General features: G+C 35.5%; 46 protein-coding genes, 1 tRNA gene and 1 pseudogene (2 of these 48 only partly in view). 19 read left to right on the forward strand and 29 right to left on the reverse strand.

The features are described from left to right. On the reverse strand, nt 1–600 hold the 5' portion of the coding sequence (locus ACRASX_RS08440) for a metal ABC transporter solute-binding protein, Zn/Mn family (protein WP_432220875.1). 312 nt of this gene lie to the left of the window's left edge; only the first 600 of its 912 coding nucleotides appear in the window; it begins with the start codon at nt 598–600; the stop codon falls past the left edge of the window. Between the two features lie 266 nt (nt 601–866). On the opposite strand from ACRASX_RS08440, the gene ACRASX_RS08445 reads away from it, so the two are divergent. Beyond that, complete coding sequence (locus ACRASX_RS08445) at nt 867–2,432, forward strand: GMC oxidoreductase (protein ID WP_432220876.1); 1,566 nt, start codon at nt 867–869, stop codon at nt 2,430–2,432. Between the two features lie 56 nt (nt 2,433–2,488). On the opposite strand, the gene ACRASX_RS08450 is transcribed toward ACRASX_RS08445, so the two are convergent. Then, entirely contained in the window at nt 2,489–3,034 is a 546-nt protein-coding gene (locus ACRASX_RS08450; protein ID WP_432220877.1) for a hypothetical protein, read from the reverse strand. A gap of 414 nt (nt 3,035–3,448) precedes the next feature. Here ACRASX_RS08450 and ACRASX_RS08455 point away from each other — a divergent pair, with 414 nt between their 5' ends. Beyond that, entirely contained in the window at nt 3,449–4,165 is a 717-nt protein-coding gene (locus tag ACRASX_RS08455; protein ID WP_432220878.1) for an AAA family ATPase, read from the forward strand. Nucleotides 4,166–4,167: 2 nt separating this feature from the next. After that, a complete protein-coding gene (locus ACRASX_RS08460; RefSeq protein ID WP_432220879.1) occupies nt 4,168–4,899 on the forward strand; it encodes a YggS family pyridoxal phosphate-dependent enzyme in 732 nt (243 codons plus the stop codon). Between the two features lie 119 nt (nt 4,900–5,018). Here the strand turns inward: ACRASX_RS08460 and sucC are convergent, their stop codons facing one another. Continuing rightward, on the reverse strand, nt 5,019–6,212 hold the full coding sequence (sucC, locus tag ACRASX_RS08465; RefSeq protein ID WP_066307597.1) for an ADP-forming succinate--CoA ligase subunit beta: 1,194 nt from the start codon (nt 6,210–6,212) through the stop codon (nt 5,019–5,021). A gap of 618 nt (nt 6,213–6,830) precedes the next feature. On the opposite strand from sucC, the gene gltB reads away from it, so the two are divergent. The 3 genes from gltB to lysA all read left to right on the forward strand — a co-directional run bounded on the left by gltB (nt 6,831) and on the right by lysA (nt 14,194). Continuing rightward, nucleotides 6,831–11,339 carry a glutamate synthase large subunit gene (gltB, locus tag ACRASX_RS08470; RefSeq protein ID WP_432223078.1) on the forward strand — a complete coding sequence of 1,503 codons (4,509 nt, stop codon included), beginning with the start codon at nt 6,831–6,833 and terminating at the stop codon, nt 11,337–11,339. 4 nt (nt 11,340–11,343) lie between these two features. Beyond that, a complete protein-coding gene (locus tag ACRASX_RS08475) occupies nt 11,344–12,798 on the forward strand; it encodes a glutamate synthase subunit beta (RefSeq protein ID WP_432220880.1) in 1,455 nt (484 codons plus the stop codon). 175 nt (nt 12,799–12,973) lie between these two features. Beyond that, nucleotides 12,974–14,194: a diaminopimelate decarboxylase gene (gene lysA, locus ACRASX_RS08480; protein ID WP_066307594.1), complete on the forward strand. Its 1,221-nt coding sequence runs from the start codon at nt 12,974–12,976 to the stop codon at nt 14,192–14,194. Nucleotides 14,195–14,340: 146 nt separating this feature from the next. On the opposite strand, the gene pafA is transcribed toward lysA, so the two are convergent. From pafA to ACRASX_RS08530, 10 genes and pseudogenes are all read right to left on the reverse strand, one after another. Next, nucleotides 14,341–15,960 carry an alkaline phosphatase PafA gene (gene pafA, locus ACRASX_RS08485; RefSeq protein WP_432220881.1) on the reverse strand — a complete coding sequence of 540 codons (1,620 nt, stop codon included), beginning with the start codon at nt 15,958–15,960 and terminating at the stop codon, nt 14,341–14,343. Between the two features lie 133 nt (nt 15,961–16,093). Further along, the gene (locus ACRASX_RS08490) at nt 16,094–16,561 is read right to left on the reverse strand and encodes a DUF1456 family protein (RefSeq protein ID WP_066307590.1); all 468 of its coding nucleotides are present in this window, start codon (nt 16,559–16,561) and stop codon (nt 16,094–16,096) included. 171 nt (nt 16,562–16,732) lie between these two features. After that, complete coding sequence (locus tag ACRASX_RS08495; RefSeq protein ID WP_432220882.1) at nt 16,733–17,761, reverse strand: dipeptide epimerase; 1,029 nt, start codon at nt 17,759–17,761, stop codon at nt 16,733–16,735. Between the two features lie 37 nt (nt 17,762–17,798). Then, nucleotides 17,799–18,605 (reverse strand): alpha/beta hydrolase, encoded by an 807-nt coding sequence (locus ACRASX_RS08500; RefSeq protein WP_432220883.1) that lies wholly within the window; start codon nt 18,603–18,605, stop codon nt 17,799–17,801. A gap of 28 nt (nt 18,606–18,633) precedes the next feature. Then, nucleotides 18,634–20,625, reverse strand: a complete 1,992-nt coding sequence (uvrB, locus tag ACRASX_RS08505) for an excinuclease ABC subunit UvrB (RefSeq protein WP_066307584.1) — start codon at nt 20,623–20,625, stop codon at nt 18,634–18,636. A gap of 124 nt (nt 20,626–20,749) precedes the next feature. Then, on the reverse strand, nt 20,750–23,794 hold the full coding sequence (locus tag ACRASX_RS08510; protein WP_432220884.1) for a TonB-dependent receptor: 3,045 nt from the start codon (nt 23,792–23,794) through the stop codon (nt 20,750–20,752). Nucleotides 23,795–24,010: 216 nt separating this feature from the next. Beyond that, on the reverse strand, nt 24,011–24,961 hold the full coding sequence (gene rlmF, locus ACRASX_RS08515) for a 23S rRNA (adenine(1618)-N(6))-methyltransferase RlmF (protein ID WP_066307581.1): 951 nt from the start codon (nt 24,959–24,961) through the stop codon (nt 24,011–24,013). 300 nt (nt 24,962–25,261) lie between these two features. Continuing rightward, nucleotides 25,262–25,561: pseudogene (locus ACRASX_RS08520) on the reverse strand (type II toxin-antitoxin system RelE/ParE family toxin); the annotation flags it as partial. A gap of 90 nt (nt 25,562–25,651) precedes the next feature. Next, the gene (locus ACRASX_RS08525) at nt 25,652–25,786 is read right to left on the reverse strand and encodes a hypothetical protein (RefSeq protein WP_432223079.1); all 135 of its coding nucleotides are present in this window, start codon (nt 25,784–25,786) and stop codon (nt 25,652–25,654) included. A 333-nt stretch (nt 25,787–26,119) separates the two neighbouring features. After that, a complete protein-coding gene (locus tag ACRASX_RS08530; protein ID WP_432220885.1) occupies nt 26,120–27,064 on the reverse strand; it encodes an alpha/beta fold hydrolase in 945 nt (314 codons plus the stop codon). Nucleotides 27,065–27,522: 458 nt separating this feature from the next. Here ACRASX_RS08530 and ACRASX_RS08535 point away from each other — a divergent pair, with 458 nt between their 5' ends. After that, a complete protein-coding gene (locus ACRASX_RS08535; RefSeq protein WP_432220886.1) occupies nt 27,523–28,119 on the forward strand; it encodes a hypothetical protein in 597 nt (198 codons plus the stop codon). Nucleotides 28,120–28,302: 183 nt separating this feature from the next. Here ACRASX_RS08535 and ACRASX_RS08540 read toward each other — a convergent pair whose 3' ends face one another. From ACRASX_RS08540 to trmD, 7 genes are all read right to left on the reverse strand, one after another. Continuing rightward, on the reverse strand, nt 28,303–28,965 hold the full coding sequence (locus tag ACRASX_RS08540) for a thiamine diphosphokinase (protein WP_432220887.1): 663 nt from the start codon (nt 28,963–28,965) through the stop codon (nt 28,303–28,305). A 221-nt stretch (nt 28,966–29,186) separates the two neighbouring features. Continuing rightward, a complete protein-coding gene (locus ACRASX_RS08545) occupies nt 29,187–30,008 on the reverse strand; it encodes a DUF4249 family protein (protein ID WP_066307575.1) in 822 nt (273 codons plus the stop codon). A gap of 30 nt (nt 30,009–30,038) precedes the next feature. Continuing rightward, nucleotides 30,039–32,420, reverse strand: coding sequence for a TonB-dependent receptor (locus ACRASX_RS08550; RefSeq protein WP_432220888.1), 2,382 nt, complete (start codon nt 32,418–32,420; stop codon nt 30,039–30,041). Between the two features lie 141 nt (nt 32,421–32,561). Further along, on the reverse strand, nt 32,562–34,784 hold the full coding sequence (locus ACRASX_RS08555; protein WP_432220889.1) for an NADP-dependent isocitrate dehydrogenase: 2,223 nt from the start codon (nt 34,782–34,784) through the stop codon (nt 32,562–32,564). Between the two features lie 280 nt (nt 34,785–35,064). Further along, nucleotides 35,065–35,415, reverse strand: coding sequence for a 50S ribosomal protein L19 (gene rplS / locus ACRASX_RS08560; RefSeq protein WP_066307570.1), 351 nt, complete (start codon nt 35,413–35,415; stop codon nt 35,065–35,067). Between the two features lie 232 nt (nt 35,416–35,647). Further along, a complete protein-coding gene (locus tag ACRASX_RS08565; RefSeq protein WP_432220890.1) occupies nt 35,648–36,013 on the reverse strand; it encodes a hypothetical protein in 366 nt (121 codons plus the stop codon). Nucleotides 36,014–36,081: 68 nt separating this feature from the next. Next, nucleotides 36,082–36,759 carry a tRNA (guanosine(37)-N1)-methyltransferase TrmD gene (trmD, locus tag ACRASX_RS08570; protein WP_066307566.1) on the reverse strand — a complete coding sequence of 226 codons (678 nt, stop codon included), beginning with the start codon at nt 36,757–36,759 and terminating at the stop codon, nt 36,082–36,084. 275 nt (nt 36,760–37,034) lie between these two features. Between trmD and ACRASX_RS08575 the strand changes: the two genes are divergently transcribed. The 5 genes from ACRASX_RS08575 to ACRASX_RS08595 all read left to right on the forward strand — a co-directional run bounded on the left by ACRASX_RS08575 (nt 37,035) and on the right by ACRASX_RS08595 (nt 43,158). Further along, nucleotides 37,035–39,104, forward strand: coding sequence for a M3 family metallopeptidase (locus ACRASX_RS08575; RefSeq protein ID WP_432223080.1), 2,070 nt, complete (start codon nt 37,035–37,037; stop codon nt 39,102–39,104). 369 nt (nt 39,105–39,473) lie between these two features. After that, nucleotides 39,474–40,667: a di-heme oxidoredictase family protein gene (locus ACRASX_RS08580; RefSeq protein ID WP_432220891.1), complete on the forward strand. Its 1,194-nt coding sequence runs from the start codon at nt 39,474–39,476 to the stop codon at nt 40,665–40,667. After that, nucleotides 40,668–41,108 (forward strand): ubiquinol-cytochrome c reductase iron-sulfur subunit, encoded by a 441-nt coding sequence (locus ACRASX_RS08585; RefSeq protein ID WP_432220892.1) that lies wholly within the window; start codon nt 40,668–40,670, stop codon nt 41,106–41,108. Further along, the gene (locus ACRASX_RS08590) at nt 41,105–42,334 is read left to right on the forward strand and encodes a hypothetical protein (protein ID WP_432220893.1); all 1,230 of its coding nucleotides are present in this window, start codon (nt 41,105–41,107) and stop codon (nt 42,332–42,334) included. Before ACRASX_RS08585 ends, ACRASX_RS08590 begins: the two co-directional genes overlap by 4 nt. Before the next feature lie 119 nt (nt 42,335–42,453). Further along, nucleotides 42,454–43,158 (forward strand): metal-dependent transcriptional regulator, encoded by a 705-nt coding sequence (locus ACRASX_RS08595; RefSeq protein WP_432220894.1) that lies wholly within the window; start codon nt 42,454–42,456, stop codon nt 43,156–43,158. Nucleotides 43,159–43,341: 183 nt separating this feature from the next. Here ACRASX_RS08595 and ACRASX_RS08600 read toward each other — a convergent pair. Then, a tRNA-Pro gene (locus ACRASX_RS08600) sits at nt 43,342–43,416 on the reverse strand. A 157-nt stretch (nt 43,417–43,573) separates the two neighbouring features. Here ACRASX_RS08600 and trxB point away from each other — a divergent pair. Continuing rightward, on the forward strand, nt 43,574–44,521 hold the full coding sequence (gene trxB, locus ACRASX_RS08605) for a thioredoxin-disulfide reductase (protein WP_432220895.1): 948 nt from the start codon (nt 43,574–43,576) through the stop codon (nt 44,519–44,521). Between the two features lie 77 nt (nt 44,522–44,598). On the opposite strand, the gene ACRASX_RS08610 is transcribed toward trxB, so the two are convergent. The 5 genes from ACRASX_RS08610 to ACRASX_RS08630 form a co-directional block, all read right to left on the reverse strand. Beyond that, entirely contained in the window at nt 44,599–45,432 is an 834-nt protein-coding gene (locus tag ACRASX_RS08610) for a GIN domain-containing protein (protein WP_432220896.1), read from the reverse strand. An 86-nt stretch (nt 45,433–45,518) separates the two neighbouring features. After that, nucleotides 45,519–46,259, reverse strand: coding sequence for a head GIN domain-containing protein (locus tag ACRASX_RS08615; protein ID WP_432220897.1), 741 nt, complete (start codon nt 46,257–46,259; stop codon nt 45,519–45,521). Nucleotides 46,260–46,261: 2 nt separating this feature from the next. Continuing rightward, on the reverse strand, nt 46,262–47,989 hold the full coding sequence (locus ACRASX_RS08620) for a PspC domain-containing protein (RefSeq protein ID WP_432220898.1): 1,728 nt from the start codon (nt 47,987–47,989) through the stop codon (nt 46,262–46,264). Nucleotides 47,990–47,994: 5 nt separating this feature from the next. Then, nucleotides 47,995–48,324: a PadR family transcriptional regulator gene (locus ACRASX_RS08625; protein WP_066307551.1), complete on the reverse strand. Its 330-nt coding sequence runs from the start codon at nt 48,322–48,324 to the stop codon at nt 47,995–47,997. Between the two features lie 212 nt (nt 48,325–48,536). Further along, nucleotides 48,537–49,001 (reverse strand): DUF4870 domain-containing protein, encoded by a 465-nt coding sequence (locus ACRASX_RS08630; RefSeq protein WP_066307550.1) that lies wholly within the window; start codon nt 48,999–49,001, stop codon nt 48,537–48,539. A 230-nt stretch (nt 49,002–49,231) separates the two neighbouring features. On the opposite strand from ACRASX_RS08630, the gene ACRASX_RS08635 reads away from it, so the two are divergent. Further along, the gene (locus ACRASX_RS08635; protein WP_432220899.1) at nt 49,232–49,684 is read left to right on the forward strand and encodes a DUF4442 domain-containing protein; all 453 of its coding nucleotides are present in this window, start codon (nt 49,232–49,234) and stop codon (nt 49,682–49,684) included. A gap of 81 nt (nt 49,685–49,765) precedes the next feature. Here ACRASX_RS08635 and ACRASX_RS08640 read toward each other — a convergent pair whose 3' ends face one another. Then, nucleotides 49,766–51,235: a potassium/proton antiporter gene (locus ACRASX_RS08640; protein ID WP_432220900.1), complete on the reverse strand. Its 1,470-nt coding sequence runs from the start codon at nt 51,233–51,235 to the stop codon at nt 49,766–49,768. 163 nt (nt 51,236–51,398) lie between these two features. After that, complete coding sequence (gene nhaA, locus ACRASX_RS08645; RefSeq protein ID WP_066307544.1) at nt 51,399–52,736, reverse strand: Na+/H+ antiporter NhaA; 1,338 nt, start codon at nt 52,734–52,736, stop codon at nt 51,399–51,401. 605 nt (nt 52,737–53,341) lie between these two features. Between nhaA and egtD the strand changes: the two genes are divergently transcribed. After that, complete coding sequence (gene egtD / locus ACRASX_RS08650; protein ID WP_432220901.1) at nt 53,342–54,337, forward strand: L-histidine N(alpha)-methyltransferase; 996 nt, start codon at nt 53,342–53,344, stop codon at nt 54,335–54,337. Between the two features lie 12 nt (nt 54,338–54,349). Then, on the forward strand, nt 54,350–55,534 hold the full coding sequence (gene egtB, locus ACRASX_RS08655) for an ergothioneine biosynthesis protein EgtB (protein ID WP_432220902.1): 1,185 nt from the start codon (nt 54,350–54,352) through the stop codon (nt 55,532–55,534). 144 nt (nt 55,535–55,678) lie between these two features. Here egtB and ACRASX_RS08660 read toward each other — a convergent pair whose 3' ends face one another. Beyond that, on the reverse strand, nt 55,679–56,056 hold the full coding sequence (locus tag ACRASX_RS08660) for a hypothetical protein (RefSeq protein WP_066307539.1): 378 nt from the start codon (nt 56,054–56,056) through the stop codon (nt 55,679–55,681). A gap of 542 nt (nt 56,057–56,598) precedes the next feature. Here ACRASX_RS08660 and ACRASX_RS08665 point away from each other — a divergent pair. The 3 genes from ACRASX_RS08665 to ACRASX_RS08675 form a co-directional block, all read left to right on the forward strand. Next, the gene (locus tag ACRASX_RS08665; RefSeq protein ID WP_432220903.1) at nt 56,599–56,790 is read left to right on the forward strand and encodes a hypothetical protein; all 192 of its coding nucleotides are present in this window, start codon (nt 56,599–56,601) and stop codon (nt 56,788–56,790) included. A gap of 145 nt (nt 56,791–56,935) precedes the next feature. Next, nucleotides 56,936–57,541, forward strand: a complete 606-nt coding sequence (locus tag ACRASX_RS08670; RefSeq protein ID WP_432220904.1) for a PAS domain-containing protein — start codon at nt 56,936–56,938, stop codon at nt 57,539–57,541. Between the two features lie 50 nt (nt 57,542–57,591). Then, nucleotides 57,592–57,671 carry the 5' end (the start) of an MFS transporter gene (locus tag ACRASX_RS08675; protein ID WP_432220905.1) on the forward strand. 1,162 nt of this gene lie beyond the right edge of the window, so the window shows 80 of its 1,242 coding nt (coding positions 1–80); its start codon is at nt 57,592–57,594; the stop codon falls past the right edge of the window.

A 57,671-nucleotide genomic window follows, 5' to 3' on the forward strand; every position in this document is an offset into this window, starting at 1 on the left:
GTAACTAAAAGCATCGTGAGCAGTAACGAGGCGACGTTTGTCTTCGGGAAGAGTTGCTATCTCAGCTTCTATTTCTTCCTTTAGCGCTTTTAGTTTATTCAAATACGTATCAGCATTCGCTTTAAAGTACTCCTTGTTTTCTGGCATTGCGGTCGCAAGTTGTTGGGCAACAAAAACAGTGATTTGTTCCCAATTCTTTACGTCAAACCAAATATGTGGATCATAATTAGAGGCGAAAAGTGTTGATCCAATCAAATCTTTTTTATCCAAAGCATCAGAGATCGCGACAGTATTGATGTTCTGTTTTTTCATTTTTTCGAATACTTCTACTAATTTCCCTTCCAAATGAAGTCCACTATACAGAATCATATTCGCATTAGATAATTTAGACACATCGCCTTCGCTGGCTTTGTACAGATGCGGGTCTACTCCAGCACCCATCAAACCTTGCACCACTACTTTATCGCCGCCAATATTCTCTACAAGATCGGTAATCATTGAAGTTGTTGTTACTATGTGGAATTTTCCGTCGGTCGGTTTGTTGTCTTTGCAACCAAATAAAGAAGCGCTAATAAGAGCGATAAGTATTAATTGTTTCATAAGTCTACCATTTATTGCGAAGTTATAAAAAAAACATGATTTATAAATAATTTTTTAGTCGCAACTAAAAAATAAAGTTAGATTGCGTATTCTTGAGATACCGCCAGTAGTAAATAATAAAGAATTATGAAATTCATAGGGTTCCAAAAGAGTCTATATTTTGTTTTACATCAAATTTATTTTTTTTAAAGTTATACTTTTAATCGGTGGAAATTTAGTGTTAGTTTTACTTTAATGAAAAACCCAACTAAATTTTCAATCATAGGATGGAATACGATTATATTATAATAGGAAGTGGTTTTGGTGGTTCGGTCAGTGCCTTGCGATTGTCAAAAAAAGGATACTCGGTTTTAGTAATTGAAAAAGGGAAATGGTTTAAAGCAGAAGATTTTCCGAAGACCAACTGGAACTTTAGAAAGTGGCTTTGGATGCCAAGCTTTCGATTTTTCGGTATCATGAAACTAAGTGTTTTTAAGCATGTCGCTGTACTTTCGGGAACTGGTGTTGGCGGTGGATCATTGGTTTATGCCAATACTTTACCCATTCCGGAATCGACCTTCTTTAAAACGGGAAGTTGGCAAAAACTGCGCGACTGGGAAAAGGAACTGGCACCACATTATCAAGAAGCATTAAAAATGCTGGGTGCCGCTCGCGTGCCTAAATTATTTGACGGCGATATTGGACTGCAAAAAGTAGCTCAAAATCTCGGTATGGAAGATAAATTTGATGTGACCAATGTAGCGGTTTATTTTGGCGAAGAGAATATAACCAGAGCAGACCCTTATTTTGACGGCATGGGACCAGACAGAACAGGTTGTAATTTTTGTGGCGCCTGCATGACGGGCTGTCGAAATAATTCTAAAAATACGCTAGATAAAAATTACTTGTATCTGGCACAAAAATACGGTGCAGAAATATTGGCAGAACAGGAAGTTTGTGACGTGAAACCTCTTGATGAGAAAGATGGTGCGAACGGCTACGAAGTGACCATTCAAACAAGCACAAAGCTATTTTCTAAGAAACGCAAAATTAGGAGTAAAAATGTAATTTTTTCGGGCGGCGTTTTGGGAACCATAAAGCTCTTACTCAAATTAAAAAGCAACTCCTTGCCTAATATGTCGGATAGATTAGGAGAAGACATAAGAACTAACAATGAAACATTGGTCAGTGTTTCGAGTCTCGAAAAAGATAAAAATTATTCTAAAGGCGTCGCAATAAGTAGTATTTTGAATACTGATGCCAACAGTCATTTAGAAATATGTCGCTATGCTGAAGGCTCAAATGCTTGGAAACTCATACACATGCCCTATGTTACAGGCAGTAATGTTTGCTCTCGCTTACTTAAAGTAATAGTTGCTATAATTAAAGCACCGATTCAATATTTCAAAATTTACTTTCTTAACAGCTGGGCAAAGCAAACTGTAGTACTGCTATTTATGCAAACCTTAGATAGTACACTTCGATTTAAAAGAAACATATTTGGATTGATGACTTCAACAGTAAGTTCGGGTCAAAAGCCAACACCTTTTATTCCGGAGTCTTTTCAGTTGATTAAAGAATATAGTAAAGCGGTAAATGGCATCAGTACTTCTTTTGCTTTAGAAACGATTGCAGGAATACCGTCAACAGCACATATTTTGGGAGGTGCCGTGATGGGAGCAAATGCTTCGGAAGGGGTTATTGATAAAAACAATAAAGTTTTTGGTTATAAAAATTTATATATCATTGATGGTTCGATGATTTCGGCAAATCCTGGTGTAAATCCGTCGCTATCAATCACTGCGATTGCGGAGCTTGCGATGGCTCAAATACCTACTAAAGAAAAAATATAGAGTAAAAAAAATACCCGCCATAGTAAATGACGGGTATTTTTTTTTAACTGTTTGTATTATCTGTAAATGTTGGTACCGCGGTTGGTATTCCAATTTTGCTCTAAATAGTCAGCATCGTCTGTGTTTCTAGGATGAACACCTAGTACTACGTGCCCTTCATTAATTCCTGATTCATAGATTTTAGCACGTTCTTCAGGGATTCCTGATCCTACAAGGGCACCAATCAGTCCACCAGTAATTCCACCAGCTCCAGCTCCAGCAAGTCCTGCGGCTAAAGGTCCAGCGACGATTAATCCTAATCCAGGAATAACTACACTAGTTCCAATTGCAGCGATAACACCTACAATAGCGCCAATTGTCCCCCCAATTGCAGATCCCGCTCCAGCTGTTTCAGCAGCTTTTGTTCCTAATTCTGAATCATCATTTTTATCTGAATAATATTTTTTACGCGTTTCGTCAGACATTACTAAGTTGATGTCTTCTTTTGAATATCCACGTTCGTGAAGTGCGTTATACGCATTTTCGGTACTTTCGCGGTCAGCAAACATTCCTGTTAACATTTGATTTCTTCCTGTATGGTCATTATTTAAATTATTTTCCATGATATTTTTAATTTTTGTTTATATTGTTTTAACAGATGTAAAATTGCAATTAAAGTCGATAAATTGTCTTATACGATAATCTGTAATTGTTCTAAAATTCACAGAAATAATTTTAATGTGCTGTTATATAGAGTTTAATGATTTTATATTGTAGCTTTTAAGAAGACTGTATCAATAAATAGTCATATAGTAATTAATAGTGTCGTCTATATAATAGGTTAATAAAACATTCGAACTTACAAGTCGAAAACAGATTATGTAGTTCAAATTTAATTGTGAACTATTCTTTTATAATCTTGCAATCCTTTTTACTAGACTCTTAAAATATTTTGAATATAAAATTAAAAACCAGCCATAACCATTAGAGTTCGTCTTTATTAATTAAATTAGTACTCAAAAATTTGACTTGCTATAATGAACGTATTTAATCTTATTATCGACGACAAAGAAGTGGTTGCTCTTGATGCTGTTTTTCTAGACGATGACAATCGAAGGCACATTCAGCAACTAATCAAGGAGCATAAATATATTGACGAACTCACCAAGTACGGCTTGCCGGTAAACAACAAGATATTACTGCAAGGCGATTCTGGTTGTGGAAAAACAACTACTGCCAAAGCCATTGCAAATGCACTTGGTAAACCAATTTTGACATTAAATCTAAGTAATGTGGTTTGCGCCCGAATTGGTGAAACTTCACAAAACATCAAACAAATTTTTGACAAAGCAGCTCGTGATAAAGCAGTGCTTTTTTTGGATGAATTTGACCAAATCGGAAAAGCTAGAGGCGACGATGACAAGGACGTTGGAGAGATGCGCAGGTTAGTCAATACTATTATTCAACTAATCGATTATTACCCGAATAATGCTTTGTTAATATGCGCGACCAATCATCCAGAAATTATTGATACAGCTTTATTGCGCCGATTTCAACTCCGAATCAACTTCGAAAAACCCAATACAGTGGTATTAGATTCTTACTACGATAATTTGTTAAGCTCTTTTACTCCGGAAATGAAAAACATCAAAAGGAAATATGAAATTTCGTTTGCCGAAGCCAAAGATTACGCTTACACCAGCGTAAAGTCAATAGTGATCGAAAAATTAGAAAATAAAGAAAAAGCAGATTAATTATGAGGGAGCATCTGATACCCAACCTAAAAACTATTTTGCAACGAATCGATGCAGCTTGTGTTAAAAGTAATCGCGATCGGGCTACAGTTCGTTTGCTGCTGGCCACCAAAACAGTTTCTGCTGCTCGCATAAAAGTCGCAATTGAAGCAGGACAGTCTTTGATTGGAGAAAACAAAGTACAAGAAATTAAAGAGAAGTTTGAAGAATTGCAATCCGTGATGCACGAAAATCATTTTATTGGACATTTGCAAACCAATAAAATCAAGGACATTCTCAAGTATAAAGTCAGCTGCATTCAGTCGGTGGATCGAATCGATTTAGCGCAAAAATTACATCAGCGATTGTTGCATGAAAATAAAACTATTGACATCTTAATACAAGTAAATACGTCGAACGAAGAAAGTAAATTTGGCGTCCATCCAGACAGCGCAATCGAACTAATTCAACAAGTAGCACAATTAGAAACCTTGAAAATTAAAGGTTTGATGACTATTGGATTGTTCAGCGCCGAGAATGATAAAGTGCGGACTTGTTTCCAACTATTAAAATCGATTCAAAAAGAAACAACCGAATTGCATATTCCGAATGTCGAAATGAAAGAATTGTCGATGGGCATGAGTGGCGATCTAGAAATAGCAATCGAGGAAGGTGCCACCATTGTGAGAGTTGGAACGGCAATCTTCGGGCAACGAATACATCCCGACAGTTACTACTGGAATGAAAACAAATAAGTAACGGTATCTTTCTAGAATATTTTTACATCTATTTGTAAAAATAATGTCGTTTTACTAAACAAAAAAACCTGCTCTTTCAAACAGGTTTTATATATAAAAAGATCTTATTTATAAGATTAAGAAAGCGCTGCTTGAACTTGGTCAGCTGCTTCTTGAAAAGCAACAGCAGATAAAATTGGCATTCCAGAATTGTCAATTAACTCTTTTGCAATTTCAGCATTTGTTCCTTGCAAACGCACAATGATAGGTACTTTAATAGCATCTCCCATGTTTTTGTAAGCATCAACAACACCTTGAGCAACACGGTCACAACGAACGATTCCACCAAAGATATTAATCAAAATTGCTTTTACGTTTGGATCTTTTAAGATGATACGGAAAGCAGTTTCAACACGTTTTGCATCTGCAGTTCCACCAACGTCTAAGAAGTTTGCAGGCTCAAAACCAGCATACTTAATTAAGTCCATTGTTGCCATAGCAAGACCTGCACCATTTACCATACATCCAACAGTACCGTCAAGATCTACGTAGTTCAATCCAACTTCTTTTGCTTCTACCTCAATTGCATTTTCCTCACGGATGTCACGCATATCGGCAATTTTTTGTTGTCTGTACAATGCATTATCGTCAATATTAACTTTTGCATCAACAGCCATAATTTTATTGTCAGATGTTTTTAAAACCGGATTGATTTCGAACATAGAAGCGTCCGTACCAATGTAAGCTTTATATAAAGCATCGATAAATTTTACCATTTCTTTAAAAGCATTTCCAGAAAGACCTAAATTAAAGGCAATTCTTCTTGCTTGAAAACCTTGTAGTCCAACTGAAGGATCAACTTCTTCAGTAAAGATTAACTCAGGCGTTTTTTCAGCAACTTCTTCAATATCCATTCCACCTTCAGTAGAATACATAATCATGTTGCGACCTGTACCTCTATTTAATAAAACAGAAACATAGAATTCAGAAGTTTCAGTTTCACCAGGATAGTAAACATCTTCTGCTACTAAAATAGTACTCACTTTTTTACCTTCTGCAGAAGTTTGAGGCGTAACCAATTGCATTCCGATAATTTGTCCTGCAATTTCTTTAACCTGCTCTAAATTCTTAGCAAGCTTAACTCCACCACCTTTTCCACGACCACCTGCGTGAACTTGTGCTTTAATTACGTGCCATCCTGTACCAGTTTCGGCAGTCAATTGTTTTGCAGCTGCAACAGCTTCTTCAGGTGTATTAGCTACGATACCGCGCTGAATGCGTACTCCGTAACTAGCTAAAATCTCTTTTCCTTGATATTCGTGTATGTTCATAATATAGAATTTGTCTGGTTCTGAATCTTTTTCAGATTAAAAGTGGCACAAAAGTAGCAAAAATGTACGTAAGAGTGAAATATTTTTGAAATTAAAACTTTAAAAGTCACGGGTTTCATTATTTAATTTGAAATGTTTTTAAAATGTATTTATGCTTGTAAGAAACTCCTTGACTATGCGTGATTTTTTTTAGAATTTTTTCAACATTTTAAATTCTTGTAATTAAAAAAATGACATCTAGAAAGAAAAATTATTTCATAATTTAAGCGTCGATACAAGGAGCAATTTTGCTTTTAATGGATGGAATTAAGTTGCGATTTTAAATTTAAAAAGCGGGGAGTTGTGGTGATTTTCAAAAAAATAACAATTACTAAAATCACTATAACGTTTGCGTTTTGATGAATTTAATCTTGTTTTATGTCTAATTTAATGAAGTTTTGTCTCGGTCGAATCTTTCCAATTGTGAATCTGATAATTTGGAAAGCCATTCTTTTCAGATTTGATATTTTCGAATTAAAATCCTGTTTATGTTGTAAAAATTGCATCAAAAGAATGTTTTATCTAAATTTTATTCAATGAATTCTTTATTTTTGAATAAAAAATATAGCACGGATGAAAATTAAAAAACAAGGTCTTTATTTACCCGAATTCGAACATGAAAACTGTGGAGCTGGTTTTATCTGTAATTTAAAAGGAGAAAAAACCAATCAAATTATTCATGATGCGCTAGAAATTCTAGTAAAGCTAGAACACAGAGGCGGCGTTAGTGCAGATGGAAAAACAGGAGATGGCGCAGGACTTTTAATTGACATCCCGCACGAATATTTTGTTCGAGTTTGTGAATTCTTATTACCAGCGGCACGGGAATACGCTGTAGGTATGGTTTTCTTGCCAAAAATTAAAAATCAATATAATTACTGCAAAGCGTTATTTGAAAAAGAATTGGAAGCACAAGGGCTTTCTGTTTTAGGATGGAGAGCAGTACCCGTTGATTCTTCGCATTTAGGCGAAATTGCTTTGGCTTCTGAGCCAGCAATTGAGCAAGTTTTTATCGCACAGAAAGAAGTAATTAGCGATGCTGTTTTTAAAGCAAAATTATATGCAGCTCGCAAAATTACAGAACATACTATTGCGAACTCAAAAATTTCTCAAGGTGGGTATTTCTATGTGGCCAGTTTATCAACTACTACCATAATATACAAAGGTGTAATTATGCCCGAGGATATTGGGCCGTATTATACCGACTTGCAACAAACTGATTTAGTCACTCGTTTGGCTTTGGTGCACCAGCGTTTTTCGACCAATACCATGCCAACTTGGGAACTGGCACAACCGTTCCGATTCATGTGTCAAAATGGAGAAATTAACACTTTAAGAGGAAACGTTAGTCGCATGCGTGTCCGCGAAGAAATCATGAAAAGCGACGTATTTGGTCCGCAAATCGAAAAATTATTTCCAATCATTTTACCAGGAAAATCAGATTCTGCTTCTATGGATATGGTTGTGGAGTTATTGACACACACCGGAAGATCGTTGCCCGAAGTAATGATGATGATGATTCCAGAAGCTTGGGAAAAACACAAAACAATGTCTCCTGAAAGAAAAGCATTTTATGAATATAACGCTTGTATCATGGAACCGTGGGACGGACCTGCGTCAGTACCATTTACCGATGGTGATTATATTGGCGCTTTATTGGATAGAAATGGCTTGAGACCTTCTCGTTATACAGTGACCAAAAGCGGAAAATTAATTATGGCGTCAGAAATTGGAGTCGTAGAAGTTGCCCCTGAAGATGTAGAGAGTCATGGACGATTAGAACCAGGAAAAATGTTCTTAGTAGACATGAACAACGGCCGAATTATTAATGATGAAGAAATAAAGAGTAAAATTGTTTCGGAGAGACCGTACCAAGAATGGTTGGATAAATACCGTTTGCACCTGAAAGATGTGCCATCAACGTCGGAAGTTTGCCCAATAGAAACTATCGATCTTAAAACCAGAGAACGGTTGTTTAATTACACGATTGAAGACATTCAGGATGTAATTACGCCAATGGCTCAGGCGGGTAAAGAAGCGCTGGGATCTATGGGAACTGATACGCCTTTAGCGGTTTTATCAGACAGACCACAACTGATTTCAAATTATTTCAAACAGTTATTTGCCCAAGTGACGAATCCGCCTTTAGATGGAATCCGAGAAGAAATTGTAACTGATATTAGTTTGAATTTAGGACAAGACCGCAATGTTTTTGACATTACAAGCAAACAATGCCGCAAATTAAAAATTCAGAATCCAGTTATTTCTAACGACGATTTAGAAAAAATAAGAAATATTTCGATTGATAATTTCAAAGCAGAAACTTTTGAAATTTTATATGAAAAAGACAAAGGTTTAAATGGTTTAGAAAATGCTTTGGATGCAATTATCGTTCAAATTACAAAAGCGGTAGAACAAGGAATAAATATTATTATACTTTCAGATCGAGGTGTGAACAAAGAATTTGCACCAATTCCGTCACTATTGGCTTGTTCCTATGTCAATCATCAAATGAACCGTTTGCGCAAGCGCTCCTATTTTGATATCATCATTGAATCGGCTGAACCACGCGAACCACATCATTTTGCCACTTTATTCGGATATGGCGCCAGCGCTATTAATCCATATATGGTTAATGAAATTATTAGGGTGCAAGTACAAGAGGGTTTCATTACCGGAATTACTGAACAAAAAGCAGTTGACAATTTTAATAAAGCGATTGGTTCTGGAATTTTGAAGATTATGAATAAAATCGGAATCTCGACTTTGCATTCGTATCGAGGTTCTCAGATTTTTGAGATTGTGGGTTTTAATTCAAAATTTGTTCAAAAATACTTTCCGTACACGACTTCAAGAATCGAAGGAATTGGCTTGTATGAGATTGAAAAAGAAATTACGGCTCGTTATAAATATGCTTATCCAGATACCGAGGTGGCCAATCGATTGGGCTTGAATATTGGTGGCGAATACCGCTGGAGACGCAATGGCGAACGACACATGTTTAACCCAACAACTATTGCCAAATTGCAGCAAGCCGTTCGGTTGAGCGATCAAGACAGTTATGATGTATATGCGAATGCCGTGAACGATCAGGCCAAAAATTTAATGACTATTCGTGGTTTGTTCGAATTTGACAATTTAGATCCCATTCCACTCGACGAAGTGGAGCCTTGGACAGAAATTGTCAAACGTTTCAAAACGGGAGCTATGTCTTATGGTTCTATTTCTAGAGAAGCGCATGAAAATTTAGCAATCGCTATGAACCGTATTGGTGGAAAATCAAATTCTGGCGAAGGTGGAGAAGATAGAACTCGTTTTCAACCTGATGTGAACGGCGACAGTCGTAATTCCGCTATCAAGCAAGTTGCCTCAGGGCGTTTTGGCGTAACGTCGCACTATTTGTCTAGCGCCAAAGAAATTCAGATTAAAATGGCGCAAGGTGCAAAACCTGGAGAAGGCGGACAATTACCTGGAGAAAAAGTATTGCCTTGGATTGCAGCAGCTCGTAATTCGACGCCATTTGTGGGATTAATTTCGCCACCGCCACACCATGATATTTATTCTATTGAAGATTTAGCACAGTTAATTTTTGACTTAAAAAATGCCAACAGAGCAGCGAGAATTAATGTGAAATTAGTTTCAGAAATTGGCGTGGGAACCATTGCTGCTGGAGTTGCCAAAGCCAAAGCCGATGTGGTTTTAATTGCAGGTTACGATGGCGGAACCGGAGCTTCACCTTTAACGTCATTAAAACACGCCGGGCTTCCTTGGGAATTGGGATTGGCTGAAGCGCAGCAGACCTTAGTTTTAAATAATTTAAGAAGTAGAATTGTAGTCGAATGTGACGGTCAATTAAAAACGGGTCGTGATGTGGCAATTGCGACCTTGCTGGGAGCCGAAGAATTTGGTTTTGCAACGGCACCTTTGGTAGCTTCGGGTTGTATCATGATGCGTAAATGCCATTTGAATACCTGTCCAGTCGGAATTGCAACACAAGATAAAGACTTGCGCAAAAACTTCAAAGGAACGCCAGAACACGTTATTAATTTCTTTTTTTATGTGGCAGAAGAACTAAGAGCAATTATGGCTCAATTGGGCTTCAGAACTTTAGAAGAAATGATTGGCCAAACTCATAAATTAAACACCAATAAAGCAATCGACCATTACAAAGCTAAAGGATTGGATTTATCGTCAATCTTATACAGGCCAGTAGCTTATAGTGGAATGGTAGTTAGAAATACAGAAAAACAAGATCATAATTTAGAAAATGTTTTAGATTTTCAAATACTAAAAGAGTCACATCGTGCTTTGTATCGAAAGGAGAAGATGACTTTAAATTTTCCAATCAACAATACCAATCGTTCGGTTGGCGCTATTGTCAGCAACGAAATTTCTAAAATTTATGGCCACTTGGGTTTACCAGAAGATACGTTGAACATTAATTTTACCGGTTCTGCTGGGCAAAGTTTAGGTGCTTTTAGCGCACACGGATTAACTTTTACAGTAGAAGGAAATACCAACGATTATTTAGGGAAAGGACTTTCGGGCGCTAAATTGATTATAAAAAAACCTGCTACAGCTACTTTTGCTGCTGATAAAAATATCATTGTTGGAAACGTTTGTCTCTTTGGCGCAGTCGAAGGAGAAGCGTACATTAATGGTATTGCAGGCGAGCGTTTTGCCGTACGTAATTCTGGTGCAACAGCGGTTGTAGAAGGAGTTGGTGATCACGGTTGCGAATACATGACCGGCGGAAAAGTAGTGGTGCTTGGTGAAACCGGACGTAATTTTGCCGCCGGCATGAGTGGTGGTGTCGCTTATATTTATGATCCCGAAAATAAATTTACCAATGGATTGTGCAATACGGAAACCATCGAATTTGAAAAAGTAGCAGGCGAAGATGCTGATGATTTGAGACAATTGATTGAAAAACATGTTTTATACACTAACAGTACCAAAGGAACTGCTTTATTAGAATATTGGGAAAATAGCGTGAATAATTTTGTAAAAATTATGCCTACAGAATACAAAAAAGCACTGATACGTTTAGAGACAGAAGAACAAATGGTAGAAGAATTAACAGCATAATACAATGGGAAAAGTAACAGGTTTTAAAGAATTTGAAAGACAGGACGAATCATACATTGCCGTGCAAGAGCGTGTATCAAATTACAATGAATTTACAGTTCCTTTGAGTGTGGCTGAAGTATCAAAACAAGGTTCTCGCTGCATGGATTGCGGTATTCCGTTTTGTCACAGTGGTTGCCCGTTGGGAAATTTAATTCCAGATTTCAATCACATGATATATCAAGGGGAATGGCAAAAAGCATCTTGGATCTTACATTCCACAAATAATTTTCCAGAATTTACAGGACGTTTGTGTCCAGCACCTTGTGAAAAAGCGTGTGTGCTTGGACTTATAGAAGATCCAGTTGCTATAGAAAATATCGAAAAAAATATAGTCGAACGCGCGTTTCAAGAAGGTTGGATCAAACCACAACCTCCAAAAACAAGAACAGGAAAAACTGTTGCGGTAATTGGTTCTGGTCCTGCAGGTTTAGCAGCAGCGCAACAATTAAACAGAGCAGGTCATTTGATAACGGTTTTTGAAAGGGACAATGCGATTGGCGGTTTGTTGCGTTACGGTATTCCGAATTTCAAACTAGAAAAAGGAATTATCGACAGACGTGTCGCTATTTTAAAGGCAGAAGGAATTATTTTTAAAGTCAATACTAATGTTGGTGTTAATTATCTAATAAGCGATTTAAAAGCGTTTGATGCAATTATGCTTTGTGGCGGAGCGACGGAAAAAAGAGGTTTACCAACGTCAGGTGCAGACGCCGACGGAGTGGTGCAAGCCATGGATTTCTTAACCCAGCAAACGAAGGTCGTTTATGGCGAAAAAGTCGAAAATCAATATCTCGCAACAGGCAAAGATGTAATTGTAATTGGAGGCGGTGATACAGGTTCAGATTGCGTGGGAACGTCCAATCGTCAAGGAGCCAAATCGGTAACCAATTTTGAAATCATGCCTAAACCCGCTGTGGGAAGAAGTGCCGCAACGCCTTGGCCATATTGGCCTTTACAACTAAAAACCTCTAGTTCACACAAAGAAGGTTGCGAAAGAAATTGGTTAATCAATACGAAAGAATTTATAAAAGATGTTTCAGGTAAATTAATTGCTTTGAAAACTGTTTCTGTAGAATGGAAAATTATTCCAGGTCAACGTCCCGAATTAATTGAAGTTGCAGGTTCAGAAAAAACATGGCCTTGCGATTTGGTTTTGCTCGCATTGGGTTTTACTGGTCCCGAAAAAACATTGAGTCAGCAATTGGGACTTGAAATTGATTTTAGAGGTAATTACCAGGCGAAAAATTATCAAACCAACGTACCTAATATTTTTACGGCTGGTGATATGCGCCGCGGACAATCGCTAATTGTTTGGGCGATTTCTGAAGGAAGAGAAGCAGCACGCCAATTGGATATTTATTTAATGGGAAAATCCGATTTGGCGACCAAAGAAGGAGGGGACTTACCGGCAGTATAATTGTAAGAATAGAAATAACAAAGCCCTTGATTTCAATTCAAGGGCTTTTTTGGTCGAAAGAATTACGAATCGTATAAATTGTTTGTTTTTAAACAATTTGTTATAATTTGTTATTTTTATCTTTTTTGTTTGTAGAAACTTAAAAGAGTAATAAATTTGTCTAAAATAACTAAACATGCAATCAAAAGATTTACTACAAATAGCAGAACAATTTGGATCGCCACTATACGTATACGATGGTGAAAAAATTCAATCGCAATATAAAAGATTAACCAAAGCTTTCGCGAAAGTAGAAAACTTAAAGATTAATTACGCAATGAAGGCATTGTCTAACATTGCCATTCTTCAGTTGTTAAAAGATATGGGAGCTGGTTTAGATACTGTTTCTATTCAAGAAGTACAACTCGGACTGCATGCAGGTTACGAGCCAGAGCGCATCTTTTTTACACCCAACGGTGTTTCTTTAGAGGAAATAGAAGAAGTAGCTGCAATGGGTGTTCAAATCAATATTGACAACTTGTCTATTTTAGAGCAATTTGGAGCAAAATATCCAGATGCACCAGTTTGTATTCGTATCAATCCGCATGTTATGGCAGGTGGAAACGAAAACATTTCAGTAGGACATATTGATAGTAAATTTGGAATTTCGGTACATCAATTGCCACATTTGGTGCGTATTGTCGAAAATACCAACATGAACATTGTCGGTATTCACATGCACACAGGTTCTGATATTTTAGATATCGAAGTATTCTTGTACGCTGCTGAAATCTTATTTGATGCGGCTCGTAATTTCAAAAACTTAGAATTCTTAGATTTTGGAAGTGGTTTTAAAGTGCCCTACAAAAAAGACGATATTGAAACAGATATTGAAGAATTAGGTAAAAAATTATCAAAAAGATTCAATTCTTTCTGTACCGAATATGGTAAAGATTTGACGTTAATCTTTGAACCAGGAAAATTTTTGGTGAGCGAAGCAGGTTCGTTTTTAGCGAAAGTAAATGTAGTGAAACAAACAACGTCAACTGTTTTTGCAGGAATTGACAGCGGATTCAATCACTTGATTCGCCCTATGTTTTACGGATCACAGCACGTTATCGAAAACATTTCTAATCCAAAAGGAAAAGAACGTTTCTATTCTGTAGTGGGCTACATTTGTGAAACAGATACATTTGCGAGCAACCGTAGAATTCAAGAAATTGCTGAAGGAGATATTTTATGCTTCAGAAATGCAGGAGCTTATTGCTTTTCAATGGCTTCAAATTACAACTCAAGATACAAACCAGCTGAGGTTTTATGGCTGAACGGTGAAGCATTTTTAATTCGTGCGCACGAAACATTTGAGGACTTGTTGAAGAATCAAATACCATTACCAACAGCAGTTGGTGCGGTGTAGGTTATATATTTAATTGTTAATGAAAAACGGAACTAAAATAATTTTAGTTCCGTTTTATTTTTAGGAGAAATAGAATCTCAAGTTTTAAAGATTCGCTAAAAAAAAGCTGCACCAATTGATGCAGCTTTTTTGATGGTATTAAATTGTTACTTATTCAATACTTCTTCTAACACTTTAGATTCAGTTCCATTCGGGAAAGTAACTTTTATTTTTTGCGCAATAGTTGGCGCTATTTCGGTAATGTCTTTTTTATTGTACGATTCTCCAGCTTTGATTTGCCATCCGTAAAAAATTGCAGGAACGTGCGTGTCATAAGAATAAGCTGTTCCGTGCGAAGTTCCCAAAAGAGCATGCTCTGAATAACCTGGTTTTTCTAGTATAACAATGTCACCATTTTGAGTTGCATCAAATCCTTTCGCAATAAAATCTAAGAAATAATCAGCTCCAGTCGAAGCTAAAATTTCTTCTTCAGTATATGCGCGTTTGATGTAGTCTTGCGTCATAAAATAGTCTTTAAAAGCTTGCTTTACTTTGCTTAATTCTAATCCTTTTGTTTTGATTATTTCTTTATTAAAAAATAAATTGAAATTAGAATAGTTCAAAACTAAATCTGCTCCAAAAGTTTGATTAGAGAATTCCGTTAAGCTGCTGCGAATTGTTTTTGGACTGATATAATCAACCGCAAATTTGTTGTCTTTTAAATAGCCCACATTTTCCGCACCAGCGTGATCAGCCGTTAAAAACAATAAATAATTTCCTTTACCTACAGTTTTGTCTAAGTACGTTAAAAAATCAGCAATAGTTTGATCCAAACGTAAATAGGTGTCTTGCAATTCCATAGAACGTGGTCCTAACAAATGTCCAACATAGTCCGTAGATGAGAAACTCACAGCCAAGAAATCTATAATATTATCTTTACCTAATTCTTCACTTTTTATAGCTTCCATGGCAAATTCTGCCAATAAATCATTTCCAAAAGGAGTTGCTTTTATAATACCAGCATCTTTTTTCTCATACATTTTTTTCAAATCATACGGAAAAGTTGGTGTTTCGCTGCCATGTAATTTTCCTTCATACGGATTATTATCTGGTAAGCTTTCATTATAAGTAGCCGCTGGTTTGTACAAATCCCATCCTTTTTTGAAATACGACATATAGCGTTTTTCCGAATTAAATTTAGTTACCCATTTCGGTAAAGCATCTCCGTAAAAAGAACTAGAAACAAAAGAACCTGTATTGCTATACCAAAAAGCCCAATTAGCAAAATGTCCCGCAGGTAAAATAGCACCGCGATCTTTCATGCTCAATCCAATAACTTTACCTTTAAAGTTTGTTGCCATCCTCAATTCGTCGGTGATGGTGGTTGCTTGAAGATTTTTAGGTGACATTTCACCTTCTTCTTTGCTACCATCACCAATCGTTTTTACACTAGCGTCATCGGTGCAGTACATAGTTTTACCTAATTTACGGCTAAACCAACCATTACCAACAATTCCGTGTACCGAAGGAGTTGCTCCCGTGTAAATCGAAGCGTGTCCTGGTGCCGTATAGGTTGGCATATAATTGTAATGCATGTTTTGAAAAACAAAACCATCATTCATTAATCTCTTGAAACCATTCGGTGAAAAGTCATCTGAAAAACGGTATAGATACTCCATTTTCATTTGATCCACTACAATTCCAACTACTAATTTGGGACGTTCTTGTGCTTTTAAACCAAAAGCAGTAACAAGTGCAATTGTTACAAATACAATAAGTTTTTTCATGTTTTAAATAAATTTGTAGCAAAAATAGTGATTCGCTTTTAGAATATGAGCTTGTTTTAGAATTCAAGCAAAAAACAGCCCATTTTAAGAAGTAATAAATTGTCTTTATTAAAAAAAAATCCCAAGTCTAAACTTAGGATTTTTTGCTTTTACCAAAATTGTATTTTACTTTTTCGACAACTTGCGGTTTGTTGTTGCCTTTAGGAAACTCTTTTTTAGAAGTCTTTTTAGTAGCATATTTTGCTTTAGTAGGATCTTGATCACCTCTATGTTTTTCCTCGTCTCTTGGTTTTGACTTAAATTCAGGTCTGTCATTTTGACCTTCTTTTTTCGGAATTTCTGCTTTGTGTTTTGCTAAAACTTCTGTCGGATTTTTAGGGTTTTCCTTCGTCCCTCTCAAATGTATTACTAATGCATTCAAAAAGTTACGCAAAACTTGATCGCCACATTCCATATAATTCGGGTGGTCTTCAGCTCTAAAAAAAGCACCTAATTCCGATTTAGTGATTCTAAAATCTACTAATTCTAAAATGTCTACTATTTGATCGTCACGGAGCATCAAAGCCACGCGTAATTTTTTTAAGATATCGTTATTTGTCATCATTTTATTTTTTACAAAGGTACGTTTTCTAGGCTTTCCAATTTCATATTTGATTTTTTCAGATTCAAAATAAAATCGAATATCTTAATTTGGGGGTGACCCGCAGAAAAAGCGGGTCGGGCTATGCACTTCAATCTTTTTTGATAAAAAATCAAAAAAGGATTTTCGCTGCTATCCCTCACCCAATCCCTCACATAATGAAACGCCTGTTCCATTGCCAGAAGCATATTCAATTTTACCATTCATAATAGTCACTCCGCTGGCAATATCTTCAGATAAAAGCAAAGCACCATCCATATCTACATAATCCAATTCGGGCAATAGTTGTGCGATTACCGAAATACCTACGGTCGATTCTGTCATGCAACCAACCATAGTTTTTAATCCCAATTGTTTCGCTTGCGTCAACATACGTCGGGCGGGCGTTACGCCACCACATTTCATTAGTTTAATATTAATTCCATGAAAATGACCGTGACATTTTGCGACGTCATCTTCGGTTATACAACTTTCATCGGCAATAATTGGTAGTATCGATTTCTTGAAAACGTCTCGTTGTCCTTCCCAATCTGCAGCTGCCAAAGGCTGTTCTATAAATTCTACACCTAATTTTTTTAATGTAGTAGCATTAGTTATAGTTTGCTCCGCTGTCCAAGCGCAATTAGCATCTACTCTAAAAATAGCGTTAGTGTGTTTTCTCAGCTCGGTTACAATAGCAATATCATCTGCAGTTCCTAGTTTAATTTTATAAATTGGCCACGGTTTTGCTTTTAATTTCGCAACCATATTTTCGATAGTATCAATTCCTATCGTGTAATTCGTTAACGGAATTGTACTGATGTTATACTGCCACAATTCGTAGAGTTTTAAATTTTTACTTCGGGCATACCAATCATTATACGCATTGTCCAAAGCACATAATGCAAATTTATTGTGTGCTAAATGGGGTGCAAGCGTATCCCAAAAAGCTTCTGGAGGAATACCATAAGTTTGTTCAACTAGTAGTCTAACCTTTTCAATTTCAGTCATTAAATCGGGAATACTAGCATTATAGTAGGGGTTAGAAGTTGCTTCTCCGTAGCCCGAAAAACCATCAGCCGTTAATGCGACAACCAAAGAAGGTTGACTGTCAATTGATTTTCGAGATATAGTAAACGTATTTTTTAACTTTAAGTCGTAAGATTTTAATTGAAGTTTCATTAGACGTCTGATATTTATTGAATAAAAAAGTGATGAATTATTGAAATTTTGCCAACCATAAAAAGCTCTGTACAAAACCATCTCTCCAGAGTTTTTCATTATGCTCGCCCTTTTTAATTATTTTTGTTTCCATGTTTTTAGAAGCAATCACTTTGTTTTCTAAAAGTAAGGTTTTCATCATTTGAAGATCACTAACCATATCATCACTTTCATGATCGCCGCATAAAAAATATATTTTGCTATCCAATTTCGGACTTATTGCAGCCAAATTATAGATTTTATCAGAAAACCAAAATGAAGGTGAGAAAATAACAGCCTTGCCAAACGTTTTAGGATATTTTAAAACGGCATACATCGAGATCAGTCCACCCAAAGAACTGCCCATAATTGATGTACTCTTTGCTGTGGTCTTTGTTTGGTAATGAGAGTCAATGTAGGGTTTTAATGTTTGTACAATAAATTCGGTGTACTTTTCACCGCTTCCGCCACCATATTTTTCGTTAGGATAAGGCGTAAGCTCGTCAATCCGCTTTTCATTTCCATGTTCAATTCCCACCACAATTATTCGAGCTCGCAAACTATCTAGTTTTTCATCAATATTCCATTCTCCTACAAAAGAAGTCTTGGCATCAAATAAATTCTGAGCATCATGCATGTACAACACCGGATATTTGGTGTTCGAATTTCTATAGTTTTCGGGCAAATAGATCCAAATCTTTTTAGTTGTCTGCAACTCTGGCGAATCAATCGAAAAAGTCAAAATATTTATGCTAGCACTACTTTCTTGCGCTGTTGCCTTAAGAAAACCAAAGATTAAAACGAGAAATAAAATTTTTATTTTCATGAAGCAACATGTATTTAGAAATAAAAAATTAAGCCAATTGTGTCTGTAGTTTCTTAATATCGTCACGCAATTTAGCGGCTTGCATAAAGTCTAATTCCTTCGCTGCTTTTTCCATTGATTTTCGTTTTTCTCGAATCATTTTTTCTAAATCTGCTTTCGAAGAATAGGTAGTGTCTGGTTCTGCTGCCGCGTTTAAAGTGAGGCCCAATTCATAATCAGCCAACGGATTTTTAGTAAAAGCGCTTTCTATTTTTTTATTTAAGGCTTGCGGCACCAAATTGTTTTCGGTATTGAACGTCATTTGTTTGTTGCGGCGGTATTCGGTTTCGTCGATTGTTTTTTGCATACTGGCCGTAATTTTATCGGCGTATAAAATCGCTCTTCCGTTTAAGTTTCTCGCGGCACGACCAATGGTTTGAGTCAGCGAACGATGGCTTCTTAAAAAACCTTCTTTATCGGCATCTAGAATAGCGACCAACGAAACTTCGGGTAAATCCAGTCCTTCACGAAGTAAATTCACACCAATTAAAACATCGAAAATTCCTTTTCGCAAATCTTGCATGATTTCAATTCGTTCTAAGGTGTCCACTTCTGAGTGAATATAACGACAACGAATGCTGACTTTGGTTAAGTATTTAGCCAGTTCTTCAGCCATTCTCTTAGTTAAAGTAGTCACTAAAACGCGCTCATCTTTTTCAGCTCGAACCTGAATTTCTTCGATTAAATCATCAATTTGATTCAAACTTGGTCGAATCTCAATAATTGGATCTAATAATCCTGTCGGACGAATTACTTGTTCAACTACGACACCTTCTGTTTTGGCTAATTCATAATCAGCTGGAGTCGCCGATACATAAATCACCTGATTTTGCATGGCTTCAAATTCCTCAAACTTCAACGGACGGTTGTCCATTGCTGCCGGAAGACGGAAACCGTATTCTACTAAATTTTCTTTTCTGCTTCTGTCGCCTCCATACATGGCACTCACTTGCGAAAGTGTTACGTGACTTTCATCGACAACCATTAAATAATCTTTTGGAAAATAATCGAGCAAACAAAAGGGTCTGGTGCCAGGTAGACGGCCGTCGAGATATCGAGAATAATTTTCAATTCCAGAGCAATATCCTAATTCTCGAATCATTTCTAAATCAAAATTGGTACGCTCTTCCAGACGTTTTGCTTCTAAGTGCTTACCAATTTCCTTAAAATAATCTACTTGTTTGACTAAATCTTGTTGGATATCCCAAATTGCACCTTGCAATACGTCGGGGGAAGTCACAAACATGTTAGCCGGATAGATGGTCAATCGCTCGAACTTTTCAATGACTTTAGAGTCTTTGGTATCAAAACTTTCTATTTCTTCAATTTCATCTCCAAAGAAATGAATTCGATACGCCTCATCGGCATAACTTGGATACACATCTACTGTGTCGCCTTTTATTCGAAAACTTCCCGGATTAAAATCAGCTTCGGTTCTAGAATATAAACTTTGCACCAGCTGATGCAATAATTTAGTTCGAGAAATAACTTGACCTTTCTCAATCGGAATTAAATTTTTCTGAAATTCTACAGGGTTTCCAATACCGTACAAACAGGAAACCGATGCGACAACCAAAATATCTCTCCGACCAGAAAGTAACGAAGCCGTTGTTGACATCCGCATTTTTTCTAATTCTTCGTTGATGGATAAATCTTTTTCAATGAAAACACCAGTTACTGGCATAAAAGCTTCGGGTTGGTAATAGTCGTAATACGACACAAAATATTCCACCGCATTATTGGGAAAAAACTGCTTGAATTCGGAATACAGCTGAGCAGCCAATGTTTTATTGTGCGCCAAAACCAATGTAGGACGTTGCACTTCTTGAATTACGTTGGCTACCGTAAAGGTTTTTCCTGAGCCCGTAACTCCCAAGAGTGTCTGGAACTTTTCACCATCCTCAATTCCTTGGGATAATTTTTCGATAGCTTGCGGTTGATCGCCTTTAGGACTGTAATCGGAAACAACTTGGAAATTCATCTGTTATGTTGAAAATTAAGAATTACAAAGTTACAAAGTTTGAATTCTTTTTGCACTTAAGTTTAAGCCAAAAAAAAACCATCTTGCTGAGCATGATGGTTTTTCATTTTTAAAAAGGTAATTATTAGAAACTGAAACTTAATCGAGCAAAAAGGAATCTTCCGTTTTGACCAAATTGAGATGTATTTCTTGAATAGACAAATTGGTTTGCATTTGATAAATCAATAGTAGAGGGAGTAGCCGTATAGTCAATAGCACCACCAACTAATCTTGGTCTGATCACGCTTTGTGGGCCTAAATTTTCATCAGGATAAATGTCAAAAATATTATTGGCTCCGATGACAATTTTGGCCGCTTCTGTGATTTTGAAACCTACCGATAAATCAGTGATTATTTTTGCTCCCCAAATTGGGTGCTCTACTTCAATTACTTGGCCATTTACCAGCGCTCCTTCAACTCTTCCGTCTCCATTTGCATCAGCAGTGTTAGGATCGGTCACTTTTCCAAAATAAACATTTCTTAAAAAGAAATCGAATTTTTTATACGTTAATGAGTTAGTCAAATTAGCCTTAACTCTTGGAATTGCTTCTTGCAAATACACACGACTTGCCTCAGAGTAATATCTGTTTACTTGACCAGCAGCCTCTAATATTGGTGAAGCATGAATAGTACCCACTCGGTACGTTTGGGAGAACGTTCCTGATAAATCTGATTTTAAAGAAACATTGTTTCCAAAACTTGTTTTATGACTAATTACCACATCAATACCTTTTGATTCTGTGTCAATTGCATTAGCAAAAAATGTGGCTGCTGTTGCGCCTGCAGTATCAAATAAAGCATTTAAAGTAGCGTTTGGCGTTCCCGCTGCTGGAGTTCCACCTGGTCTAGAAAATTGATCAGTAAGAACGACTCTATCATCAATTTGTACGATGTAAGCATCTGCAGTTAAAGTGATGTTAGCGGCAGGAATTTTTGCAGTAAAACCAATACTAGCACTTTTAGATTCTTCTTGCTTCAATTTAGGAATTCCTAATAATTGCGCTGGTTGCGAATCGTTGCTAAAAGTTCCTACTTCAAATGGTACGCCACCTACAAATTGTGTAGCCGTCGAATTAAAATAGATTTGGTGTAAAGATGGTGCTCTAAATCCAGTTGAAATCGCTCCGCGTAAATTGATGTTTTCTGTTACTTTGTAACGTGTGGCTACTTTGAAATTAGTTGTGTTTCCAAAATCTGAATAATTTTCAAAACGCAAGGCTCCGTTAACCAACCATTTTTCAGTAACGTCTAATTCTAAGTCAGTGTATAAAGCATAACTATTACGTCCTTTATCAACTGCATTTGCAGGTCTGAAACCTGGAAAAACTTGTGCTCCACCTGGTCTTGTAGCATTGTAAAAGTCAGTTACTTTGATGTTTGCAGGAGTTGTTCCCGTTACAACCGCTCCATTAATATCATACAGGTTGTAAGAGTCCGGCACACCTTGACTAATGTTAAAGTTTTCATGACGGTACTCTGCTCCAAAAGCTACATTTAAACCTTGAAGAACGTCGTACTTTTTATTCATGTCAAAATTAGTGGTGTTTTGTGCAAAAGCTAAACCACCAGCATCAAATTCAGTTGGAGAACCTTCTCTCATCGAAGAGTTCACTGTATTTTCAATAGAATAATCAAAAGCATTTCTACCAAATGTATTACTCAAATCAAAATTCCAATCTTTAAATAACAGTCCTCTAAGTCCCGCGGCAACAGACGCATCATTTATTGTAGAGTGAATTTCTGGTAAAAATCCATTCGGGTATAAACCTGAATATCCTCGCGACTGATTCGGTCGTCTGTAAAAACCAGCAGCTTCACCATCTCTATAGCTTGTTCCTCCAAAAGCATAAATTTCTAGATTATCATTTATCGGATAAGCAGCGTTTAAAAAGAATTGAGCACTTTTTAAAGAAGATTGTCCGACTCTCATATTAAAATCTTTTCTCTGTAAATTTCTAAAGGCTAATTCACCGTCTGTAGCATCAAAGTTTAGAGCGGTTTGCATTTGAGAAATAGTGGTAGCGTCGAGAATTGCGGTTTGCTGTGCACCTGTAAAGTAACTTACCGATGGAGCGTATAATTTAATTGCACTAAGTATTTGTGCGGTGTTTGGTGTATTGGTAATGTTTGCGAACAAAGAATTAATATTTGTTCCTGCAGTCGCAGCTCTATCCTCTATAGCATTGTAGGCGTTGAATAAAGCTCCAGTTACATCTTTTGCTCTGCTTGTAGCATCTCTAAGTTGAAAACTTGCGGTCGCATTAATAAAACTTTTTTCTTTACCCAAACTGGTTCCGTAGTTTAAGTCTAATTGATAATTTCCACCATCAACACCACCGGAATGGTCATTAGCACCTTTAGAAAAGTTTCCGCCAGAAAAAAGATTGACATCTAATTTATTGGTATTTTTCTTAACATTAATGTTGATTACACCGGCAATAGCATCAGAACCATATTGTGCCGAAGCACCATCTCTTAACACTTCAATTCTTTCGATAGCAAAAGCAGGAATGGCATTTAAATCTGTACCTACAGATCCTCTACCCGGAGAACCATTTATGTTTACTAAGGAAGAAGTATGGCGTCTTTTTCCGTTCACTAAAACTAAAACCTGGTCTGGACCTAGACCTCTTAATTGTGCTGGGTCAATGTGGTCTGTTCCGTCAGCTACAGTTGTAGAGTTTGACGTAAAAGATGGCGCAACCATGTTTAAAATTTGACTTAAATTGACTTGTGGTCCTTGCGAAGAAATGTCTTTCATATTGATGACATCAATAGGAGCTGTAGACTCTGTTACTGTTCTAGCAGGATTACGAGATCCTAGTACAACAACATCTTCTAGTGATTCGCCAGAACCTTTTAGAGTCACATTTAATGAGTTTCCCGTTACAGTCCATGATTTTGTTTCTAGTCCAACATAAGAAAATTGCAAAACATCTCCCATTTTTGCAGTAATGCTGTAGCTACCATCAAAATCAGATGTGGTTCCTTTTGCAGTTCCTTTTACAATAATAGTTGTTCCAGGTAAGGTTGCGTTTGATTCATCGGTTACCACACCGGTAATTTTAATTTCCTGAGCGCTTAGTGCAACCGAGAAAATTAAGGTTAGAATAAACAGAAGTTTTTTCATTTGTGGTTGTTTAAGGTTATATTGGCTAAAATACTACTTAAATAACGTTAAAATTTATTTATTCGACTGAATTTCAATTTAATATTGAATTATGATTGATATCAAATATTTTTTTGAAAGAATGTAATAATAGGATGTTTTTTTCTGCAGAACTATAATTATTGATTTCATAATCGTCTTAGAGCTCTCTATTAAAAAACAAATCAACAACTTACTTTAAAATTTCCATGCTTTTTGCTGTGTTTCACTTATAAAAGTCCACGCTACAAAACGACTTGTTTTTTGTCCCTGTGCCATATCAACTGTTTTTATGGTTACGGCCTGAACTTTTGCTAAGGTTTTATAAATCGTTTTTAGGTTATCACTTTTTGACACTAAAGTTGTAAACCATAAGCATTGCATTGGGTATTTGGCACTTTCATAAATCATTTGCTTAATAAATGCTAGTTCGCCACCATCGCACCACAATTCGGCATGTTGTCCACCAAAATTTAAAACAGGCTTGTCAGTTTTTTGCGCAGTCGGATTCAAATTAGTTACTTTCCGAATCGTGCTTTTCTGTGCTTCTTCAGCAGAATTATGAAAAGGAGGATTGCAAAGTGTAAATGCAAAACGATCTTCTGGAGTAATAATATTTTTAAAAATAAAACGCGACTCTGTTTGTTGCTGCAAACTAATTACCTCATTTAATTTCGGATTGTTTTCTATGATTGCGCTACAATTATCAATTGCTTTTGGATCGATGTCTGTACCAACAAAGCTCCAACCGTAAGTAGCATTGCCAATAATTGGGTAAATACAATTGCTACCTACGCCAATATCTAATCCCATTACATTTTCTCCTTCGGGAATTTTTCCGTCGTTAGATAAAGCTAATAAGTCGGCGATGTAATGAATGTAGTCTGCGCGACCAGGAATAGGCGGACAAAGATAATCTTTAGGAATATCCCAATTTTGAATGTCGTAATACGTTTGCAATAATGCTTTATTGAGTTGTTTTACAGCTTCGGGTTCACTGAAATCGATACTTTCAATTTGGTGTTTGTTTACAAAAACAAACGGTTTCAATGCAGGGTTTTGCCCTATAAGTTTTTCGAAATCATAACGGCTTCGATGTAAATTTCTAGGATGCAAATTGGTCTTAACCGAAGTGGAGGTCTCTTTCATTAGATTTTATTTCGGCGCAAAGATACATATTCCAAATTGGATATATTTTAAGATTGAATAGTAATAGAACGGCAATACTACTTATTTTAAACGGCACTTAAATTAGCAGACTAAAATGATTATAAAAAGTAAATATTGAAGGTATCTTGTATAATTGGCTCTTATTTTTTAATCAGCGTTTCTAGTGCTATTATAAGGTCAGGGCTTTCTTGGCGCTAGAAGATGGCTGCGACTTTAGAGCAAAGTGTTTTCTGGTACACGAATGCATGATAATGACCGTTTATTCTACTAAAATCAGATTTATTTTGTAATGGACATTAGCAGTAGCTCTTCTATGTATTCGGACAATCTGTTTTTAATATCCATTCTTTCATGTAAAAATTTAGCTACTTCAATTTTATTAATTTTATCTATTTTAAAGAAAACTAAATTTGATTTTACTCTTGAATATTTATATGATTTTCTAATTTTTATGATATCGCGAGCCACATCTAAATTACGGACGGTATATTCAATTAGGTCAATAATTAAGTTGTCGTATCTATCAGCTTTTTCAATAGGCCAATTTTCTGCCGTATAAATCCAAATGCTATTACTATCGTCTAATGCCTTTTACCAATTATATACTAGAAGATTGTTTTTGAAAATTAGATTTTAGTATTCATAGATTTTTATTTCGGTCAAAATTGTTTATTTTAAGACTCTTTCATTTAGTTCATTTATTAACATTTGAGCTTTTGTTTCTTTTTGTTCGAAAAACGCTAAAGTGGTTCTCGCAACTTCACTTAAATAACTATGTTTTCCTCTAGAAATTTGTTCATTGATAAATTTTTAAAAATGGTCTCCCAATAATATTGATGTATTTCGTACCATAATTTTTTTTACCATCTATATTAATAATTAGGACTAAATTCAATTTTTATGTTTTTTAGCGCAAAAGTTATGGCTACCAATTGCGCCTGCGATATCTGGTTTTCTAATTTTGAAAATACTGACTTTGAACGGTATTGAAAGATAATAAAACGCAATTAAGAACAAAGGTTTCCGTGATTACTACTTTTAAAAGTAAGTTAAAAAGCACGTTACTTTTAATCAAAATTTATTTTTATTTCGTAATGGATATTTACGGACAATTATTTATATGATAGACTGTTCCTGTTAATTGCTGTTTGCGTTACTCGAAGTTCCCAGAAGAAAGAGCTGTGCATCTGCGGCCGTTTGCTTCGGTAGTTCCTCCATCGGAATATGTCCAACACCTGGATACATAATCAATTTTGAATTTGGTAAATCTTGATGGAATCGCTTGCCTAATTGGGGTTCTATCCACGTGTCTTTTGCGCCCCATAATAGTAATGTAGGCGTTTTAATATTTTTTATCTTTTGATACTGCGTAAATTGGAGACTTTTTACAACATCTAAAAATGCAGCTCTGTTTCCTTCACCTCTAGCATAATCGTAGTATCTGTCGATAACGGTATCCGTGATTTTAGAATCATCGCCGTAAACTTGCTTAAGAATATGAGCAATTAGAAAGCGAGGAGTAGTATTTTTAAATAAAGGAGCGATCGGAGTTTGAGCTACTTTAAATACAAATGGAGTGGTGTCGTTGGTAAAAGGATAACCCGCAGCATCGATCAAAATCATCTTTTTTACCAAGTTGGGATGCGCTGAAGCAACGTTCCAAGTAATGTATCCTCCTAATGAACTTCCTGTCATATAACAAGCATCAATAGTAAGCGCATCCAAAAAAGATTTCATAAAAGAAACATAGAACTCAATTGAATACTCATGCGTTGGGTTCGGACCTGTTAAAGCAAAACCAGGTAAATCCAACCGAATAATTCGGAAATTAGCTTTAAGTTCCTCTTCCCAACCGTCCCAAGTGTTTAAAGAAGATCCAATTCCGTGCAGAAGTATCAGTGGTGTTCCTTGACCTTCATCGGTATAATGGACTTGCATTCCGTTAATTTTTATAAATTTAGAATGTTCATTGGTGTACTTTGTTTTTAATTCTTGTACCGGAATATCCGAGCGCATCATAGAAACAATTAATAGACAAATAACTATCAATATCAATAGAAAGTAAGAGGCAATTTTTTTCATTAGTGTCTAGGTCTGCGTTTTTATTGTGGTTTAAGATCATGCCAACTGTTTTCACTTGGAGCTTTTTCTAATTTTGCATTGAGCGGAGCAGTTCTTACTGAACAATACTATGTAAAAAAAGTTTTAGAAGAAATGTAAGGGCTTTTTATAAGTATTTCAAAAGTAAATAAAAGCGAGATTATACTACCGTTTTTCTCGACTATTATTAACCTATTAGCCCCGATAGAGCCGGTATCCTTTTTGTGCCAATGATAATTGGGCCAAAAAGATATAGGTGAAAGCGGGATTAGCTCCTTAAGATCTTAAGTGATATTTGTAATTCTTTGGATTTTACATTCGAAGGATGTCAGCTTTTAAGACTTTACATACAATAATTCAGGAAAATTATAGTTTTATGATGAGGTATTATTGCGTTTTTTTTGCGCAGTTGCGAGATGTTTATAAATAATTTAAAGCGTATGAAAAAGATATTTTTTTTGATGGTTATGAGTAGTATTTCTTTGCAAGGTTTTGCACAAGAAATAAATAAGTCGAAGTTTAAAGCAGTTCCACCAAAGGAATCTAAAATTAAAAAGGAAATTCCACCTGCCGAAAGCGCACCAAAAGTAAATCCGCCAGCAGTGGTTGCAAAGCCAAATCCGATCGAAATTAATCCGGAAGAACTATTTAGTGATAGTGCGCTTTACAAAAAAGAGTCGAATAGCGAAGGTGTTTTTTACAGACGCAACCAATATTTAGGAAGTTTTGCTACCAAATCATTTACTTCCACAATTCGCTACCGTGACGCAGCTTTTGTAGATGGTGACAAGATAAAAGTGTACTTGAACGACAAGGTTATTGAGCCAGAAGTTGATCTGGATAGTGAATTTGGTGGATTTAAAATAAACTTAGTTCCGGGCACAAATAAAATAGATTTTGAAGCTTTGAACGAAGGATTTGCTGCACCTAATACAGCCGAATTTCAAGTGTACGACGATCAAGGCGCTGTTATTTTTGGTAGTCAATGGAATGTAGGTACAGGTTATAAAGCAACCATTATATTAGTAAAAGAATAACTGGTTATTACTTATTTTAGTAAATAAACAAAGCCCTTTACTGTAAAGGGCTTTGTTTTATCATAGAGTCTGCAAAGAGGATTTATGGTTATTATTTTTTCCTGTAAACTTCAAATTGTGATTTTTTTACTTGCTATTTGCTTTCCTAAACCTTTTATTAAAAATTAATGTAATTCTAAATGCTTAATCAAAACATTCCATCAATAATAAATCACCTTTGGTATGAGTGATGGTGACTAAACCATCATTGGCAACACTATTGCTGCTTCCGGTGCGGTATCCCATAGTGAGTGTATCGTTTTGTAAGGGGTAAATTAAATTGATAGATTGTAATCCGCTTACTTCTCCAATTGGAATTAATGAAATTGGAGTATTGGCGGTATACCATTTTTCGAACTTCTGCGGCAACAAAAATATTTTAGAATGATCGTCTAGAATTACAATTTTTAATAAATCACGGTAGCGTACAATATTGGTTACGTTCGTTATGGTGTGATCGGCGCGTTTGCCTGTTGCCCAAATTACGTTGGCTGCAGGTATTTTTCGATCAATGAGGTAATCAAATGCTTTTTCTAAATCGGTTTTGTCTTGGTTGGGCGTGTGTACAATTTCAATTGGATATTGTTTAGTCTTATAGATTTCTGGGTCAAAACCACGATCGAAGTCACCCAACAAAACATCGACTTTTATTCCCAATTCCATCACGCGTTCCATGGCCGAATCGAGTACAATGACCAAAGGAGACCATTCTAATAATTGTCCTAATAATTCAGAATTACATGCGGCGCCATTGGCTATAATTAAAGCAGGTTCTTGATCGTCGCGAACAATATGATGTGATGACATAATGATTAAGTTTGAGTGCAAATTTAGATAAAAAGCAGCCTTTAAGTTCCTTCAGTAGAAATCCTTCAATCGAATAAAATTCTGCTTCAACTAAATTTAATGTATTTTTTGAAAGACATAAAAATACTTCACAAGTCAGAAATTATAAAAGCAATGAAATTCATCTGGATGAACTTGCTAAGCAGTTTTTTTTTAAATTCAATTCGTGGTTGTAGTGATTTTTATTCTATCGTATATTTTCGAGAATCAGTTTCGCTTAAAGAAAAGTAGCCCAAAGCAAAATTGTCAAAATTGGTTTTGTTGATCAAATTTCCTCTTACGGTAGCGGGTGGCGATTGAAATGGTCCACCAGAGCTTCCGCCAGCAACATTGATCAAAATAGACATGTATTCATAGTATTCTTTAGAAATTCCGATGTGTTTTAGCTCCACTTCGTCACCAATTTCTAAATCTCCATTGTTAGAAGAACTAAAAACTTCGTTGCCTTGATAAAATTTATCACTAGAAACAAAATAGTTCGAGATTACTTTATTGGAGTAAGTATACAAAAACAAGTAATAATTATCCGCTGCCGCAGGATCAGTATAAAATGCTTTTACTTCGACCTCGGTTCCTAAAATACCACCTTCATTGTCTTGTTCCAAACGCGTAATGGGTGCGACCGATTTTAGTTTTTCTGTGGCATTGTAGGTTTCTCCGTTCGTTATTATGGTGAGTGTGTACGTTTCGTCTAGTACTGGTATAAAATCAGTACAACTGTACTTTCCTGTAGTTTGCAATTCAATAAAATCAAAACGGACCTTACTACTATTGCTAATATAAACTGTTGCGCCAGAAACTACAGGAATGTCTTGATCATAAAATCCCGAAGTGGTAGTTAACTTGATAATTTGTTGATTTCCAAGAGTACCTTTGCTCCAATTAATCGCTGCTTCAACGACAAGTTTTGGTGGCGCTTTGTCCAATTCTAAATCAATTATATTTTCGCAACTAGAAACGAAGAAAGTAAGGAGGAGTGTTGCTAAAAGAGCTATGTTTTTCATGTTGTATTTTTTTCTAGGAGAACCTTATTTTTAGAATTTGAAATTGTAAGTCACAGCAGGAACGATTCCGAAAATTGAAAGTTTTACTGCCTCATTCGAACCTGTGTCTTCATTTTGTCCAAAACTAATGGAAGCGGCATTCATTCGGTTGTACACGTTATAAATACTAAAGACCCATTCGCCTTTCCAATTTCTATCTTTATTCTTGCTTGGTGTTAAAGTCGCCGACAAATCCAAGTGATGGAAAGTCGGTAAACGATTGTCATTTCGCAAGCCATAACTAGGAACGCTGATGCCTAAATACTCATATTTTCCATTAGGATAGGTAACAGGTTGTCCTGATTGTACGATGAAACTCGCTCCAAAATCCCACTTCTTGTTTAAATTATATGAGGTAGTTACTGCTAAATTATGTGTTTTATCATACGCAGACGTATACCATTTTCCATTATTAATCCCGGTCTCTTCTAACGTTCTTCCAGGCGTTTGCTGTTCTGATCTGGACAAGGTGTAGGAGATCCATCCATTCAGTTTTCCTTCGTTTTTCTTCAACATCAATTCTAGTCCATAGGAACGCATTCGGCCATTCAGAATTACTTGCTCAATGGCGTCATTGGCAATTAAGTTGGCCCCATCAATATAATCCAATCGGTTTTGAATCTTTTTATAAAAACTCTCGACTTCAATTGAGTAATCACCGTTTTTAATATTCTTAAAATAACCAACAGCCACTTGATCGGCAATTTGTGGTTTAATATAAGTATCACTTGGTGTCCAGATGTCTAATGGAGTAGGAGAGGACGTGTTAGAAACCAATTGTAAATACTGTATCATTCGGTTGTAGCTGGCTTTTACCGCTTGATCCTCATTGATTTGGTAGCCAATTGAAAATCGAGGTTCAAAATTATCAAAACTCTTAATGACTTTATTTGTATCAAAATATTTTGTACTTGTCGGTATTGCTTTTTGGTAAATCTGTAAATTCGGATTAAAAGTTACAGGATTATTGTCTTGGTAATAATTTACGGTTGACGAACCCAATCGGTAAAACAAGCTGTAGCGCAAACCATAAGCAAGCGATAGTTTTTTCGTCAATTTGCTTTCTGCTTCCAGGTATAAAGAAGGCTCAAAAGCATATTTTTTATCCAATTGATTCGAATTGATTCCAGAGCTTTCGTCTGTTGGTTTTATCGTCCCCGGATTAAAATCATAATAAATACCATTAACGCCATAATTCAGTTTAAATTTCTCTGAAATATAATGCTTGAAATCGTATTTGATGTTGTAATTCTTAATGCCTGAATCCCATTTGAAACCTACGAATTTCAGATCTAATCCATAGTAATAATCACTGTAAATGACGGATAGATTCGAAAATAATTTATCAGAAAACAAATGATTCCAACGTAAATTTAATGTTGAATTGCCATACGTATTAGTGAAACTTTTATTCAAACTAAACACGTCGCGACCAAAATAACCAGAAACATACAGGTTATTATTGTCGTTTAGTTTGTAGCTTATTTTCATATTTAAATCATAAAAATAAGCCGAATTATCTTTGTTTTCTTCGCTTAGCTTTAAAAACAAATGGGCATAAGAAGTTCTTCCGCCAATCAAGAAAGAACCTTTGTCTTTTACAATTGGGCCTTCAAGCAATAGGCGACTAGAAATTAAGCCAATTCCGCCAGTCATATGAAAATCCTTGCTGTTTCCATCCTTCTGATAAATATCTAAAACAGAAGAAGCTCTTCCGCCATAGCGTGCTGGAATTCCTCCTTTATATAATTTTAAATCTTTAATCGCATCGGGATTAAAAACCGAGAAAAATCCGAAAACATGAGACGAATTAAAAATGGTCGCTTCATCTAATAAAATTAAGTTTTGATCAGCTCCACCGCCGCGAACATTAAATCCAGAAGCACCTTCGCCCGCATTGGTCACGCCAGGCAATAGTAAAATAGATTTAATAACGTCTACTTCTCCCAACACCACAGGCATTTTTTTGATGGTCGAAATTGACATTTTATTCACGCTCATCTCTGGAGTTCGAGTATTGGCACGACCGCGATTGTCTGTAATTACTACTTCATTTAACTGTTCTCCTCCTTCTTTTAAGGAAAGATTAAGTTTGGTGCTTTTGGAGATCACAATATTTTGAACAATGGTTTGGTAGCCAATGTAACTAATTTCTAGATTTTGTTGGCCCGCAGGAACGGTGACAGAGTAGAACCCGTACTCATTCGTTGTGGTTCCGATTTTGAGGTCTGGAAAATAAATATTTACCCCAATTAAAGTTTCGTTGTTTTTGGAGTCACTAATAGTTCCGTTTAAAGTATATTTTTCTTGAGCGTAAGAAAATAAGCTACTTAGGAATAAAAGTAGGAGAAAAAATTTTTGTTTGAGGGCCATTGGTTATTTATTGCTTAGGAGCAAATATCTATAGAAATGGTCAGAAAATTTAACCAACAAGCGTTAATGTTTTCTAAAATGCATAAAAAAAGGCAACCCGTACGAGTTGCCTTTTTTTTAAGTAAGTAGTACAAATCGAAATTAAGCGATTTCGGAAATAATAGTATTAAAAGTCGCACTCGGACGCATTGCTTTAGTAAGCAATTCGGAATTAGGTTGGTAATAACCACCAATATTTTGAGGTTTACCTTGCGCTCCAATTAACTCTGCATTAATTTTATCTTCGTTTGCTAATAATTCTTTAGCTACAGGTGCAAATGTTGCTGCTAATTCTGCATCGTTAGTTTGTGCTGCCAAAGCTTCTGCCCAGTACAGTGCTAAATAAAAATGAGAACCTCTGTTGTCTATTTGTCCCACTTTACGAGCTGGTGACTTATCGTTAGCTAAAAATTTGTCATTCGCTTCATCTAATGTTTCTGCCAAAACAATTGCTTTGCTGTTGTCTTGTGTTTGACCTAAATGCTCCAAAGAAGCACCTAAAGCAAGAAACTCTCCAAGAGAATCCCAACGCAAATATCCTTCTTGTGTAAATTGCTCTACATGTTTTGGTGCAGATCCACCAGCGCCTGTTTCAAACAATCCTCCACCGTTCATCAAAGGAACGATCGATAGCATTTTTGCTGATGTACCTACTTCTAAAATAGGAAATAAATCAGTTAAGTAATCACGCAATACGTTTCCACTTACCGAAATGGTGTCTTCACCTTTAATGATTCGTTCCAAAGTAAATTCAGTTGCAGCAACCGGATTTAAAATTCGAATATCTAAACCAGTAGTATCGTAATCTTTTAGGTATGTATTTACCTTTTTGATTAATTCTTTATCGTGTGCTCTGTTTTCATCCAGCCAAAATACAGCAGGAGTGTCAGACAAACGCGCTCTATTTACCGCTAGTTTAACCCAGTCTTGAATAGGAGCGTCTTTTGCTTGACACATTCTAAAAATATCATTGGCTTCAACTGTTTGTTCCATTAAAACTTTTCCGTCTTTATCTACTACACGAACCACTCCGTCAGCATGTAATTGAAAAGTTTTATCATGAGAACCGTATTCTTCTGCTTTTTGTGCCATCAAACCTACGTTAGGAACACTTCCCATTGTAGTTGGATCAAAAGCACCGTGTTTTTTGCAGAAGTCGATAGTTGCCGTATAAATTCCAGCGTAAGCGCGGTCTGGAATCATAGCAATTGTATCTTGTTGGTTGCCTTCTTTATTGTACATCTGTCCAGAAGTACGGATCATAGCGGGCATAGAGGCATCCACAATTACATCAGAAGGAACGTGTAAGTTCGTAATTCCTTTGTCAGAATTTACCATTGCCAAAGCAGGTCCGTTTTCGATCGCTTGCGTTAGAGCAGCTTCTACTTCAGCTTGTTCAGGTTGGTCTTTTATTTTAGCATAAACGTCTCCTAAACCGTTGCGGGTATCGATGTTTAATTTTTTGAATAAATCAGTGTACTTAGCAAAAACGTCTTTGAAGAAAACTTCAACGATTGCTCCAAAAATGATTGGGTCAGAAACTTTCATCATTGTTGCTTTTAAGTGAACTGAAAGTAAAACGTTCTCTTTTTTTGCTTCAGCAATTGTTTTGGCAACAAACGTTTTTAGAGCAGCGATATTCATCACAGAACTGTCAATGATCTCACCTGCTTTTAGCGGAGTACTTTCTTTTAAGACAGTTGTTGATCCGTCTTTAGCCACGAATTCGATTTTCACATCATTTGATTCAGCAACTGTAAGTGATTTTTCACTTCCGTAAAAGTCACCTTCCGACATTGATGCAACGTGTGTTTTTGAATCTGCAGACCAAGCACCCATTTTATGTGGGTTCTTTTTTGCAAAGTTTTTAACGGCTCTTGGTGCTCTACGATCAGAGTTGCCTTCGCGTAAAACAGGATTAACAGCAGAGCCTAATACTTTTGAATATTTAGCTTTTATAGCTGTCTCAGCATCATTTTGCGGATCTTCTGGAAAATTCGGAATTGTATATCCATGAGATTGCAATTCTGAAATTGCAGCTTTCAACTGTGGTACCGAAGCCGAAACGTTGGGTAATTTTATAATATTTGCTTCTGCTTTCGTTGCTAATTGACCTAATTCTGCTAAAGCATCTACCACTTTTTGCTCGGTGGTTAAAACTTCAGGAAAAGTAGCCAAAATACGTGCTGCCAAAGAGATGTCTCGTGTTTCAATAGCGATTCCAGCTGTTGCAGTAAATTCTTGAACGATTGGTAAAAAAGAATAGGTCGCTAACAATGGCGCCTCATCTGTTAAGGTGTAAACAATTTTCGAATTCTTTGTCATTTTTTTTATTTTTATAATCGTACCGCTAAAGAGTAGCGATGTAAAACATATATTCGGCTCGAAAGGAGCTTCGCAAATATAAGAAAAACAGTCCGAAATCGGTGTAGTTTTTTGATTGAATTCTTAATTTATCAAATTGCTATTTTGAAGATCGTTAATTGTCAAATCGATTATTTTGGTATTAAAAAATTACGGTTTTGCCAGTTTTAAAATGTGGCACAAAAAAAAACTCGTTTCAAATGACATGAAACGAGTTTTTTTATAACAATTAGATAATAGATTATCTTCTTTTATCTCTAATCTTAGCTTTTTTACCAGTAAGTTCTCTAAAGTAGAAAATTCTAGCTCTACGAACTGCACCTTTTTTGTTGATTTCAACTTTTTGTAAAGCTGGTAAGTTCACTGGGAAGATACGCTCAACTCCAATTGCACCTGACATTTTACGAATAGTAAAAGTTTCTGTGTTACCAGAACCTCTTCTTTGAATAACAACTCCTTTAAAAAACTGAGTTCTTGTTTTTTCACCCTCTTTAATTTCGTAGTAAACTGTGATAGTATCACCAGCTCCGAAAACAGGGAAATCTTTTTTAGCAACTAATTCGGTTTGAACGAATTTCATTAAATCTGCCATAATATCTTATAATAATGGTTTTGCCTTAGAGCAACATACACGTACTTCGCCAGAGGTTAGTCTAAATTTGGGTGCAAATGTAATGAAAAATCTTAAAATAGCATTCATTTTATTTAAAAATTACTGCTTCTTTAGTTTGCTGTTTTTTAGGAAGTTAAATATGATACGGAAATAAAAAAAGAGCTTTTACTGCTAAAAGCTCTTTTGATTTATTGATCATCCTAAATTAAGGCTATAGTTTAGTCAATTTAAGCTTTTCTTTATCTTGTTGAATGCTCAGATCCGTTTTTGATTTGATATCGCTATACTTGTTCAGCCCCAAAGACGCTGATAAGTTTTTATCTCTTTGGTCAAAAAGATGCTCAATTTCTTTGTCTCTTTCGCTTTTAGACCGTTCTTTTTTGTCCATAGCTATTAAATTAGAAACTAACTCGTTGTTCGCTTTTTCGAAACTGCTTTTTTCTGTTTTACTTAATTCGATACCTTCTGTGTTATTAAGGCCTGATAATAATGATGTTTTATTTAGGTCTTGTGCAAATGAGGCAGAGGTTATTAAAAACGTAACTAATAGGCATACTTTAAAAATTAATTCTCTCATGATTTTATACTTTTTAAGGTTAGAATTGCGTGAGCAATTTTAATTATCTAGTATAAATATAAGAAATATTAATCCTCTAATAAGTCAGGTCTGCGGTTTTTTGTATGTTCGTATGCTTTATCTTCACGCCATTTTTCAATTTTTGCAAAGTGACCGCTCGTTAAAACCTCTGGAACTTTCCATCCTTTATAATCGGCTGGACGAGTGTATATCGGTCCTGAAAGCAAATTGTCTTGAAAACTATCGGTTAATGCCGAAGTTTCATCGCTCAAAACTCCTGGGATCAATCGAATTAAAGCGTCTGATAAAACCAAAGCGCCTAATTCTCCGCCTGAAAGTACATAATCGCCAATCGAAATTTCTTTAGTAATAAAGTGATCTCGAACTCTTTGATCTACTCCTTTGTAATGGCCACACAAAATAATAATGTTTTCGAGCATCGACATTTTGTTTGCCATTTTCTGATTCAAGGTTTCCCCATCTGGTGACATATAAATAATTTCGTCGTACTCTCGTTCACTTTTTAAATGCGTAATACAAGCATCAATAGGTTGAACCATCATGACCATTCCAGCACCACCACCAAATTGGTAGTCGTCGACACTTTTTTGTTTATTGGTTGTGTACTCCCGTAAGTTATGAAAATGAACTTCAACCAATCCTTTGTCGATGGCTCTTTTCATAATAGAAGCCTCAAATGGGCTACGCAATAATTCGGGTAAAAGGGTAATTATATCAATTCGCATTTTAAAAAATCTAGTCTGCAAAGTTACTATTATTAATTGGAGTAGTTATAACTGCAACTCAAACAAAAGTAGCTGTGGTTATTCGAGAATTCTACTGTAATTATGATTTACAAAAAATTGAGTGTTAATTGTTGCGAATTTCTTAAAGAATTATTTTAACAGTATCAATTTGTTGCATTATCCTTTTTTAAGGTATATTTATAATCAAATTTAAATTAGACTAAACTATGCAATTATCTTTTCGAGGAGTTCGAGAATGTACCGCCGTAATTTTGATGGTAACACTTTCTAATCAGAGCAGTTCTGCACAAAATAAGACAACGATGACTAATCCTTTGTTGCAAAGAAGTACGCTGCACTATCAAGCACCCGTTTTTAACTTAATAAAAAACGAGCATTTTAAACCAGCATTTGAGTTCGGTTTTAAAAAACATGATGAAGAAGTTGCTAAAATTGCTAACAATTCAGCAAAGCCAACATTTCAAAACACCGTATTGGCTTTAGAGTTAAGCGGAGTAGACTTAACGCGTGCCGCCACTGTTTTTTACAACATGACCGGTTCCAATACCAACGATGTTTTACAACAGTTAGATGAAGAGTATGCGCCAATTTTTGCAGCGCATAACGATAAAATTTATTTAAACAGCAAGTTGTACAAACGCTTTAAAGCGATCGATTTAAAAACGTTAAAGGGAGAAGATAAAAAATTAACCGAAGTTTATTTGGAGAAATTCGAGTTGGCTGGTGCTAGTTTATCAGAAGCGGATAAAGAGAAAATGAAAGTTATCAATGGTGAACTGGCGACTTTAAGTACTGTTTACGGAAATAAATTGTTAGTAGCTCGTAAAAATGGAGCAGTTGTATTTGACTCGCCAAAAGATTTAGACGGCTTAAGCCCTCAAGAAATTGAAGCTGCCAAAGCGCAAGCGACCGAAACAGGTCATCAAGGAAAATACATGATAGGTTTGCAAAATACCACACAACAACCGGTATTGCAAAATTTGACGAACAGAGCTTCTCGCGAAAAAATATTCAAAGCCTCTTGGTCACGTGCTGAGAAAAATGACGATGGAGATACGAGAGAGACATTAGAAAAAATGGTCCGTTTGCGTTTGCAAAAAGCGCAATTAATGGGTAAAAAGAGTTTTGCCGAATGGAAGATTCAAGATCAAATGGCAAAAACTCCCGAAGCTGCAATGAAACTTCTAGCAGAAATTGCCACTCCAGCTGTCGCCAAAGCAAAGGAAGAAGCAATCGAGATTCAAGCCATTATAGACGAACAAAAAGGAGGTTTTAAGTTGGAGCCTTGGGATTGGAATTTTTATGCCGAACAAGTGCGTAAAGCAAAATACGATCTAGACGAAAATGAAATTAAACCGTATTTTGAAATCAAAACAGTTTTAGAAAAAGGCGTGTTTTTTGCTGCAAAGCAAATGTACGGGATCACGTTTAAAGAGCGTAAAGATCTTCCAGTATATCATCCAGATGTAGTGGTTTATGAGGTTTTTGACAACGACGGAAAGTCGATAGCAATTTACTATCTGGACTTTTACACTCGCGACAATAAAAATGGTGGTGCTTGGATGAGTAATTTCGTGGATCAATCGCATTATTTAAAACAAAAACCAGTAATTGTAAACGTTTATAACTTTGCAAAACCCGTGGGAGAAAACCCTTCTTTAATTAGTTTTGACGATGTTACAACTATGTTTCATGAGTTCGGACATACCTTGCACGGCCTTTTTGCCAACCAAAACTATGTTACTCTTTCAGGAACTAACGTAGCAAGAGATTTTGTCGAATTTCCATCGCAAATCAACGAGCATGCTGCTTTAGATCCAACTGTTCTTAAAAACTACGCAGTACATTACCAAACTAAAAAGGTAATTCCACAGGAGCTTATCGATAAAATTAAAAAGTCAGAAACGTTTAATTCGGGGTACAACGTAACCGAGTTGTTGGCAGCGTCAACCTTAGATATGGCGTGGCATAGCGTAACTAACGAAGCTGATTTTAAGCCCACTTTAGTATTTGAAGATGAAGCGCTAAAAAAATACGGTTTATTAGTGAAGGAAGTGCCAACACGCTACCATAGCCCTTATTTTGCTCACATTTTCAGTGGAGGATATTCAGCAGGATATTACGCGTACACTTGGTCAAAAACGTTAGATTACAACGCCTATGACTGGATTAGAGCCAATGGCGGAATGACTCGTGAAAACGGAGAACGTTTTAGAAAGTACATTTTATCGGTAGGAAACAGTGTCGATTTAAACCAAGCGTTTCAAGACTTCGTAGGTCACGAAATGCAAGTAAAACCATATTTAGACAACGAAGGTTTTTAGAAACAACAATAAATTATAATTTTAAAAAATGACATTCGAGCAATCGAGTGTCATTTTTTTTTAGAAGCTATTTCCGGCACTCCATTTCAAGTCCTCGCGCCCCAAAGTATTTTGCTAAAGTTGTAATAAGAGCTTCCGTTGGTCGCTTTTTTACAACAAGCAAAATTATTTCTTGGCGCTGTGGGCTTTTTATTTCGATCCGGGCTACAATAAGAGTGGAACTTAAATTTCGGGTAATGAAAAGGTGAATTTTCAATCAAACATTCTTTCCTTAAAATAATTATTAGACAAGACTAATAATTATTTTTTGCTTATAAGTAAAATAGTTTTAATTTAGCCAAAATTTAAATTTAATAAATTACTTATTTGATGAAAACTTACTTTTATCGCCTATTCGGACTTTGCTCTTTACTCGTTCTTAATTCTTGTGTTGAGCTTGAACCGTCTGCGCCCGAAGAATATCAGTTACTTGATGGCCCAATAGAAGGCTTGACATTTGCCGAAGCACGAAGACACTTGGCAGGAGATGTTGCTTTTAATGACAGAATTTTTACCGAAGCTACTGGTTTAGGACCACTATTTGTGGCCACGAGCTGTGGTTCCTGTCACGCCGGCGACGGAAAAGGACATCCATTTACTACTTTAACCAGATTCGGCATCAATGATAGTTTAGGATCAAACGAATTTGACCACGGACCACAACTTCAAAATAGAGCTTTGCCCGGTTATAAGCCAGAAGTAATTCCGGCAGGTGCACCGTTTTCCAGATTTACACCGCCCATTACTACTGGACTCGGTTACTTAGAACTCGTAAGTGAAGCTGATATTTTAGCGATGGAAGCAGCGAATCTTAACAATCCAAATGGTGTGCGCGGACATCCCAACTGGGCTGCTATTCCGTCATATGTAACGCCAAGAAAAGGAAGTGCTAAAAAAGGGGACAGGTACATCAGTCGTTTTGGAAAAAAAGGCGCTGCTTACGATTTATTTCACCAAACGGTTTTTGCCTACAATCAAGATATGGGAATTACCTCAAGTTTTGATCCAAGCGATGTGTACACTTTACAAGATTTAGATCCCGAAATTTCAAATAATGAGATTCATGATGTTGTCTTTTATTTACAAACGCTCAAAGCACCAATTCAAAGAGATCAAAATGCGCCCGATGTAGTCGCAGGTAAAAAAACATTTGCTTCGATAGGTTGTGTAGATTGTCATAAACCTGCTTTAAAAACTGGCTATTCGCCAATAGGTGCACTTTCATTCAAAGAATTTTATCCGTACACTGATTTATTGGTGCATGATATGGGTGAAGCACTCAACGATGGTTACACCGAAGGATCTGCATTGCCAGGCGAGTGGAGAACACCGCCATTATGGGGATTGGGCTTGGCTCCTGATTCGCAAGGTGGACAATTTTATCTGATGCACGACGGAAGAGCAAAAAGTATTGAAGAAGCAATTTTATTGCACGGAGGAGAAGGTACAAGTTCAAAAAACAAATACGAAAATCTAACGGCAGAAGAAAAAAGAAAATTAATCACTTTTCTTAAAAGTTTATAAATGGACAGACGAAATTTTATAACAAAAAGCTGCATGAGCTGCTTTGGAGCAGGTTTAGCTTTTACTTTTTTACAAAGTTGCAGCACAAGTTCACAATTATTGCAAGGATCAATTTCAGGATCAGACCTAGTAATTGATGCTGCCGAATTTGTCAATAAAGGGACCGAGAACAAATTTAAGAAATATGTAATTGTTGCTCATGAACAACTCAAATTTCCAATATGCGTGTATCGCATAAACGAAAATACGTATAGTGCACTTTTGATGGAATGCACGCACCAAGGTGCAGAACTACAGGTTTTTGGCGATAAAATGCAATGCCCTGCGCACGGTAGCGAATTCGACAACCATGGTGATGCGACAAGCGGGCCAGCAACCGACCCTTTGCGATCGTTTCCTGTAACGATCAATAATAACCAACTAAAAATTTCACTTAAATGAGAACCAAATTACTCTCACTATTAATTGTCCTGATCAGTTTTCAATATTCAAATGCACAAATAGACAGCAGTTTATTAAGACAAGTGCCTGCAGACACCTCAAGAACGTCCATGAATATGGATGCCATTTATACGCGACCTTCCTTTCAGTCCAATAGATTGCCTATCGCACTTGGCGGATATGTAGAAGCAAATTACCAACACTTAGGGACAGATGGCGTTACCGAAGGAAGTCAATTTCAGTTTAGACGACTGTCTTTGTTTATTTCTTCCACAATATCCAATCGAATCAAATTTTTGTCTGAAATCGAATTTGAACCTGGCGAAAGTTCAATCGAGGTCGAATTTGCCGCCATCGATATAGAATTACATCCTTTAATTAACCTTCGAGGCGGGATGATTGTGAACCCAATTGGTGCCTTCAATCAAAATCACGATGGTCCTAAATGGGAATTTACAGACCGACCAATTTTTGCCGAGCAAATGTTACCCGATACTTGGAGTAATGCTGGTTTTGGAGTCTATGGAAAATACTATCAAAAAGATTGGTCTTTTGGTTACGAGTTTTATTTGACCAGTGGTTTTGATGATTCAATCATAGCAAATGAATTGAACCGAACGTCACTTCCTTCTGCCAAAGAAAACAAAGAGCGTTTTGAGGAAAGTGCGAGTGGAAAACCATTAGTAACAGCAAAGCTAGCCTTGAAGAATTCAAAAATAGGTGAAATTGGAATATCTTATATGGGTCATACTTATAATAATTTTGAAGACGACGGACTTATTTTAGATGATAAAAGAAAGGTAAAAGTAGCTGCTGTCGATTTCAATACGACGCTAAAGTGGACGGATACATTTATAACTGGAGAATTTGCTTGGGTATTTGTTGATGTTCCAGAAACGTACAGCCAGCAGTTTGGAAACAAGCAAAGAGGTGGATTTGTAGACGTGGTGCAACCTGTTCTGAAACAAAATATTTTAGGCTGGAAAGATGCAGTATTAAACGTAGGTTGCCGATTGGAATATGTTGATTTCAATTGGGGGAAATTTAGAGAAACTGGCGGCAATATTGGCGACGATCTTTGGAATATTATGCCCGCAGTAAGTTTTAGACCCAATTCTCAAACTGTTTTGAGACTGAATTATAAAATATTAAAACAGCGCGATATCTTAGGCAATCCACCAGAAAATACGGGCGGATTTATATTAGGACTTTCATCTTATTTTTAATAGCAGAACGCTAATTTTTTTTATACTATTCCGAAAGAGACATTGTGAAATTATTTTCACGATGTCTCTTTTATCAATTTAATATTCTCAACATTCGACTCATTTAGTGCAAAGAAGCCATGAAAAAAATCGAAGAAATAAGTACTTCTACGACCCACATTTTATCTCCAGCGGAACAGGAATATCTAAGGCAGATCTATCTTTTTGATGATGGAAAGCATCATAATATAACAACAAAAATTTTGGCAGCAGTGCTCAACAACAGAGCTTCGTCTGTGACTGCTATGATTAAAAAATTATCAATTAAACAAATGGTAGTCTACGACAAGCATTTCGGCTGCCGCTTGTCTGAGAACGGATTGAAAGAAGCGCTTCAAATTATTAGAAGAAATCGATTGTGGGAATTGTTCCTGTATGAAAAATTAGCCCTGGATTGGGAGCAAGTGAATGAAATGGCCAGCAAGTTACAAAGTTTAACGTCAACGCAATTGATCGAAAAATTAGCTGTTTTTTTAGGAAACCCAACGTATGATCTGCAAGGTGAAGTAATACCAGATCTTTTAGGAGAATTACCAGCCACCAGTTGTTTAGAGATTTATGATTTAAAAGTCGGACAAAAGGCAACTGTGTTTGGTTATCGAGAAACATCTAACTCCTTTCTTGAATATATAGGAAAACTAAATTTACAAATAGGTGCGCAAATTACGATTCTCTGCATTGTCACTTACAACAGTTCAATCGAGATCAAAATCGAGAATAATCAGACTTATATATTATCCAAAGAAATTGCTCAAAAAATATTTGTACATGTAGATCCCAATTAAATATTTTATACTCTATTTACTTAAGTATTATTTAAAATAGTAGCAACGATAGGTCTAAACGTACGGCTTTACGTTGTATGACTAAAGATTTTTTTTAAGATAAAATTTAAAAGGAAGATTCTCAAAACCAAATAGATTTTTAAGCGCATAAAAAAACCTTCTTGATTGCTCAAGAAGGTTTCGTCGGGGTGGCAGGATTCGAACCTGCGGCCTCCTGCTCCCAAAGCAGGCGCGATAACCGGGCTACGCTACACCCCGTAATCGGGTGCAAATATAAAACTAATTTTTAGTTTACCAAAGCTTATTTTGAAATAGAGACTAATTATTTTAAAATAGGTAAAAGTGATGTTTATATATGACGAATTTTTATTAAAAAAACTACATTTGTAAATCAAAAATTGAAATACCATTTACTATGTCAGATACAATCGAAAAAATTAAATGTTTAATTATTGGTTCTGGTCCAGCGGGATATACTGCGGCAATATATGCGGCTAGAGCAAATATGAATCCAGTTTTATACCAAGGAATGCAACCAGGTGGTCAATTGACAACTACAAACGAAGTTGAAAACTGGCCAGGTAATCCAATAGGAATCACCGGTCCAGAAATGATGGTGCAGTTGCAAGAGCAAGCACAACGTTTTGGTACTGATGTGCGTGATGGTTGGGCTACTAAAGTTGATTTCTCTGGAGACATACATAAAGTATGGATTAACGATGCGATCGAATTGCACTGCGAAACAGTAATTATCTCTACAGGAGCTACCGCTAAATATTTAGGATTGGCTTCAGAACAACATTATTTACAAATGGGTGGTGGCGTTTCTGCTTGTGCCGTTTGTGATGGTTTTTTCTATAGAAATCAAGAAGTTGTTATTGTAGGAGCAGGAGATTCTGCTTGTGAAGAAGCACATTACTTATCAAAATTGTGCAAGAAAGTAACTATGTTAGTGCGTAGCGAAAAATTTAGAGCTTCTAAAATCATGGAAGAGCGCGTACGCAAAACAGACAACATCGAAATTTTATTGAATCACGATACGCTAGAAGTATTAGGAGACGAACAAGTAGTAGAAGGTGTTAGAGTATTGAATAAAAACAACGGCGAAACGTACGATATTCCTGCAACTGGTTTCTTCGTAGCAATTGGTCATAAACCAAATACCGATATTTTTAAAGATTATTTAAATCTTGACGAAACAGGATATATAATTAATACGCCAGGAACTTCTAAAACAAATATTGAAGGTGTTTTTGTAGGAGGTGATGCCGCAGATCATGTATACCGTCAAGCCATTACTGCCGCGGGAACGGGTTGCATGGCCGCTCTGGATGCAGAGCGTTATTTGGCTGCAAAAGAATAAGTTTATCAAAATTAAGCATAAAAAAACCAACTTTTTCAGTTGGTTTTTTTTATGGATAGAAGTGAATGATGTTCAGCCTATTTTGATTTCTTAAAAAGTTTAGCCTCATTTTCAAAACGAGTTATTTCTACTTTTGCCTTTCCGAAAAGAAAAATTTCAGCTTCGTCAGCTGCAGAAATTTTAATAGTTTCTTCGGCAAAAATTAAGCAGCTGGTATAATTTTCAGCAGATAAGTTAACATTTTTAATAGTTAATTTATTTCCCGTAAAAACCGAGTTGTTATCTAGCCGAATAGTTCCGTTTGTTACCTCACCTTCAATTGCAGCAGTCGCTTTTTGGTATAAATCACACTTAAAGTCTGTGGAGGAAACCAAAGCTTTGACGTCTGCATTTTTGCTTAACTGAATACTACCTTGTTCACTTTTTAAATTCAGTTCTGTTTTTGTCTTATCATCTGCAATTAGTGCGAATTTTTTCGAATTTACATTCAAATATAATTTAGCATAATCGGTCGCTTGTATCGTAATATCCTCTAAGGATAGTTCTTGGATGGCAAAGACCGAAGCGTCATGTTTTGCTGTCACCGAAATTAAATCTTTAGTGTAGGTTATGCGAACGACTAATTTTTTAAAAATTCGAGCATCTTTTGCGGTATAAATACGAAGGTGTTTGTCACGCAGTTCTAAACTAATAATCTCATGCAAATTATCATCTGCTTCAATTTTTATTTCATTCTTAGTTCCTTTTTCTAAATAAATCTCGATGTTGTCTTCTACAGCAACACTCGTAAATTCACCTATTTCTCTTTGTTCTACCGTAACGGTTTTAGAACCTTTTAAACGTTCTTTTCGTTGACCAAAAGTAAGCGTTGTAACTAAAAGTAAAAGCAGTAATGCGGTATATTTTTTCATTAAATTTAGGCTTATGGTTTGGGCAAATATAGAAAAATCATCCACTTTTGATGAATGATTTTGATCTATTTTAACAATTGATTGTTTTATTTTTGAGTAATAGAACCACCAGAGTTAGATTTTTTTTCCATGGTTTTCGGAATTTTATTGTAACTAATTCCTGCTCCACTGCTGGCTTCAGCCTTTAACGAAGCTATAGGATGCACACTTATCGAGGCACCGCTACTGGCGTCGGCATTTACATCATTTGCTTCTAGGTTTTGCGCATTAATTACTGAGCCACTGGAGGCATCTGCTTCTACTTCCAATGCCATTCCTTCGACATTAATAGTACTTCCGCTACTAGTGCTTACGGAAACTTTGTCCGATTCAACGCTGATATTCATTTCAGATGCGCTCGAAGCGTCTAGTTTCAGATGTGTACTTTTTAAGATCGTGGTGCTTCGAACAGTAGCAGCGCTCGAAGATTCAATTTCGTGAATCACCGGCATTTTTACTGTCACTTTTTTAGTAATGCTATTTCTAAATGAATTAAAATCGCATTCTATAACTAAGGTTCCATTTTCAATTTTAGTTGTTATTTTATCAATTAGATTATCATCTGCTTCAACAACTATAGACGAAGAATCACTTTGTTCGATTACCAAATCAATAGCGTTTTGCACTTCTATCTTTGTGAATTTTTCGGTAACAGTGCGGTTTTGAGTAGTTACGTTTCCGCTTCCTTCAATCGAGTTTGAATTCCCTCCAAAATTACACGAAGCAAAAAGCAATGCAGTAATTGTAACAAGAATTAATTTGGTTATGTAAATGATTAGCTTGATCATGATTAGTTAATTTTAATTATCATTCCGTTTTTGTCTTTGGATAAATTGCCAGATGATTTGCTGAATTTTACCACTTCTTTGCCGTTGATCTGCACCGAAACTTTATTAACGGTATCGGTATCAATATCAAAATCTTCAGTGTTGTCTACATCATTGTATTCATTTTCTTCTTTCGGACAGTTTAAACATTTTATTTTGTGGTTGAACACTTTATAGATGTAATTGTCACCGCTGTAATGCAAGTTAAAAAACTCATCATCCGAACGATCGTAATCCTGTATCGAGGCGTCTGGTTTTAATAGTTGCCCTTCAGGCACATATAAGTATACATTAACTTCTTGATCTCTAAATTTGTTCTTAACATCGGTAACAAAGTAGTTGTCTAAAATAATTTGATTGCCTACAACCTTTGTTTTATACATAATTTTTTGTGCTCTTTCGCGGGCATCAGCAAACGATTTGCCACGAGCATTTTTCTCTACTTGTAAATACGGTGCTTTTGCATCGGTGTACAAAACATGAAAATGAACGTCGTTCGAGTAAATTAAAGCAGTACCTGCAGAATCCTGAACAAATTCAAAGTCGGTATTGTGACTGATGTCTTTACTGTAATAATCGTTGTATTTAAATTTGACAAATAAAGTGTCAGTTGGCAATACATTCAGTACTTCTTTTTTGGCCGACTTATTTTCAAATGAAACTTCGGTTGATTGTTTAATGCCAATGCTAATTAGCAAAGCGACAGCAATAATCCAAACGGCAAGTAGAGTATATTTAACAATGTTACCGATTGTTTTTGAGTTAGGAGAAATTAATTTAAATCCTAATATGGTCAAGAAGAAAAACGGAATTCCAACTGCAAAAAGCATTAGTAGTCCAAAAGACCAAATTGGATAGTCTGTAAAGTTTCCAGCTTCGACAAAACGTTGCCACGGAAATTCAACAAAAATATTAGTACCCAAGGTAAATACACCTACAAATAATGAGATTAATGTAGAGATACCAGTTATCACTAATAAAATACCTAATAATTTTGCAAATATTTTAAAGATTCTAATGATAACATCTCCTAAACTAGTACCAAATCTTTCGGCTCCGTACTTTACCTGATCGCCCATTTTATCGTAATCAGCATTTTTAAATTTCGCAGATAAATTGTCAATCTCTTCTCTAACTTTTCGCTCAATATTAGAAATAGTAACAGGTTCGCCGTCCATTTCTAATTTTTCAGAAGTAGTAATAGCAGCTGGAGTAACTGCCCATAAAACGATGTAAGCAATAATTCCTGTGCCAAAACCTGCAAATACAAAGATCAAAAACATAACCTTTAACCAAACGGCGTCAATGCCAAAATAATGACCTAATCCAGTTGCTACACCACCAATCATTCCTTTCTCGGTGTCACGGTATAATTTTTTACCTTTTGTTTTACTGTAATTATTTTGCTGATTAGGCTCATAATCATCCTCAATAATATAGTCTTCTGGTTGTCCCATTACGGCAATGACCGCATCTACATCAGGTAGTCCTACAACGTGTTTTTCTGTTTGTTGTTTTTCAGACAATAGCTCCGACACACGCATTTCAATGTCTTTGATGATTTCATCTTGCCCCGAAGAGTTGTTCAACGAACGTTTAATTGCATCAAAATAACGCGTTAATTTCAAGTACGCATCTTCATCGATATGAAAAAACATGCCTCCTAAGTTTATATTTACTGTTTTGTTCATGACTATTATTTTTGGTTGGTTATAAGGTTTACAGCATCAGACAGTTCGGTCCAAGTGCTATTTAATTCAGTTAAAAAAATTTGTCCAGTTTCGGTTAGTGCGTAATATTTTCTTGGAGGCCCAGAACTTGATTCCTCCCAACGGTAGCTCAGTAAGCCATCGTTTTTCAGGCGAGTCAAAAGTGGGTAAACAGTGCCCTCTACGACCAATAATTTTGCGTTTTTCAAAGAGTCTAATATTTCAGAGGTGTATGCGTCTTTTTCTTTTAGAACCGATAAGATGCAGAACTCAAGAACACCTTTGCGCATCTGTGCTTTTGTGTTTTCAATATTCATAATTTCATTGTGTTTTTTTTAGATGGAACAATTCGTTTTTTGATTGATGATTGATGATATATGGATTGGTATGCTGATTGATTTTTTAAATTTTCATTGCCATTGATTTTATGATAATCAGTTTTAGTAGCTATTCCCGCTATCTGCTGTATCTTTTTCGCCTTAAAGAAAGGCAAAAAAGGATGCCGCTTTTATCGGGGCTAGGGCACTGTTTATTTTAAGAAATTGATAGTCATTGGATACTTGTACCATTCTCCATTTGACGCTTTGATCGAAGCATAGATGACCAAATAGAATTCGACTATTTTTAACAAGCAAAATAAAAAAAGAGCCAAAACTCCGATGCTTAATAATCCAATATTATCAGAAAAATTGAAATTATTAAAATTGTTAAAAATAAAAGCTTCATCCTCAATTACAGCGCTAATAGGCAGATTTCTAAAAATTAAGGTAAAGAAAATCGGAATTGCAACGAGTGCTAAAACTAAAGAATATAGCAATAAACTCAATTGAAAATTCAAGGTTTGCTTGCCGTGATGATTTACAAACTCAGATTTTTCCTTGTTTGTAGTCCAGATAATTATTGGAAAGATGTAATTGCCAAACGGAATAAAGTATTGACTTAGAGTGCTTAAGTGCGTAAAAGTTGCTGTGTTTTTAAAATTTGATGTTTCCATGATTTGATTGATGATTGATTAAAATGATTGACCTAGTAATTTCTTATGCAAATATATAGCTAAAGGACAGTATCTTGTTTTGCATAGTACCTAAAATTAACAAAAAATTAACAATCAAAAATAATATGCTTGCATAGTATTTTTGATTATCTTAGCGCAAATTCCAACAAATAGAGTAGTTCAGCAACAGTAATTTTCTATTTGAATAGCCAAAAATAAATTTTAAAATTATGAAGCTTAGCGTATCCAAACTCAATCAATTTGTTTTTTTAAAATTACCATCTGCATTTATCTGTGGTGTTCGTGTCAAATCAATTAGCGAAGAAAAATGTGTAGTATCGGTAAAGCACCGCTGGATCAATCAAAACCCGTTCAACTCGATGTACTTTGCGGTTCAAGCTATGGCCGCCGAGTTGTCTACAGGTGCAATGGTTATTGCTCAAATTCAGCAGAGCGGAAAGAAAATTTCGATGTTGGTTGCGAATAACAAAAGCAATTTTTCTAAAAAAGCTACCGGCCGTATTAACTTTGTGTGCAATGATGGAGCCTTAATCACAAAAGCAATCGAAGATACTATTGCTACTGGTCTAGGACAGACCTTTTGGATGAAATCTATAGGAACTAATGAACGAGGCGTACAAGTTTCTGAAATGGAATTTGAGTGGAGTGTAAGAGTGAAATAAACTACAATAGCGTACCAAATAAAAAATGCCTCGATTGTTTCGAGACATTTTTTATAAATAGAGGTTTATCTTAAATTTTTGCTAGACGAAGAGTCTTTTAAGCGTATCATTTACTTGTTCAAAATCGTCTTGATTGTCTGCGATAATCATTAAAAGATCATTCTCCTTAATTTCGGTAGAGCCGCCTGGACGAATGTAAACGCCATCTCGTTTTACCATTACAATAAAAGCAGAATGAGGAAAATTGAGATCTACAATTCGTTTGTTGATCGCATAGAAGTTAGGCAAAATAACAAATTCTTGCATGGCCGATTTTGGAAGGTCTAAGATAAATTTGTCATTTTCTGATATCGGTTTTTCTTTTTCGGGTAGTGCCACATTCAGCCATTTGGCCACGATAGATAAGGTAGTTCCTTGAATAATAATAGACGTAACCGAAATAAAAAATACAATATTAAAAATCATGTTCGCTTTGTCAATTCCCGCTAAGAGAGGATAAGTAGCAAAAACGATCGGAACGGCGCCGCGCAAACCCACCCACGAAATGTAAAATCGACGTCGCAGTTCCATCTTAAAAAACATCAAACTTATAAAAACGCTTAAAGGTCGGGCGACAATAATAAGAAATACAGAAATAAGAAGTCCGATGCCCATATATGGGAAAACTTGCGAAGGAAAAACAAGTAAACCTAACGTTAGAAACAGTACAATTTGCATGAGCCACGCCAAACCATCGTACATTTTGAGAATCGTTTTTTTGTGTATCAGTTCTTGATTACCTAAGTAAACTGCACAAATATAAATAGCTAAGAAGCCGTTTCCTCCTATAAAATCGGTAGCAGAAAAAGTGATAAACATTAATGCAATAACCAATACGGGATACAATCCTTCGAAGTCAAGTTTTATTTTGTTAATTATTAATTTACTAATCTTACCAAAAGCAAAGCCCAAAATACCACCCAAAATCATCTGTTGTAAAAATAGCGGAATAATAGATAAAATGCTTTTGTCTTGATGCACGACTAATGTTAAAAAAGCAATAGTTAAAACGTATGCCATGGGGTCATTACTCCCGCTTTCGAGTTCTAAAGTAGGTCTCAAGTTGTTTTTTAAAGCAAGACTTTTAGATCGTAAAATAGAAAATACCGCCGCCGCATCTGTAGATGAGACGATCGAACCCAATAACATACTCTCGTGAATAGTAAAGTCGGTTACAAACCAAACAAAAGTGCCAAGTGAAAGAGCTGTTAGCAGAACCCCTAAAGTGGACAGCACCATTCCCTCTCTAATAATTGGCTTTACAGAAGTAAAACTGGTGTCAAGACCACCTGAGAACAAAATAAAATTTAAGGAAACGATGCCTATAAATTGCGCAATTTTAGGATCGTCAAAATAGATACCTGCAATTCCATCAGCTCCTGCTAACATGCCGATACCTAAAAATAGTAGTAATGTTGGTACACCAAATTTGTATGACGTCTTACCTACAATAACGCTCACAAACAATAGTAGTGAACCAACTAATAATATGTTTTCAATTGTTAAATTCATTATTTTTTTAAGTCAACGTGGGCCAATTTAAACTTCAAAAAGCATCAATTAACTACATAATAATGTAGGATTCTGAAAATTAAAGTAAATTTTTAATTTCCAGAATCCTTTAAATTCTTGAATTTTTTAGAAGTGTAACTAACTCACAATTAAGTAATAACTCTTAGACGGATACTTTTTTCTTTGCGCTTTTATTCAAAATTATGTAGCCTAAAACTCCACCAATTATTGAAGCAGAGAAAATTCCGATTTTAGCTTGAATAATATGTACTTCGTCTTGCAAGGCGAGCGAAGTAACAAACAGAGACATCGTAAAACCAATGGACGCTAATAAACCAAGTCCAAGTAAATTTCTTAAATTCATTCCGTTTGGAAAAGGAGCTACTTTTAGTTTAATAAGTAATAACGTAAATCCAACTACACCGATAACTTTTCCAACAATAAGACCTAAAGCTACACCTAAAGCGACATTGGTGTTGAATAATTCTTGAAAGTCGACATCTATAGATACACCTGCGTTAGCTAAAGCAAAAATAGGAACGATGAAAAATGTGATCATTGGGTGCATCGCGTGCTCTAGTTGTTGCAACGGCGGGATGGCTTGGTTGGTATCTGTTTTTATTTTTTCGAGTACATGTAATTGCTGTGACGTTAAAGTCGGAATTTGCTCGACTGGATCAATAGATTTAAATTTATGGAGGTATTTCTCTATTTTTTTAACATAAGCGTTTTCTTTAATAATAACATCAGCAGGAATGGTAAATGCAGCCAAAACAGCAGCTATTGTGGCGTGAACTCCTGACAATAAGAATGAAATCCAAACCCCTATAATTCCGAAAACAGCGTAAAATATAATATTTCGAACACCCAATCGATTCCCCATGTACATGATCGATAAAAATGCAGCGCCTAACATTAGACTCTCTACAGATATATTTGACGTATAAAAGAAGGCAATAACCAAAACAGCTCCTAAATCGTCCACGATAGCTAATGCAGTTAAGAATACTTTTAAATTCAACGGAATTTTATCTCCAAGTAAATACAAAACGCCCAAAGCAAAAGCGATGTCCGTAGCCATTGGAATTCCCCAACCGTTACTAACTGGTCCAGCAGGATTAAGAAAGTGATAGATCAAGGCAGGTACTACCATTCCTCCCAAAGCAGCACCAATAGGTAACATTGCTTTTCGCGGATTTGATAATTCGCCGCCCACAATTTCACGTTTCAATTCGAGACCGACTACAAAAAAGAAAATAGCCATGAGCCCATCATTAATCCAATGGTGAATACTATAATTTAAATACGATTTTCCATCAAATTCTAAACCAAATTTATGTTCAAAAAAACCAAAATAGTCATCTGACCAAGCTGAATTGGCCAAAAACATAGCAATAATTACACTTATTCCAAGTACGATTCCGCCTGCTTTTTCTTGTTGTATAAATTTTTGAATGGGTTGATATACTTTATCAATAGGGTATTTTTTTTCGTCTGTCATTGAATTGTTTGTTTCGTTCAAAGTTACATTTTAAAAATAACTACTAAAGTTAATTTTTGTATTGATTTATAGTCTATTGTTCCTTTACCTATTAGTATTAACAGCGAAAATGTGTTTTTAGTAAAAATAAATCATTAAAAATAAAACTTTATACTTTAGGTAAAAAGTCGGTTCTGGAGTTTCATTTTAGTTTTTAGGTTCTATCTTCTTAAAAGTGAAATCCAAATTGAAATTATTCTCGTATATCTTGTGCGAGGTCTTGATTTGCAGTTTATCGCTGACTAGACTACCCAAGCGTTTTTTTAATGGGTAAAAGTGTTTGGTGATAAAAAATTTTATAAAGTTAAGCGGTAATTATATAAATTTTAAGTCGTTAAGTGCTTTAATTTTGAGTAAATTTTAAATTTCACTTCTGTTCTTAATTTGTTAGTAGTAGATTATCAAGGCGTTATGATTTCAAATTAGTACTATTACAGCAAGCGAGTACATGCTTAAATAGATCGATACTTGACTTAATTTATTTTGATTTTTTTTAAAAGAGGAAACAAAATGAGCAGTGAAATTAAAAATTTGAATTAGGTCTTAATTTTAGTAAAACAAATCAAATGACGATACAACCAAACTCAGTCACGCCATTAAAAGCAGAACAAATGCAAGAATGCAACCACCAATTTCTATACGATGTAGCTTACGGGCTTAGTAGTAGCCCAAAACGCTTACAGTCTAAATATTTTTACGATAAAAAAGGTGACCGTCTTTTTCAGCAAATTATGGCATTGCCAGAATATTACCTGACGCGTTGCGAGACAGAGATCTTCGAACATAAAACCGCTCAGATTGCAGAGGCAATAAAAGTAGATAACAGCGCTTTCGATCTAGTCGAGTTGGGAGCAGGTGATGCGACTAAATCACTTTTTCTCTTGAAATATCTATCGGAACAAAAAGAAAAATTTTCTTACATGCCCATTGATATCTCAGGAAATATTTTAGAAATTTTAAACGACAAACTGCATGCTAATTTACCCGAATTAGAAGTTATTTGTTTAGAAGGAGAATATTTTGAGATGCTAAATAAAGTGGCCAAACTATCGTCTCGTAGAAAAGTAGTGCTTTTTTTAGGAAGCAATATTGGTAACATGGAATTTAATGAGGCAGAGGTCTTTTGTGCAGAACTGCGTAAAAAATTAAATAAAGGAGATGTCGTTTTGGTTGGTTTCGATTTAAAAAAACATCCACAAACGATTCTAGATGCCTATAATGATGCCAGTAAGACTACCGCATTATTCAATCTTAATTTATTAGAACGCATAAATAATGAACTGGATGCAAACTTTAATTTGCAGCAATTTGAGCATTATCAAAATTACGATCCTTTAACTGGAGCTTGTAAAAGTTATTTAATTAGTCTAGCAGATCAAAAAGTGAGTCTTGCAGACACAGAGATAAAATTTGATAAAAATGAGACGATTTACATGGAAATTTCCCAAAAGTTTTCTGTTTCAGATATCGAAAATTTAGCTATAAATTCAGGATTTATGCCAATTGATACGATTATGGACGATAAAAAATGGTTTGCAGATGCCTTTTGGTTAGCGACTTAAAATAAAAGAACAATGAAAGAAATCATACACATAAATCCAGATGCAAAAGTTTTTTTAGAGCGCTTTAGAAAAATTCGACAGCAGTCAGAAAATATTTGTCGACCTTTAGAAATAGAGGATTATGTCGTGCAGCCTGTTGCAGATGTAAGTCCGCCGAAATGGCATTTGGGTCATACGACATGGTTTTTTGAAACCTTTATATTAATTCCTTTTGCTAGGGATTATGAGGTATTTGATGCTCAGTATAATTTTGTTTTCAACAGTTATTACGAAACTGTCGGTGCTAGAGTGCTGCGAACCGATAGGGGTAATTTAAGTCGCCCTTCAGTGGCCGATGTGTATCAGTATCGAGCATATGTTAATGAGAAAATGGAGGAATTTTTAGAAAGCGATTCTTTGACTGTTGAAATTAACGCAATTCTAGAGCTAGGACTCAATCATGAGCAACAGCATCAAGAGTTATTGTATTATGATATTAAATATATTTTAGGACACAATCCCTTATTTCCTTCATATTCAGAAAGAGTTATTTTTGAAAAAAGACCAATTAAAAAAAATGAGTTTATTCCAATTTCGGAAGGTCTTTATGAAATAGGATTTAGTGGCACTGGTTTTTGTTTTGACAATGAATTAGGAAGACACAAACAGTATTTGGAATCTTTTGAGATTGCCAGTAATGTAGTCAGTAATTCTGAATATTTGCAATTTATTGAAGCGGGTGGTTATACTAATTTTAAATATTGGCACTCCGACGGTTGGGCGTGGGTAAAAGAAAAAAATGCAAAAGCACCACTGTATTGGCATTATATTGATGCTAACTGGATGCATTATACGCTTAACGGGCTTCAAGCAATAGAGTTGGATGCGTCACTTTGCCATGTAAACTTTTATGAGGCAGCTGCTTTTGCGTCATGGAAGGGAATGCGCTTGCCAACGGAATATGAATGGGAAGCAGCGTCTCATTTATTTGCATGGGGAGAACGTTGGGAATGGACGGAAAGTGCGTATTTGCCTTATTCTAGATTTGCAAAACAATCGGGTGCCATTGGCGAATACAACGGAAAATTTATGGTGAATCAAATGGTGCTTCGAGGAGCATCGGAAGCTACTTCTGCTGGACACAGTCGCCCTTCATATCGTAATTTTTTTCATCCAAAATTGCAATGGCAATTCAGCGGGATACGTTTAGTGAAGTAGAGCTTTCAAATATATAAAACAAAAAAACCTTCATTTTTATAAAATTTGAAGGTTTTACTTGTATTTAATTTAAAATAGTTATCCTATCTTTTTAAAGATGATGAATATCTAGACGTTCTGTTGCTTGAAATCAAAAAATATTTTCTACTTAAACATATTCGAAATTTCTGCCATGTGCTTATTGAGAAGTGCTTTTGTAAAAGCCAAATTTGCTTTGGAGGAATCAGCAACTAAGTAAATAATATAACTATTGTTGTTTGATATTTTTAAAAACTGAAACTGATTCGTCAGCGTTATCGTAATATCATCTATATTTTGATTCTGTTTTAGATAATCGTTCGAATTTAATTGAGCTCTTACTATTTCTAATGCAAATTTTGATGCATTTTCTATATCAAAGTTTGTATTGTTCTGTTTGGAATAAAAAATATTACCGCTTTTTACGTCAATAATACTTAATGCTACAAATCCATGCATTTCCTTAAATATATTCTCTCCAAATAATTTTAAAAAATCCGACATTTATAAAAATTTAAGTAGCAAATTTAATTTTTTTATAATTGAAAAGCTATAAGAACGTTTTTTATTCTTTTAGGTGGGATCTACTTTGTGATTTTGCAGAAAAAAATAATTTACACGGTCATATATCTATTACGCCAAAATTACTTACAACAAATATGCTTAATTAAAGTAATACTCGTCTTTTTGGATACAATAATTCTTATAATTTATTAAAATTCTTAGCTTTTTAGAGTGTAAGTCAAACTTGTTTATCGTAATTATTCTTTAACTTTTTTTTTAAAAGACTGTTTATTAAAGGGTTGAAGGAAGTGTTTCTTGCATATCTTAAATTTTTTTATGCAAAAAATAAGTTACATGTTTTTTTTGTACTTTTGCAGCCCCAAAAAAAGAGTAATTGTTTTAGAAAAAAGTATCAGAAATTTGCTTTGCAATAACTAATTTATCTGTTTTATTTTTAAAAATTGAGTTATTTCTGAGGTACAAATTTACTTTAATGAAATATCAGATTTTAAAGTTACACGGATACAAATTAAACTTAACCTATGAGAATTTTAAAATTATATTTTGCAGTACTTATGCTGCTTTTTTTTGCATCACTACTTTGTTTGCAAGAAAATATTTTTTCTGGAATCGAAATTAAGAAAATTAAAAGACCAGTAAGTGCTATTTACAGCACAAAAAAAGGAAATATAAATGTAAAATCCTACTGCGTAGAAAACGAAAGCATAGCCTAAATTATTTCTCTTACTAGTAGTACTATTTGTAAAGCTTTAATTCACCATTGTTGGGTATGTAGAACTAATTGCTAGTCAGTTGTTTTAAACAGAAATAATATCATTCGTCACAACTTAATTATCACCTAAATAAAATTTAAATATTATGGAAAAGAAACGTCCAACCCTAATTGATGAGCCGGTTAAATGGGATACAACCCAAACTATAGTAAGTAAGGCTGATTTATACGGAAGCTTAGAATATGTTAACGACACCTTTTCGTCAGTTTCAGGTTATGATGAATCGGAGCTTATTGGCCAACCACACAATATTATTCGCCATCCTGATATGCCAAAAGTGATTTTCAAAGTCTTATGGGATAGTATTTCAAAAGGGAAAAAATTTCATGGAATCATTAAAAATTTAGCCAAATCAGGTAGATATTACTGGGTAATCACTGATTTTGACTATATAGTAGACGAAGATGCTAAAATCTTGAAATATGTGGCTCGTCGTAAAGCTATTTCGCCGGGTGTAATTGCAAAAGTGGATGTTTTATACAAGAAATTGTCTAAAATTGAAGAAGTAAGTGGAGTAGAAGGAAGTGAAAAGTATTTGATTGGTTATCTAGAAGATCATAACCTTGATTATGTAGAATTAATTACAAAATTAATGATGGACGATTTGAATCAAGACGTAAAGGTTGAGTCATCCACTCAAGAAATAGAAGAGGTTAAAAAGGGTTTCTTTGGTAGATTTTTTGGAAATTAATACTTCTTTTTAAATGATTTAAATAGTGCCTCAATTAAATATTTTTGAAAATGCTTAACCGTTATTTAGGGAATTTTAAGAATTTCCCAAGAGAAATATGGATTCTTGCCCTAATTACTCTAGTAAACAG

It is taken from the genome of Flavobacterium sp. TMP13 (assembly GCF_050847115.1).
Lineage (GTDB): Bacteria > Bacteroidota > Bacteroidia > Flavobacteriales > Flavobacteriaceae > Flavobacterium.

Bases quoted from the DNA above. Each gene is read 5' to 3' on its own strand.
- ACRASX_RS08445 (WP_432220876.1), top strand. From the start codon at position 867: ATGGAATACGATTATATTATAATAGGAAGTGGTTTTGGTGGTTCGGTC.
- ACRASX_RS08450 (WP_432220877.1), bottom strand. From the start codon at position 3,034: ATGGAAAATAATTTAAATAATGACCATACAGGAAGAAATCAAATGTTA.
- ACRASX_RS08455 (WP_432220878.1), top strand. From the start codon at position 3,449: ATGAACGTATTTAATCTTATTATCGACGACAAAGAAGTGGTTGCTCTT.
- ACRASX_RS08460 (WP_432220879.1), top strand. From the start codon at position 4,168: ATGAGGGAGCATCTGATACCCAACCTAAAAACTATTTTGCAACGAATC.
- sucC (WP_066307597.1), bottom strand. From the start codon at position 6,212: ATGAACATACACGAATATCAAGGAAAAGAGATTTTAGCTAGTTACGGA.
- ACRASX_RS08475 (WP_432220880.1), top strand. From the start codon at position 11,344: ATGGGAAAAGTAACAGGTTTTAAAGAATTTGAAAGACAGGACGAATCA.
- lysA (WP_066307594.1), top strand. From the start codon at position 12,974: ATGCAATCAAAAGATTTACTACAAATAGCAGAACAATTTGGATCGCCA.
- pafA (WP_432220881.1), bottom strand. From the start codon at position 15,960: ATGAAAAAACTTATTGTATTTGTAACAATTGCACTTGTTACTGCTTTT.
- ACRASX_RS08490 (WP_066307590.1), bottom strand. From the start codon at position 16,561: ATGACAAATAACGATATCTTAAAAAAATTACGCGTGGCTTTGATGCTC.
- ACRASX_RS08495 (WP_432220882.1), bottom strand. From the start codon at position 17,761: ATGAAACTTCAATTAAAATCTTACGACTTAAAGTTAAAAAATACGTTT.
- ACRASX_RS08500 (WP_432220883.1), bottom strand. From the start codon at position 18,605: ATGAAAATAAAAATTTTATTTCTCGTTTTAATCTTTGGTTTTCTTAAG.
- uvrB (WP_066307584.1), bottom strand. From the start codon at position 20,625: ATGAATTTCCAAGTTGTTTCCGATTACAGTCCTAAAGGCGATCAACCG.
- ACRASX_RS08510 (WP_432220884.1), bottom strand. From the start codon at position 23,794: ATGAAAAAACTTCTGTTTATTCTAACCTTAATTTTCTCGGTTGCACTA.
- rlmF (WP_066307581.1), bottom strand. From the start codon at position 24,961: ATGAAAGAGACCTCCACTTCGGTTAAGACCAATTTGCATCCTAGAAAT.
- ACRASX_RS08530 (WP_432220885.1), bottom strand. From the start codon at position 27,064: ATGAAAAAAATTGCCTCTTACTTTCTATTGATATTGATAGTTATTTGT.
- ACRASX_RS08535 (WP_432220886.1), top strand. From the start codon at position 27,523: ATGAAAAAGATATTTTTTTTGATGGTTATGAGTAGTATTTCTTTGCAA.
- ACRASX_RS08540 (WP_432220887.1), bottom strand. From the start codon at position 28,965: ATGTCATCACATCATATTGTTCGCGACGATCAAGAACCTGCTTTAATT.
- ACRASX_RS08545 (WP_066307575.1), bottom strand. From the start codon at position 30,008: ATGAAAAACATAGCTCTTTTAGCAACACTCCTCCTTACTTTCTTCGTT.
- ACRASX_RS08550 (WP_432220888.1), bottom strand. From the start codon at position 32,420: ATGGCCCTCAAACAAAAATTTTTTCTCCTACTTTTATTCCTAAGTAGC.
- ACRASX_RS08555 (WP_432220889.1), bottom strand. From the start codon at position 34,784: ATGACAAAGAATTCGAAAATTGTTTACACCTTAACAGATGAGGCGCCA.
- rplS (WP_066307570.1), bottom strand. From the start codon at position 35,415: ATGGCAGATTTAATGAAATTCGTTCAAACCGAATTAGTTGCTAAAAAA.
- ACRASX_RS08565 (WP_432220890.1), bottom strand. From the start codon at position 36,013: ATGAGAGAATTAATTTTTAAAGTATGCCTATTAGTTACGTTTTTAATA.
- trmD (WP_066307566.1), bottom strand. From the start codon at position 36,759: ATGCGAATTGATATAATTACCCTTTTACCCGAATTATTGCGTAGCCCA.
- ACRASX_RS08575 (WP_432223080.1), top strand. From the start codon at position 37,035: ATGGTAACACTTTCTAATCAGAGCAGTTCTGCACAAAATAAGACAACG.
- ACRASX_RS08580 (WP_432220891.1), top strand. From the start codon at position 39,474: ATGAAAACTTACTTTTATCGCCTATTCGGACTTTGCTCTTTACTCGTT.
- ACRASX_RS08585 (WP_432220892.1), top strand. From the start codon at position 40,668: ATGGACAGACGAAATTTTATAACAAAAAGCTGCATGAGCTGCTTTGGA.
- ACRASX_RS08590 (WP_432220893.1), top strand. From the start codon at position 41,105: ATGAGAACCAAATTACTCTCACTATTAATTGTCCTGATCAGTTTTCAA.
- ACRASX_RS08595 (WP_432220894.1), top strand. From the start codon at position 42,454: ATGAAAAAAATCGAAGAAATAAGTACTTCTACGACCCACATTTTATCT.
- trxB (WP_432220895.1), top strand. From the start codon at position 43,574: ATGTCAGATACAATCGAAAAAATTAAATGTTTAATTATTGGTTCTGGT.
- ACRASX_RS08610 (WP_432220896.1), bottom strand. From the start codon at position 45,432: ATGAAAAAATATACCGCATTACTGCTTTTACTTTTAGTTACAACGCTT.
- ACRASX_RS08615 (WP_432220897.1), bottom strand. From the start codon at position 46,259: ATGATCAAGCTAATCATTTACATAACCAAATTAATTCTTGTTACAATT.
- ACRASX_RS08620 (WP_432220898.1), bottom strand. From the start codon at position 47,989: ATGAACAAAACAGTAAATATAAACTTAGGAGGCATGTTTTTTCATATC.
- ACRASX_RS08625 (WP_066307551.1), bottom strand. From the start codon at position 48,324: ATGAATATTGAAAACACAAAAGCACAGATGCGCAAAGGTGTTCTTGAG.
- ACRASX_RS08630 (WP_066307550.1), bottom strand. From the start codon at position 49,001: ATGGAAACATCAAATTTTAAAAACACAGCAACTTTTACGCACTTAAGC.
- ACRASX_RS08635 (WP_432220899.1), top strand. From the start codon at position 49,232: ATGAAGCTTAGCGTATCCAAACTCAATCAATTTGTTTTTTTAAAATTA.
- ACRASX_RS08640 (WP_432220900.1), bottom strand. From the start codon at position 51,235: ATGAATTTAACAATTGAAAACATATTATTAGTTGGTTCACTACTATTG.
- nhaA (WP_066307544.1), bottom strand. From the start codon at position 52,736: ATGACAGACGAAAAAAAATACCCTATTGATAAAGTATATCAACCCATT.
- egtD (WP_432220901.1), top strand. From the start codon at position 53,342: ATGACGATACAACCAAACTCAGTCACGCCATTAAAAGCAGAACAAATG.
- egtB (WP_432220902.1), top strand. From the start codon at position 54,350: ATGAAAGAAATCATACACATAAATCCAGATGCAAAAGTTTTTTTAGAG.
- ACRASX_RS08660 (WP_066307539.1), bottom strand. From the start codon at position 56,056: ATGTCGGATTTTTTAAAATTATTTGGAGAGAATATATTTAAGGAAATG.
- ACRASX_RS08665 (WP_432220903.1), top strand. From the start codon at position 56,599: ATGAGAATTTTAAAATTATATTTTGCAGTACTTATGCTGCTTTTTTTT.
- ACRASX_RS08670 (WP_432220904.1), top strand. From the start codon at position 56,936: ATGGAAAAGAAACGTCCAACCCTAATTGATGAGCCGGTTAAATGGGAT.